The sequence below is a fragment of the Micromonospora sp. NPDC049679 genome (assembly GCF_040659735.1).
Taxonomy (GTDB): Bacteria; Actinomycetota; Actinomycetes; order Mycobacteriales; family Micromonosporaceae; genus Micromonospora_I.
In genome coordinates this window covers 56,263-111,744 of sequence record NZ_JBFANZ010000006.1, presented here as the reverse complement: position 1 = coordinate 111,744, position 55,482 = coordinate 56,263, and the positions used below count along the sequence as shown (strand labels likewise).

Here is a 55,482-nt window from a genome sequence, read left to right as displayed (position 1 = left end):
TCCGGCCGCGCACCCCAGCTCCCACAGCGCGTGGCGTTGCGGTTCGCTCTCCACCCCCTCGGCGACCACCACGAGGTCGAGACTGCGGCCGAGGTCGATCGTCGAACGGACGACGGCGGCAGCTTCCGGCGAACTCTCCATCGCCATCACGAACGCCCGGTCGATCTTCAGCTCGTGGACGGGGATCCGGGAGAGGACCGACAGCGAGGAGTAGCCGGTGCCGAAGTCGTCGAGCGCCAGGCGAATCCCCTCGTCGCGCAGCTGTCCGAGCACCTGGTCGACCACGTCCAGCTGGCTGATGGTGAGCGTCTCGGTCAGCTCCAGGAACAGCCGATCCGGGGGCAGCCCGTGCGCGTTCAACCGGGCCACGACCGAACTCGGGAAGTGCGGGTCGAGCAGGCTCCGCGGCGAAACATTGACGGCCACCGGCAGGTCGAAGCCGGCGTCACGCCACGTGCACGCGGCCGTGAGGGACTGGTCGAGTACGGCGTCGGCGAAGGCCGGCAGCAGCCCGGACCGCTCGATTGTCTCCAGGAACCGCAGGGGGTTGATGCGGCCCCGGTCCGGGTGGTGCCACCGTGCCAGCGCCTCGGCCGCCACCACCTCGCCGCTGCCGAGGTCGACGATCGGCTGGAAGTTGACCGTGAACTCGTGCTCGGCGACGGCGCGGGGCAGGTCGCCGCCGAGGGCGAGCCGGGCGACGTCCGCGGTGTCCCGGTCCCGGGCGTACGTGGCGATCCGCTGACCGGCCCGCTTCGCCTGGTACATCGCGACGTCCGCCCGGCGGAGCAGCTCGGGCATCCCACCCGTGCCGGGGGCCACCGCGATCCCCGCGCTGGCTTCCACGTTGATCCGCATGCCCTCGAGCTCCATCGGCTCGTGCAGCGCGGCCAGCAGCCCTTCGGCGCGGTGCGCGGCCATCGCCGGCGCGGGCAGACCGCTGAACAGGACGGCGAACTCGTCGCCGCCGAGCCGGGCGACCACCTCCGCCGGATGGGCGGCGTTGCGCAATCGCTGGGCGACTTCGGTGAGGACCCGGTCGCCCGCCGGATGGCCGAGTGTGTCGTTGATTTCCTTGAAGTGGTTGAGGTCTACCAGCAGCAGCGCGGCCACCCCGTCGGCGTGCCGTACGGCCAGCACCTCGGTTCCGCGTTCGAGCAGCTGGCGCCGGTTGGCGAGCCCGGTGAGCGGATCGTGTGCCGCGGCGTGTGCGTGTTCCTCGGCCACCCGGGCCAGCTCCGCGTAGGCGGAGGCGTTGCGGATCGCGGTGCACAGGGCCGACGCGAAGGTGCGGAGCGTGTACTCCTCACGTTCGGAGAGGGTCACCGGCTCCCGGAACCGCAGGCGCAGGGCGCCGACGTCGCCACCGCCGGAGTGGTCTTCGAGTGGAGTGCGGATCACGGCGTCCGCGCTGCCCGGCAGCTCGCTCGGCGCCCCGTCGTACACGACCGTGTCGCCGTTCCCCCGCACCATCCGCGGACGGGGTCCGAGCCGCACCTCCACGTCGACCTGGTCCGCGGAGAAGAGCTGGGCGGCGCGGGTCACGGCCGTCGAGAGCACGGCGTCGAGTTGGACGACGTTGAGCTCGTCGGTCGTCTGGGCCAGCCGTTGCCACGCCTCGCGTTCCTGGCGGGCGCGGAGCCGGCCGACGTGTGACAGGTGCAGGGCGAACACCACGGGCGGCATCGCCAGCAGCAGGGCGGGGCCGAGGCTGACGATCGTGACGGTGGCGATCGCGATCACGAGGTTGGCCAGCCGGAACGTGAGCCGGCTGTCGCTGTCGCGGAACGCCACCTGTCGCCAGGACCGGTTGGTGGCCAGGGCCATCACCCGGGTGCCGAGGAGTTCGTCGATCACCGCGTACGCCGCGGCGGCGGCGAGCAGCCCCGTCAACTGTCGGCTCCACGCCAACGGGCCGGCCGCTTCGAAGGTCGGCAGCAGGCCGGCGGCCTGTGCGGCGAGGCTCGCCGCGGCGGCGGCGGTGGTGTCCTTGCCGACGTTGAAGGCGAGCTTGAGCGGCTGGTTACGGGTGACGGCGTTGGCCAGTGCGACGCCGCCGGCGGTGCAGAGCACCACCCAGGGGGGCGGTAGCAGGGCCACGGCCACCAGGATCGCTGCCGAGGTGGAGGAGAAGGCCTTGATCTGGGCGCGTACGCGGATCTTGGCCTGCAACCCGTTCGTGACGGCGACCAGTCCGGCGAGAGCGATCGGATACAGGAGGGAGACCGGCGGTGCGGTCAGGTGCAGCCCGGCGACGACAAGGCAGCTCGCCGCCAGTACGACGACTAGACCGACGAGCAGCCGCAGCCGCTCTTCGGTCTTGTCGTCCGTGCTCGTCGGTGACCCGTCGTCTCGCATCCCTGCTGCATCGTGACCGATGGGTGGGGACCGTTGTCAACCACTGCGGGCCAGGAATTTGTGAACTTGGCCGGGATAACAATTCACCGCCAGTCGTAGTCGCGCATGTCACACCCCTCAATGAATCGCAAAACCGAATTACGGCCCAATTCGCCGAGCGCGGAAGCGCATCCGTTTCCCGCTGCGAACTACCCAAAGGTTAAATGCGTGACAGGGGATCTGTGAATAGTAATATGTCGGTCTTTTCATGAAATGCGAATCAGAATGGCTTTTGTATTATCTGGGTGACGAAATGACGACGCAGAGCTAAATTAATGAATGCTGTCGGTCGTCGGATAGTCACCACGCGACTGGCGTCAGGCCTCGCATCCGACCTGATCCGTACGGCCAACCACTCCGTACCAATCAGATGCTTCCTGCTCATTCTTCCATCATCAATACGACCCGGGGCCGCGCTATAGCGTCCATTAGCGCATGCGGCCGCAATCGTCCAAGCCGCCCGCCCAATATCACGTCGGCCGGGGGCGGCCGCGTGCGCCGACCGCCGTGAGCGGCGGTAGCGGGACGCCCGACAACCTGTACCGCGCGGCGTCGGGCACACGTATATAGGCTCCCCACGTGACCGATCCAGCAAACCTGACACACGTCGACGAAACCGGAGCCGCCCGGATGGTGGACGTGTCCGCCAAGTCGGTAACGGTGCGCCGGGCGGTGGCCGCCGGGCTCCTGCGGACCACGGCGGAGGTGGTGGAACTGCTGCGCCGCGACGGCCTGCCCAAGGGCGACGCGCTCACGGTGGCGCGGCTCGCCGGCATCATGGGCGCGAAGCGCGCCCCCGACCTGATCCCCCTGTGCCATCCGATCGCCCTGCACGGTGTCACCGTCGAGCTGCGGCTCGGCCACGACACGGTCGAGATCACCGCCAGCACCAGGACGGCCGACCGCACCGGTGTGGAGATGGAGGCCCTGACGGCCGTCGCCACCGCCGGGCTCGCGCTGGTCGACATGGTCAAGGCCGTCGACCCCGCCGCATCCATCGACGGCATCCGGGTGCTGCGCAAAGAGGGCGGCAAGACCGGCGACTGGATCCGACCGGAGGATCGTCCGTGATCCGCGCCCGCGTGATCGTCGCGTCCAACCGGGCCGCGGCCGGCGTCTACGCCGACACGAGCGGCCCCCTTCTCGTGACCGGACTGCGCGAACTCGGCTGCCGGGTCGACCAGCCCGTGGTCGTGCCCGACGGTGATCCCGTGGAGGCCGCGCTGCGCCTGGCGGTCGCCGACGGGATGGACGTGGTGATCACGAGTGGCGGCACCGGCGTCACCCCGACGGACCGTACGCCGGAGGCCACCCGGCCGGTGCTCGACTACGAGATCCCCGGTATCGCGGAGGCGATCCGCGCGCACAGCCGGGACAAGGTCCCGACCGCGGTGCTCTCCCGGGGCCTCTCCGGCGTGGCGGGACGGAGTCTCGTGGTCAACCTTCCCGGCTCCACCGGCGGGGCCCGCGACGGACTCGCCGTGCTCGGGCCGATCCTGGCGCACACGGTGGACCAGTTGCGCGGTGGCGACCATCCCGCACCGTGACGCCGCCGGTCCAGGCAGGTCGTGATCGCCCGGACCCGGGACGCCGCGCCGTGACCGACTCTCCGAGTGACCGACTCTCCGAGTGGTCCGACCCGCGAGGATAGGCTCGGCGGATGACCGCAGGAACGGCCGTCGCCACAGACCCGATGCCCGCGTCCGTCCCCGTCGACTGGCGGGAGGCACGGTCCCGGGTCTACGCCGCCGGTCTGGCCGCCGCGCTCGACCCGGTCGATCTGGCGCTGGCCCGCACCGACGGACACACGCTCGCGCAACCGCTGACCACGCTGACCGACCTGCCTGCCTTCCCCACATCGAGCGTGGACGGCTGGGCGGTGCGCGGGGCGGGACCGTGGCGGCCGGTCGGCCAGGTGCTCGCGGGGGGAACGCCGTCGCCGCTGACCGAGAAGGGCACCGCGGTCGAGATCGCCACCGGCGCGATGCTGCCGGACGGTGCCGACGCGGTGCTGCGGGTGGAGGAGTCCGCGCGTACGGCCGACGGACGGATCAGCGGCGTGCCACGCGCGCAGCCCGAATGGCGCGTGCCGGGCGAGGAGGCGACCGCGGGCGAGGCGCTCCTTCCCGCCGGCACGCCGGTCGATCCGGGGCTGATCGGCCTCGCCGCCTCATGCGGCTACGACACCCTGCGGGTCCGCCGGATGCCGCGGGCGGCGCTCCTCGTCTTCGGCGACGAGCTGCTGACCTCCGGACCGCCGGGCGCCGGCCGGGTACGGGACGCGCTCGGCCCGGCCGTGCCGTTCTGGTTGCGCCGATACGGCTGCCGCGTCGACCCGGAGCAGGTCGTCGCCCCGGTCGCCGACACCCTCCCCGCGCACGTCGCGGCGCTGCGCCGGGCGCTCGACGAGGTCGACCTGGTCTGCACCACCGGGGGCACGATGCACGGCCCGGTGGACCACCTGCACCCGGCGTTGCGTGAGCTGGACGCGGAGTACGTGGTGAACACGGTGGCCGTACGGCCGGGTTTCCCGATGCTGCTGGCCCGGGTCGCCGGCGCTGACGGCCGGCCACGGTTCGTCGCGGGGCTGCCCGGCAATCCGCAATCGGCGATCGTCGCCCTCGTGTCGCTCGTCGCGCCGCTCCTCGCGGGCCTGCACGGCCGTCCCGAGGCCGAGCTGCCGCAGGTGACCCTCGCCGAACCCGTTCCGGGGCGGGGTGACTACACACATCTGGCTCTGGTCCGGGTCGACCCCGTCGAGGGGACCGCGCGTCCGCTCCGCCACGTCGGCTCGGCGATGCTCCGCGGTCTCGCCCGGGCCGACGGCTTCGCGGTGATCGGGCCGGGCGCGAACGGGGACGCCGGATCCCGCGTGCCGCTCGTACCGTTGCCGTTGCTGCCGGGAGAGCGACCGTGAGGCCGCGAACCGTCATGGTCGACAACGGAAGGTGGAGCCGATGACGTCCTCGATCACCGTGCGGGTCCCGCTGCTCGCGGTGACCACCGATCCGCTCGACCTGAGCGCCCACGAGGCCGCGGTCGCCGACCGCCGGGCCGGGGCGGTGGTCTCCTTCCACGGAGTCGTGCGCGATCACGATCACGGACGGGGCGTCACGACGCTGGAGTACGAGGCGCATCCGAGCGCCGCCGACGTGTTGCGTCAGGTGGCGACGGAGATCAGCGCCGACCCGGCGGTCTACGCGATCGCGGTCTCGCATCGCGTGGGGCCGCTCGCGATCGGCGATGTGGCGCTCGTCGCAGCCGTGAGCACCGCACACCGGGCTGCCGCATTCGAGGCCTGCGCCCGGTTGGTTGACGAGGTGAAGGCCCGCCTGCCGGTGTGGAAGCGGCAGGTCTTCGCCGACGGCACCGAAGAGTGGGTCAACTGTCCCTGAGGTGGTTCGCCGAGACGCGTCCCGGCGACCGTCGGTCGACCCGCATCGCGGGCTCGGCGTAGAAGGCCGGCTCGGCGCCGGGACGCCACGGCAGGGCCGCGACGATCACGATCAGTGCCAGGGCCAGCGAGTTCTCCATCAGCACGCCGAAGAGCCCGTCGTGATAGTGCGAGACCCGGGGCAGTTGGTGCTCGTACGGCCAGATCGGCGAGATCAGGAACAGCACGTAGAGCGCGACCGCGGCGGTCGCGTGTCGCAGGCCGGTCAGGGTCGGGAACCAGATCGGGCTGCGGAGGCCGGAGATCCCGGCGACGCCCGTGCCGGTCGGCAGGGTGAAGCCGCGGTGTGCGAGACCCCGGCTCGCGCCCCGCCGGCGCATCGCCGCGTCGGCGAGCACGATGATCGCCGGGATCACGAAGACCAGGTGGTGCGACCAGGAGATCGGGCTGATCACATTGGCGGTGAGCCCGATCAGCGTGAACGCGGTCAGTTCGTCGCCGTCGGCGTGCGCGTGCGACGCCCGGGACATCCCGACCGCGAGCAGCAGCAGCGCGAAGGAGAGCCAGAGCAGCCCCGGCGTCTCGATCGAGTCGTAGAGACGGGCGAGCACGCCGGCGAGCGACTGGTTCGGCGTCATGTCAGCGGCGCCGATCCGCTCGGTGTGCCACAGCACGCTCGTGAAGTAGGCGGTGGACTCGCGCCCGGCGATGACGAACGTCGCCATGGTGACGCCGAACGCGGTGGCGACCGCGGTCACCGCCGCGCGCCACTGCTTCGTGACCACGAAGTAGACGATGAAGAGCGCCGGGGTGAGCTTGATCGAGGTCGCCAGACCGATGCCGGCGCCGGCCCATGCGCCACTGAGCCAGAACCGCCGCAGCGGCCCGCTCGTCCCCGCCGGGCGCGCACCGCCGCGGGCGCGCCATCGCAGCGCGACCAGATCCGCCATGGTCAGCGCGAAGAGCAGCAGGTTGACCTGCCCGTATCCGAGGGTCTCGCGGACCGGCTCGATCGCGATCGCGAGCGGCAACGCCAGCCCGACCGCGAACCAGTGCGACCACCCGCAGCGGTCGGCGATCGGCCGCAGGAGCGCGGCCAGCACAACCGCGAGCGCGGCGATGCTGCCGGCGACGTTGACCCAGCCCGCGGCCTCCGTGGGCAACACGGCCATGGGCAGCATGACCAGACCCGCGAAGGGCGGGTATGTGAAGCCGAGAGTCGTCAGCGGTGCGATGAACTCGTAGAGATCGTTGCCGCCCGCCCACCAGACCACCGCGCCGTGGTAGATCTTCATGTCGAAGAAGTTGTACGGGCGCCCGAACGTCTGAATGGCGAGCCATGCAGCGTAGAAGGCGGCGGCGACGATGCCGATCCGTACAACTGTCCGAAGATCGATCCCACGGGTTACGCGGCGGACTGGGGCAAGGCGGCTCGTCCGCGTCCCGACGGTCGCCGGCATGGCGTGGCCACCCCCGTACCAATGTCGTACTTCCCGCCCAGGTCCATCCAGGAGCCTAGAACGGTCAGTGACTGGAATGCCTGCTGCGTTACCCGACCGTGTCCGATCCCACACTGGTTCGCGACTTTTCCCACCGGTTAACGCTACGTGTGCGGTTCAGGTGGTTGACGCCACCGAATGCCTAGAAGAGAGTAAATATCCGTATCGACTTAGGTCAACCCGGTAAACGCCGGGCGGTCGTCGCCGACCGTACCGCGATCCGCGCATCCCGCTTGGCGCCGCGGACCGCGCGCCGTACCGACCGGCGCCCATCATGCACCGCATGGCTGGTGCGCCATCGCAATCCCGGCCGCCCTCCAGTGTCCGCCGCGGCGAGGAGCAGTCCGCCCAGAAGGCCTAAATTTTTCAAGAAATGTATCTGCTGGGCCTGGCGGTCGGTCCGGTCGTCGACCGTCCAGAAGGGGTGCCCTGCCACTGTGGTCGGCACCAGGGAACCCGCCAGGATCGCCGCGGCGGGCCGGGTGAGGCGCCCCGTCGCCAGCAGCGCTCCGCCGACGAACTGGGCGGCGCCATTGAGCTGTACCAGGGCGCGCGCATCGGTGGGCAGTCGGGAGTCGACACTCTCCAGCCAGGGCGTGATCCGATCCGTCACCCGCTTGGCCTGCGGCACAAGCTGCTCCGGATTCGCCATCGCCCGCGCCCCGCTGATCACGAATATCCCGCTCAGCAGAGCGCGAGCGGCCGTGCGTACGGGTCTCATGGATCAGTCATACCCAATTCGTCCGGTCGGCACCCGTCGAATGGCGGGACCCGGTACGGCTGGCGGCTGTCGCGGCTGTCCGGATGAGACGGAGTGGGAAAACGGGGTGACGCACGACGACGGTCGCGCGTCCGGTCAGGCCGGCTGGGTGCGCAGGTAACGGCCGAAGTGCGGGACGGTGAACGCGACCGTCCCCCGTTCACCGGAGTAGATCAGGCCTTTCTTGATCAGAGCGTCCCGTGCCGGCGACAGGCTCGCCGGTTTGCGGCCCAACGATTTGGCGATCTCGGCGGTGGGCACCGCGGCGTCCATGTCGTCGCGCCCTTCTCCCACGGCGGTGTCCCCGGCGATGCTCTCCCCCGCGACACCGTTCCCCGCAGAGCCGGCTCCCCCCATGAAGGACAGCGCGGCCATCGCGCGCATGTATTCGCGTTCGGCGGGCGTGGCCCGCTCGAAGCGTGATCCGAAGAAGCCGACGGCGAGTTCCGCTTCGGCCTCCGGCGCGGCGACGTGAACGTCGGCGGCCGTGATCGGGGATCGGGGCGCGTGGTCCCAGGTGGTCTTGCCGTAGGCCTGCACGAAGTAGGGGTAGCCGCCCGACTTCTCGTAGAGCAGGTCCAGCGCCTTCTGCTCGTACTCGACGCTCTCCCGCCCGGCCGGCGCGCAGAGTGCCTGATCCGCCGCGATACGGTCCAGCCGGTCGATGCGCTGGTAGCGGAAGAGCCGTTCGGAGTAGGACTTGGCGGCGGAGAGCACGGCGGGCAGGTGGGGCAGGCCGGCACCGACCACGATCAGCGGGCCGCCGAGCTGGGACAGCTCGTGGCAGGCGGCGCAGAGCGCCGAGACGTCCTCAGCGCCGACGTCCTGCATCTCGTCGATGAAGATCGCGATGCCGGTGCCCACATCGGTGGCGAGGTCGGCGGCGTCGCTGAAGAGTTCGACCAGATCGATCTCGATGTCGCCTGAGTCCGCGCGTCCTGCGCTCGCCGGAACGTCGATCCCCGGCTGCCAGCGGTCGCGCAGCCGGGGCGCGCCGCGGCCCGTGGCGGGCGGATTCGCCCGTAACGCGAACGCCTTGAGCACGCCGAGGAACGCGTCGATCCGGTCCGGTGCCCGGTGGTGCGGGGCCAACTCGCGGATCGCCATGTGCAGCGCGGCGGCCACCGGTCGGCGCAGCGACTGATCGGGACGTGCCTCGATCTTGCCGGTCCCCCAGAGCCGGTTGATGGCCTGGGAGCGGAGGGTGTTGAGCAGGACGGTCTTGCCGACCCCGCGTAGGCCGGTGAGCATGAGGCTGCGTTCGGGCCGGCCGCGGGCGACCCGTTCCAGGACGACGTCGAAGACGTCCAGCTCGCGGCCGCGACCGGCGAGCTCGGGCGGGCGCTGACCGGCGCCCGGTGCGTACGGGTTGCGGACCGGATCCACGCCTTGCACGTTATCGGCCCATCTAGGGCCACGGCTAGACGAACGTAGATGTGGGTAGCGCGTGTCGAGACAAAACTAGGGCTGTCTAGCTTTTTTGCTAGACAGCCCTAGTGGTCGGTATCAGCGCTCCTTCATGCAGAGCACGAAGTCGTTGAGGCTCCCCGACCCGTCGCGGGTGAACGTGGCGTCGGATTCCGGCGCACCGCCGAACCTGTTCTTGCACCGCTCGGTGTCCGTCGTGAAAGGGATCTTGGCGAGGATCTCGAAGGTGTTCGGCCCACACGGCACCTTACGCAGCTCCGCGTCGCTGTTGCTCCCTTCGTTGACCACGCAGTCGCCCTTGGCGAAATTGTCGTCATCCGTCGATTCGGGACTCGGGCTCGGACTCGGCGAGCGGGACGCGCTCGGACTCCGGGTCGGTGCGGCAGCCGGCGTGGACTCGCTGTCGTCGTAGTTGGCCACGCCGTAGGCGACCAGACCGCCGCAGAGGCAGAGCAGAAGGAGTACGACTCCCCCGATGATCAGCCCGATCTTGAGCCCGCGCTTCGGCCGGGCGGCCGGTGGAAGCGGCATGCCGGGCATCGGCGGCTGACCCCACGCCGGTGCGCCCGACGGCGGCGCGGGGTATTCCGACGGCGGCGGCGGATAGCCCCCGCCCGCAGGCGGATAGCCGCCGGCGGGCGGTCCGCTCACCGGTGGCGGCGTCGGATAGGCGGGCGCTCCGCTGACCGGTGGCGGCGGCGGGTAGGCCGGGGGCGGCGGATAGGCGCCCGGCGGGGGCGGAACCGGCGGCTGCGCCGGGTGCCCGTACGGCTCTTCGGGCTGTCCCTGGCCGGGCGGGCCCGGCGGTCCGTAGCTGGACATGATCTCCCTAGCGTCGAAGGACGCACGCGGTGAGACCCGGTCCGGTGATCTCCCCCCGTGCCCCTGGCACGGTAGCCTGACCAGGCCAGCGCCGCTTTTCTCGCCCGAGCGGAGACCAGGTGGCGGGATCTTGGACTCCCTCGCCCGGCTACGGCGGTCAGCGCAACTTGAGGCAGAGCACGTAGTCGAGCACGTCCAGCTCGCTCTTGAAGTAGTACCAGTTCGTGTAGCCCGGTACCGTGCCGCATTTCAGCTTGGCGTCCGCCTCACCGACGGTCGCACCGTCGAAGCGCGCCAGCACCTCGTACGTCTTCGAGGCACAGGGCGCGATCGTCAGCTTCGGCTTCGTGGCATCACCGTCGCTCTTCAGACACTCCCCCGTCTTCACGAACCGCGCGTCCGACGAGGCGGCCTGCGGGGTGCCCGCCTCCGCCGGGGGGGTCGGAGTCCGGGCTGTCCCGGCCCCAGGGCCCGTCGAATCCGCCTCGAATGCCGTGTCGGAGCGGTTGAGCAGGTAGATGACGGTCGCTGCGCCGGCGATCGCCAGCACCGGCACGACCGCGGCGAGGACGATCCACGGATTGACCCGCCTCCGCCTGCGCGGCCGCTCGCCGTCGGGTCTCCCCGCCGGCGCGGACCCGATGGGCGGACTGCCCGCCTCGTAACGCCCGCCACGGGGGTAGCCGTTGTGGTCGCCGGTCGGATCCGGTCGGCTGGTCGGAGCCGGCCACGGGTCAGCCGGCGGGCCGTACGCGTCCGGCGGTTGCCCGCCCGGCCACCGGGCTGCCGCGCGGCGGTTGTACGGGGCGCCGGGCGGCCCGGGGTTCGACATGGACTGTCCTCCTCCACGCCAGACGTGAGACGCTGGCCACGCGTCCGGGACGGCGGTCGTGTGGTCACCGTAGCGTGACGTCCTGATGAGCTCATCCACCGGAAGCATGCCGACGTCGCCGGGTCTCCCCGGACAGCCCGCCCCGCCCGAGACCGCCACGGTCGTCACGCCGGCCCGCCCCGCGACCCGGCCGGCGTTGATCTGGGCCGCTCTGGCGATCGTCTACGTCGTCTGGGGCTCCACCTATCTCGGCATCCGCATCACGGTCGAGACGCTGCCACCGTTCGTGTCGGCCGCCGCCCGGTTCTCGGCCGCCGCCGTGCTGCTCGCCCTGATCCTGCGGCTACGCCGCGGCCGCGGCGCGCTTCGGGTCACGCCGCGGCAGCTCGGCGGCGCCGCCCTGGTCGGCGTGCTCCTGCTCGCCGGCGGCAACGGGCTGGTGGTACTCGCGGAGTCGGGGCCGGAGGGGGTGGCCGTGCCGTCCGGCATCGCCGCGCTGCTCGTCGCGACCGTGCCGCTGCTGGTCGTGCTGTTGCGGCTGTCGACCGGGGACCGCCCCAGGATCGCGACCATGGCCGGGGTGGCCGTCGGCTTCGCCGGTCTGGTCGTGTTGGTGCTGCCCGGCGGCGGCGCGCCCGCGGCGCCGATCATGGGGGCGCTGACCGTGGTCGTCGCGGCCGCCTCCTGGTCGATCGGCTCGTTCTCGTCGGGGCGGCTACCCATGCCCGCCGACCCGTTCGTCGCGACCGTCTACGAGATGCTCGCCGGCGCCGGCGCGCTCGTCCTGCTCGGGGTGGGACGCGGTGAGTTGCGCGGGTTCGACCTCGGTGCGGTCTCCACGCGCTCGTGGCTGGCGCTGGCCTATCTGATGGTGGCCGGCTCGCTCGTCGCCTTCACCGCGTACGTCTGGCTCCTGCACCACGCGCCGATCTCGCTGGTCTCGACGTACGCGTACGTCAACCCGGCGGTCGCGGTGGCCCTCGGCGCCCTGCTGCTGGCCGAACCGATCAGCGCCCGGGTGCTCCTCGGTGGCGCGATCATCGTGGTCGGCGTCGCGCTGGTGGTCTCCACCGAGCGGCGCCGTCAGGACCCGCGTACCTGACCGCACGGCGGTCGTCGGTCACAGCAGGCGGAGCTGCCGGTCCTTGGGGCGGCGGGGCTCGGCGTCGCCGAGCCGCTCGAAGAGCCCGGCGTCGATCGCGTCGAGGAAGGGCGTCGGGTTGCACTCGCGCTCGCTGCCGAACCGCAGCCGCCGCCGCACGTGGCTGACGTAGAGCCGGTCCTGCGCGCGGGTGAGCCCGACGAAGAAGAGACGCCGCTCCTCGGCGAGGTCGTCGTCGCTTGCCGTCGTGCCGGGGAACCGCAGCGGTAACAGCCCGTCCTCGCAGCCCACCAGGAACACCACCGGGAACTCCAGGCCCTTGGCGGCGTGCAGGGTCAGCAGCGTGACCGCCTCGGCGCGCGGATCGAGCGCGTCGACCTCGGCTCCGGTCGCGATCTGCGCCAGGAAGAGCGGCAGGTCGTCGCCGCAGCGCAGGGCGAGCGGGGTGAGCATCTCCACCGCGGCCCAGATGTCGGCCGGCCCGGCGACGGCGGTCGCGTCGAGGGTGGGCGTCGCGAAGCGTTCGGCGAGGACCTGGCCGGTGAGGCGTACCCGGGCGGCGAGCGAGCCGCCGAGCCCGTCCGCGTGGCGAAGCTCCCGCGCGATCGTCCCGACGCCGGGCCGGTCCCGGAGTCGGTCGTGCGACCGCTTCTGCACCGGGACGCCGGCCCGGGAGAGCGCGTCCACGATGGGCGCCGCCTGCGCGTCCGTGCGGTAGAGGACGGCGATGTCGGAGAAGGAGACGGTCGAGGAGCGGCCGTCGGCGCGTCCGGTGTCCAGCGACCGGTGCGACAGCCCGCCCACGAGTTCGTCGACGGTACGGACGATGAAGTCCGCCTCGTCGGCGACGGACGCCGCGGGGTAACGGCCGACCAGCGGCGCCTCGGGATCGAGCCGGGCCGGGTCGAGCCGCCGGCCGCGTACCAGCGAGGTCGGTGCGATCGCCTGCACCGCGGCGGCGAGGATCGGCGCCGACGAGCGGTAGTTGCGGGTGAGCCGAACCAGGCGGGCGTCGGTGAAGTCCTCGGAGAAGCGCAGGAAGTAGGAAACGTCGGCGCCGCGGAAGGAGTAGATCGCCTGATCGGGGTCGCCGATCGCGCAGAGGTTGCCGTCGACGGGGCTGAGCAGGCGCAGCAGCTCGTACTGCGTGGCGTCGACGTCCTGGTACTCGTCGACGAAGATCCACCGCCAGCGGTCGCGGTAGCGCTCCACCAGCGCGGCGTCATCGCGCAGCAGCCGTACCGGCAGCGTCACCAGTTCGTCGAGGTCGACCAGGTCCTGCCCGCGCAGCAGCTTCACGTACGCGGCCTCGTCGTCGCCCGCCTCCGCGCGCGCCTGTGCCCGCTCGCTGTCGTCCGCGATCCGGAAGTCGGCGGGGAGTCCGGCCGCCCCGGCGTTCTCCCGCAGCATGGTCAGACCCAGCGAATGGAAGGTGCCGACCGTGACGTCCTCGGCGACCGGCCCGAGCAGCGTGTCGAGCCGGGCACGCAGCTCCTCGGCGGCCCGGCGGGTGAACGTGATCGCCAGGCACTGCTCGGGGTACACGTTGAGCTCGGCGCAGAGGTAGGCGATGCGGTGGGTCAGGGTGCGTGTCTTGCCGGTGCCGGGTCCGGCGACGATGAGCAGCGGGCCACCGGGCGCCGACGCGGCCACCCGCTGCATCGCGTCGAGCCGGTCCAGTAGCCCGGTGCCGACTTCTTCCATGCCGGCGAGCATCGGTTCGAACGGTTCGTGCGGGGAGGGCGGTGGCGCGATCGGCGGTGCCGCGATCTCCGAAGCCGCCTTCGCCCGCCGCGTGGCCGGACTCTTCGCCTTGGCGGTGGCCTTCCGCTTCGCCGCCGCCCGTGCGAGTGGTCGCGGCTCGGGCGCGGGTACGTCGAAGAGCGCGTCCGGCTGGGGCGCGCCTCCGGAGCGGTGCAGCTCGCCGGGGTGGAAGAGTTTGATCACGCCGTACTCCCCGTCGTACCCCGGCGTGCGCCGCACCTCACCGCGGCGCAACCGACCGACCGCCTCCGCGAGCAGCTCCCCGCCGGCCTGGCCGATCTCGTCCAGCGGAGCGGTGGTCAGGATGTCCAGCTCCGAGCCGAGCGCAGCGACCACCGTGTTGACCTGGCCTTCGACGGTCTTCGACCGCGGCCCGACACCGTTGATCTCACCGATGATCTCGGGCAGCGCGACGAGGTGGGTAACCTGCGGCGCGTGCGCCGGGCGCTCCCCCACGGACCGGTCGGCCAGCTCCTCCACCCGGCTGAGCACCCCCACGGTGAGCGGCTTGCCGCACTCCGGGCAGCGCCCCTGCGCCGCGCGGGTCTGCTCGGGCTGCCAGTTGATGCCGCAGAGCCGGTGACCGTCGGCGTGGTACTTCCCCTCTTCTGGGAAGAACTCGATCGTGCCCCGCAGCCCGTCCCCGGTCCGCAGCGCGTCCTTGATCGCGTAGTAGTCGAGCCCGGTGCCGAAGACGGTCGCCTCGCGGGCGAGCGCCGGCGGCGAGTGGGCGTCCGAGTTGGAGACGAGGCGGTAGCGGTCGAGGCTGGAGACCCGCCAGTTCATCGCCGGATCGGAGGAGAGGCCGGTCTCGACGGCGAAGATGTGATCGGCGAGGTCGGCGTAGCAGTCGGCGATCGCGTCGAACCCGGACTTCGAGCCGAGGGCGGAGAACCACGGCGTCCAGATGTGGGCCGGCACCAGATATCCGTCGGGGCTCGCCTCGAGCGTGATCTCGAGCAGATCGCGGGAGTCCAGTCCGAGGATGGGCCGGCCGTCGGAGGCCAGGTTGCCGATCCGGCCCAGCGCCGCGTTGAAGCGGGCGACCGCGTCGAGGTCGGGCAGGTAGATCAGGTGGTGGACCTTGCGGGTCCGGTCGTCGCGCTTGTAGATCGTGGAGATCTCCACGCTGAGCATGTAGCGGACCGGGTTGGCCTCGGCGACGCTGGCCAGCCGGGGCGGCAGCTTGCGGGCGACGTCGCGCTCGGCCTCGGGGCTGAGCCGGTAGAGACCGGGCTCTGCCGGGTGGAGCGTCTCGCGCAGATGATCGAACCAGGCGGGATGGGTGAAGTCACCCGTGCCGAGCAGGCTGACACCCTTGCGCCGGGCCCACCAGGCGAGGTTGGGCAGGGTGAGGTCCCGGCTGCAGGCGCGGGAGTGTTTCGAGTGGATGTGCAGGTCCGCGACGAATGAGCCGGTGCCCAGGGGGGAGCCGCCGGAGGGTGCAGCGCTGAACGGAGGCACGCCGCATCCTGTCATGGGCGCGTACGGGGCGGCGTGTCGCCACGCTCGACCGTGATCTGCGCTATCCCCGTGATGGTCGACCTCCGCCCTTCGCGCGCCGCGATCCTGCAGTCAGGGCCTTGTTAGCCCAGATCGTACCGGTATGGGAGGGATGTAATCGCTGAATCGACGCTGCGGGGGGCGTCACGCGCTGCGCAGCTCCACCAGGCTGACCTGGGGCGGCGCTCCGACCCGGACCGGCGGACCCCAGAATCCGGCGCCGTTGCTCACGTAGACCTGCGTGCCGTCCACGTTCCCCAACCCGGAGACGACGGGCTGCTGCAACCGGACCAGGTAGTTGAAGGGCACGATCTGCCCGCCGTGGGTGTGTCCGGAGAGCTGGAGGTCGACACCGTGCCGCGCCGCCTCGTGCGCCTGGATCGGCTGGTGCGCCAGGAGCACGACCGGTCGGGCCGGATCCCGCCCGCCCAGCGCCTTGTCGAAGTCGGGTCCGGCGCCGGGGCCCATGGTCGCGCCGGTGACGTCGTTGACGCCCGCCAGGTCGAGCACCCCGCCGCGCGCCGTGATCTCCAGCCGCTCGTTCTGCAGCGGTCGCAGGCCGAGCCGTGCCACCTCGTCGATCCACTCCTCGACACCCGAGTAGTACTCGTGGTTGCCGGTCACGAAGAAGCTCCCGTAGCGCGAGCGCAGGTCCCGCAGGGGCGCCGCCGCGCCGCCCAGTTCGGCCACCGTGCCGTCCACCAGATCGCCGACCACCGCCACGATGTCGGCATCCAGCCGGTTGATCATCGCCACGATGCGCGCGGTGTGGGCGCGCCCGGCCAGCGGGCCGAGGTGAATGTCCGAGACGGTCGCGATGCGCAGACCGTCCATGCTCCGGGGCAGCTTCGCGAGCGGCACCCGGACCCGGTCGAGCTGCGGCGGACCGAGCGCGTTGCGCACGCCGTAGCCGGTGATGCCGGCGGCGGTGAGCCCCGCGAAGATCGCGGCGCCGCGGGCCAGCAACAGTCGTCGCTGCGGGTCGTGATCGGGTGTGCCGGATCCTTCCGCGACCGGTCCTTCCGCGACCGGCGCTTCGGCCTCCGCCGAACGGGGCCGCGGTGCGGTGATCGGGGATCCGGTAGCCGGCGTCGCGGCCGGCTCGGCCGCGCCGATCAGCACCGCCTCGGGTCGGGGCGCGTCGCTCGGCGGGACCGTCGTGGCGCGGCGACGCAGCGCGATCCGCGCGGGCAGCAGCGGCAGCTCGAGCACGGCCAGGATCACCAGCAGGTAGAACATGGCGGCCAGCCACAGATAGCCGGGCCACGCCAGCCAGGCGAGCCAGCCCACGCCGGAGCGGGTGGCGATCAGGGTGGCCGGCACGAGCGCGGCGAGTCCGAGCAGCAGCAGCCCGCCGACGCGTCGCGCGCGGCCGGGCCGGGTGGTGTCCCGGACGAGTCGCTTCCAGAGATAGAGGTGGATTAGGCCGGTGACGAGCGCCACGACGCCCGCGAAACCCAGGACCGCCAACAACGCCAGCCTCCCTCAGCCGCCTGCGAATGGCGGTAACACGTCAACCGTCGTACCCGCCGGCAGTGGTGCCCGACGATCATGCCAGGTCACTCCGTCGACGAGGAAACTCGCGACCTTGAGAACCGCCGCCAGCCGCTCGCCGTGCCGGGCCGTCAGCTCGGCGACCAGGCGGTCGTGGTCGAGACCGGGTGGCAGCGGCTCCTCGCCGACGCCCGCCGCGGCCCGTGCCCCGGCGAAGTAGCGGACCGTGACAACGCCACCCCCGTCGATCGTCGCACCGCCGTCGCGCAGGGACATGCTCACCGGCCTTGGTCTCCGATCGTGTGAACAACGCCTTGATCGGGCAGAAAGCTCCCGATCAAAGGGAAAGTCGTCGCCACGTCATCCGCCGATCGCGGACATCGGGCGGGCGGGCTGCAGGAACGACGGGTCGTCGATGCCGTGCCCGGCACGCTTGCCCCACATCGCGACCCGCCACCGCCGCGCCAGTTCCTCGTCGTCGGCTCCCGTGCGGAGCGCGCCCCGCAGGTCGGACTCCTCGGTCGCGAACAGGCAGGCCCGCACCTGTCCGTCCGCGGTGAGCCGGGTGCGGTCGCAGTCGCCGCAGAAGGGGCGGGTGACACTGCCGATCACGCCGACCCGCGCCGGCCCGCCGCCGGCCGCGGTGAAGCCCTCCACCAGCCATGTCTCGGCCGGCGCGCCACCGCGCGCGACAGGGTCGGGCAGCAAGGTGAACCCTGCCCGGAGCGCGGTGAGGATCTCGCTCGCCGTCACCATCACGGAGCGGTCCCAGGCGTGCTGCGCGTCCAGCGGCATCTGCTCGATGAAGCGCAGCTCGTAGCCGTGCGCGAGGGCGAACCGGAGCAGCTCCGGGGCATCGGCCTCGTTGACCCCGCGCATCAGCACAGAGTTGATCTTTGCGGGCGTGAGACCGGCTTCGACCGCGGCCGCCAGCCCGGCCAGCACGTCGGGGAGGCGTCGCCGCCGGGTCAGTTGCTCGAACCGGGCCGGGTCCAGCGTGTCCAGTGAGACGTTGACCCGGTCCAACCCCGCCGAGCGCAGCGGCCCGGCGAGCCGGGCGAGGCCGATGCCGTTGGTGGTGAGCGACAGGGTCGGGCGCGGCGTCAGCGCGGCGGCGGCCGACACGATCGACAGCAGCCCGGGGCGGAGCAGCGGTTCGCCACCGGTGAACCGCACCTCGGTCACGCCGAGCCGTTCCACCGCGATCCGCACGAGCCGCCCGACCTCGTCATCGGTCAACACGTCCGGGCCGGGGAGCCAGGCCAGCCCCTCGGCCGGCATGCAGTACGAGCAGCGCAGGTTGCACCGGTCGGTCAGCGACACCCGCAGGTCGGTCGCGACGCGGCCGTAGCGGTCGGCGAGACCGCCGGCGACCGGTCGCCCTGTCTCCGGCTGCGACCCCCCGGGCTGAACCGCCATCGTCATCGCTCGACCGTAGCGCGTCACGCGCCCAGCGCGGCCCGGGCGGCGCGTCCGACCGCGTCCGCGTAGCCCGCGCCGAACAGCGCGGTGTGCACCAGCAGCAGATGCAACTGGTGGACCGGACGACGGGCCGGCCAGCCGTCATCGAGGGGCCACGCCTCCCGGTAGGCGTCGAGGATCCGGTCCAGATGCGGCGCCCCGCCGAAGAGGGCCAGCTGAGCCAGGTCGGTCTCCCGGTGTCCGCCGTGGGCAGCCGGGTCCACGAGCCACGCCTTCCCGTCCGCACCCCAGAGCAGGTTGCCCGGCCACAGGTCACCGTGGATCCGCGCGGGCGGCTCGGCGCCGCCGTACTCGTCGATCCGGGAGATCAGCTGCTCGATCAGGGTGACCTCGGTCTCCGAGAGCGCGCCGTTGTCGACCGACAGCCGCAGGTAGGGGGCGAGCCGGCGCTGCGCGAACCACTCCGGCCAGGGCTCCCGGCTGGGGGTGTTGTCCTGCGGGAGCGCGCCGATGAAGCCCGGCCACTGCGCGCCGAACGCGGGGGCGCCGGCGCGGTGCAGCGTGGCCAGGTCGCGGCCGAACCGCTCGGCCGCCTCCGGCGTCGGCGGACCCGGATCGACCCACTCGAGCGCGAGCAACGCGGGCAGGGAGACGATCACCTCGGGTACGGCGACCGCGTCGGCCGCGCGCAGCCAGCGCAGCCCGGCGGCTTCCGCGGCGAAGAACCCCTCCGGTACGGGGGTGGCGGCGCGCTCCGGCCACGTCTTCGCGAAGACGGAGTTGCCGTCGTCGAGGGTGAGCCGGGCGGCGGTGCAGATGTCGCCACCGGACACGGGCGTCTCCCGGATCCGCTGGTGCGTCAGGAATGTCGGAAGGTGCTCCGGGTGCGAGCGGAGGTACGCCAGGTCCATGGGCGCAACGTAGCCGTTTCCGAGCAACCGGGTATCGCCAGCCGGCGATGCGGAGTAAGCATGAACCATGACCGATGTGTCGATCCGCTCGTACCGCCCGCACGACCACAGCGCGGGACGTCGACTCTGGGTCGAGCTGGCTGAGCGGCATCGCGAGCTCTACGACGATCCCGGCTTCGGTGGCGCGGATCCCGGCGCCGGCTTCGACGAATACCTGACCCGGCTCGATCTGTACGGGGTGTGGGTGGCCGAGTGCCCGGAGGACGGCGTGGTCGGCCTGGTCGGTCTGATCATGAGCGGGAGCGTCGGCAAAGTGGAGCCGGTGGTGGTGACGGCGCGCCGGCGCGGTCAGGGCATCGGGCGCGCGCTGCTGGGGCACGTCGCGGAGCAGGCGCACCGGCGCGGGCTGGCCCGGCTGACGATCTCGCCGGAGTCACGCAACCTGGACGCGTTGCGCTGCCTGCACGGTGCCGGCTATGACGTCCTCTCCGCCGTCGAACTGACGCTCGATCTGCGTCAGCGGGAGCAGCACCGGCGGGACGGGATGGCGTTGCACGATCTGCAGTTCCGCTCCTGACCAGGCAAAACACTCTCCGTAGCTGTGGATAACCCGCGTGTCGTCCACAGGCGGAGCCGGGTCCCTTCCGATCACGGACCCTGCGCGCCAGGCTCGCCGGCATGACCTCGACCGAGCTGCCGAAGCTGTCCGTCCGTTCCACCGCCGACCTTCTCGCCGCCGTCCCCTACCTGCTGGGCTTCCATCCCACCGACAGCATCGTGGTGGTCGCGCTACGCGGATCGAAGATCACTTTCGCGGCTCGGGGCGACCTCCCCGATCGGCAGGCGTCCAGCGTGACGCCCGGGGCCGCCGCCGCTCACGTCGCCGCCGTCGTCGCCCGCCAGGAGGCCGAGAGCGCGACGGTGATCGGCTACGGCCCGGCGGAGCGGGTCACACCGGCCGTCGACGCCGTCCGCGCCGCGCTGGACCATCGGGGCGTCCGGGTGCTCGACGTCCTCCGGCTCACCGACGGCCGCTACTGGTCCTACACCTGCGGCAACCCCGAGTGCTGCCCGCCCGAGGGCGTCCCCTTCGACGCGACGACCAGCCAGATCGCGGCGGCCGCGACGCTCGCGGGCCAGGTCGCGCTCCCCGACCGGGCGTCCCTCACGCGCCAGGTGGCACCGCTCGGCGGTCTCACGCGGGAGTCGATGCGGCAGGCGACGACGCGGGCCGACGAGCGCCTCGCGGAGTTGCTGGATCAGGCGCCGTCGGCGGATCTGCCCGGCGGGCGGACGCTGCGCGAGGCCGGCGTGGCGGCCGTACGGACCGCGATGGAGCGGCACCGCGAGCGGGGGCGGCTGACGGACGACGAAACGGCCTGGCTGAGCGTTCTCCTGCCGCACGTTCCCGTCCGTGACTTCGCCTGGGAGCGCATCGGCGACGACGACTGGCACGTGGAGTTGTGGACCGATGTCGTACGCCGGGCCGAACCTGATCTGGTGGCGGCGCCGGCCAGCCTGCTCGCCTTCGCCGCCTGGCGTTCGGGGCGCGGCGCGTTGGCCCGGGTGGCGTTGGAGCGGGCGCTGCGCTGCGACCCCGGGTATTCGATGGCGTTGCTGATGGCCGAGGTGCTGCAGCGGGGCGTCGCGCCGGCGGGTCTCGACTGGCCGGCGCCGGGTCGGTCGGGTGCGGGCCGCCGGCGGGGGCCGCGCGGACGTCGCGGGAGGCGGGCCCGGGCGTGACGCGTCAGGTTGTCACCCGGTGCCCACCCGTGTAGACGTTCATCGTGGGCGGGCGCAGAAACCCGATCAGCGTCATGCCGGCCTCGGCGGCCAGGTCGGCGGCGAGGGTGCTCGGCGCCGAGACCGCCGCGAGCAGCGGCAATCCGGCCATCCACGCCTTCTGGGTGAGCTCGAAACTGGCCCGGCCGGAGACGAGCAGCAGGTGTCCGCGCAGCGGAAGGCGGCGCTCGCGCACCGCCCAGCCGATCACCTTGTCGACCGCGTTGTGCCGGCCCACGTCCTCACGGAGCACCACGAGCTCACCGGCCGGCGTGAAGAGGCCCGCCGCGTGCAGCCCGCCGGTGCGGTCGAACGCCCGCTGGGCGGCGCGCAGCCGGTCGGGAAGCGCGGTGAGCGTCGTCGCCGGCACGGTGAGGGGGTCATCGGACACGTCGAACCGCGAGCGGGTGCGGATGGCGTCGATGCTGGCCTTGCCGCAGACCCCGCAGGAGCTGGTCGTGTAGAAGTTGCGGGCCGGGTCGGTCTCCGGGGGTGGGACGTGGTCGGCGAGCACCACGTCGACCACGTTGTACGTGTTCGGCGTGTCGGTGCCGGCGCAGAGCTGCGCGGTCAGCACGTCGTCCGCGGCCGCGATCAGACCTTCCGTGAGCAGGAACCCGATGGCCAGGTCGAGATCGTCGCCGGGGGTGCGCATGGTGACGGCGAGCGGTGGGCGGCGGCCCGGCCCGGCGCGCCCGACCCTGATCTCCAGTGGTTCCTCCGCGGCGAGCGTGTCCGGCCGCTTCACCGGTTGCCCGTCCGCGGCCGTGTCGATCCGCAGCACCGTACGCCGATCCGTAGCCCGTCCCATGCCGTCATTCTCCGCCGCGGCCCCGGTCGGGCGCGCCGGCGGGCCGAGGTGCGGCCGCAGTCCCGCGTGCCGTGCCTCTCCCCCGCTCTCCGCGACCACCGGTGGGAGCCGTGCCGGCGCGGAGCTACGGTGAGGCGATGGCGTCCTTTGCTGTCGTGGTTCTGGCTGGTGGTGCCGCGCGCCGGATGAACGGCGTCGACAAACCGGCGCTGCCGGTGGCGGGTACGTCGATGCTGCGCCGGGTGCTCGCCGCCGTGCCCGCGGCCGATCTGTGTGTCGTGGTCGGGCCGGCGGCCATCCCCCCGTCCGCGACGGTGCGCACCACCCGCGAGGATCCCCCGGGTGGTGGCCCGGTCGCGGCGACCGGCGCGGGACTCGCGCTGCTCGATCCGACCCCGGAGCTCGTCGCGTTGCTCGCGGCGGACCTGCCGCTGCTGACCGCCGAGGCGGTCCTGCGGCTGCGTGACGCGGTTCTCGCGTCCACATGCGACGGTGCGGTCTACGTCGATGAGGAGGGTCGGCGGCAGTTGCTCTGCGGGATGTGGCGCATCGCGCCACTCCGGGCCGCCCTCACCGCGCTCGCCGCCGCTCGGCCCGACGGGTTGCGCGGGGCGTCGATGCGGGCGCTGTTCGACGGGCTGGTCGTGACCGAGGTGTCGTGGCGGCGGCCGGGCGCGCCGCCCTGGTTCGACTGCGACACTGACGCCGACATGCGACGTGCGGAGGAGTGGGCTGGATGAACGTGCTGGATGAGTGGACCCTGACGGCCTGCCGTGAGCTGGGCTTGGATGCCACGGAGGCGGCGACGGGCGTCGTGCTGGACCTGGCCCGCGAGGTGGCACACAACGTGGTCCGTCCGGGCGCGCCGGTCACCGCGTACCTGCTCGGCGTCGCCGTGGGGCGGGGTGCGGATCCGGCTGAGGCGGCAGCCCGGCTCACGGCACTGGCCGGCGCCTGGCCCGCCCCGGCGACCTCCCGCCCGGCCACGGATTAGCCGCTGTATCCCCGGTTTTGCCAGGAACAATCCGGATTCGGCCACCCCAGCGGGGAGGGTGAGGTGGTCGATAGGGTGTGGCTGACGCGTGGGGAGGCGATCATCATGGCGCAGCACGTGCCCGGCACACCGGAAGAGCCGGGCGACAGAGCGTCGGGCGGCTACCTCGACTCGATCCTGCTGGACGAACCCACCACCGCGGATCTGCGGGCCAAGGTGAGCGATGCGTGGCAGGAGTTCGCGCGCGCGCTCGGCGCCTGTGTGCGGCAGGTGCCGGCCGGAGGGCGGGTCGACCTCACGCTCGACCCCACCGCCTCCGGCACGGACGACGCCGTCTACTCGGTCAGCGTGCAGATCGGCGACGAGGGGCACATCAACGCGTTCGCGGTCGGCAACGCCGCGCTGCCGCCGGGATTCCGGATGGATCGGTCCGCGGTCGCGGACCTCGTCGCCCTCGGCTGGTCGCCCCCGGGCGTGCTGGAAGGGTCCGGCGATCGCTTCGGGATCCGGACGACGGTCGCCGAGTCGACCCGGCTCGCCGTCACGATCGCCCGAACGCTCCGCGACGTTTACGGGGCCCCGCACCCCGCCTTCCTCGTCTACCTCGCGCACGACGCCGCCGACGAGCCGATCGCGGTCGAGCCGATCGGCACCGCCCGCCCCGAGCCCGTGCGCGACGAGGATCTCGACCTCGACGAGGCGCTGGCCGCCGCCCGCGCGAGCCAGCGCGGCGACGAGACGATGGCGCTGGACGAGCGGGTCCGCACGGTCGTCGCCACGATGATGAAGAGCAACCCCGACCAGTTGCAGGTCGACTCCGACGGGGACGTCGGCATCCGCGCCGGTTCGGCGATGGTCTTCGTCCGGGTACGGGACAACCCGCCCCTGGTCGACGTCTTCTCCCCCGTGCTCACCGAGGTCGAGCCGACCGAGCAGCTCTACGTCCGGCTCTCCGAGCTGACCAACCGGATGCCCATCGGTCGTCTCTACTGCACCAACGACACCGTGTGGGCGTCGATCCCCGTCTTCGGGCGCAACTTCCAGGCCACCCACCTCATGCTCGCCGTCCAGGTGATGACGGGGCTCGCCGATGAGCTGGACGACCGGCTGCACGGCGAGTTCGGTGGCAAGCGGTTCTTCGGCGAGGGAGACAAGCCGACCCACCGCGATCCGGGGGAGCACCGCACGGGGATGTATCTCTAACCGGGGCGGGTGGGGGCCCGGCACGCCGAAACCGGGCCCCCACCACCGGGGGGAGGAAAGTCAGGTCAGCGGCACCCAGCCGAGCCGGTCCATCGTGGACAGATCTGTGATCATGAAGCCTGCGTCGGAGAGGGTCCAGAGAGCGCCGGCGACGATCAGCGACCGGCGGATCGACGCGGACCCCGGTGTCGACGCGGCATGGGTGAGTACGCCGAGTTCGGCGAGGCCGCTGTCGCTGACCCGGAGGACCAGTGCGCCGCCGGAGCCGTTCGTCTGCTGGAGCGGCACGACCAGCAGCCGTTCCCCGGGCCAGTAGAGGAACGCGTGCGGGTCGTACTCGGCCTCGGACGTGCTCTGCCGTACGTGGTGCTGCGCGAGCCGGCCCGGCTTGGCCGGATCGCTGACGTCGAAGAGGGAGACCTGGGTGCCCGCGGTCCGTCCCTGAGTGGTCGCTTCCTGTCCGACGCCGATGAGCCGTCCACTGTCGACCGGATGCAGGTACGCCGAGTACCCGGTGATCTTCAGTTCGCCGGCGACCCTGGGCGCGGCGGGGTCTCGAAGGTCCACTGTGTAGAGCGGATCGGTCTGTCGGAAGGTGACCACATATCCCTTGTCGTCCGTGAAGCGCACGGAATAGATGCGTTCTCCCCTGCCGAGCCCGCCGACCCGCCCGGTTTCCCGCAGAGTCTTGCCGTCGGCGCGCAGCACGTACACGGTCGAACTTTGCTTGGTGGGGTCCCCGGCCGGGCCCTCCGTCGTCGCGACCCGGAGGTGGCCGTCCCACTCGGAGAGCGCGTACTGGTTGACCACCCAGCCCGGCACCTTCGCGGAGGTGACGTAGCGCGGGCGACCCGGCTTCGTGGTGTCGAACTGGTAGATCTCCGTGATCTGGCCCCGGGCGGATGCCCGGTCCCACCCGGGCGTGCTCCGCCACCGCTGGTCGTTGACCAGGTAGAGGCTTCCGCCGTTGCTGTAGACCGTGTCGCCGTCGCCGACGATGGTCAGGGGATCGCCGTCGGAGAGTTCGGAGCGGCCCAGGTCGAAGCTGAGCACCGTCGCCATGGACGTGCCGGAGTATGTGGCCGGATGGCTCACCCGGTCGCAGCCGACCTGTCCGTCGCGGGTGCGGCCGGCAGAGGTGATCTCGTAGCGGGGGAGCCACTGCTCGATCGGGGCGGCGTCGATCGCCTTGCGGTTCTCGGCGAGACGTTCGCCGTCGGTGCCCTGTCGGGTCTGGGGGAAGATCAGCCGCGGCGTGCTGCGCACCACGACCCGCGCCGTGCCCGCCACCTGTCGCGCATCGACAATGGTCCCGTCGATCCGGTACTGCTCCAGCAGCGTCGGTGTGTTGGTCAGATCGACCAGCAGCATCAGCGGCCGTGCCGCGCCCGGCCGCACGCGATCATCCGCCACGATGCCCGCCGGCCGTCCGCCCCACGAGCCCCCCGGGACGAGCACCAGCGCCCGATCACCGTGCAGCAACAACGTGCTCTCGGCCCACCGAACCTGCTCGTCGTCCCCGCCGCCCGGTAGCTTCAACTCGCCGGTGATCCGCCGGTTCCGCGGGTCGACGCTGCGCAGCACGCCCGCCGTGACGGTCACGATGCGGCGGCCGTCCGTCTTGACCATGTCGGGTTCATCGACGCCGACCTCGTGGTTGTTCGTGCCTGAATGCCCGGACTGCTGCGGCATCCCGGTGCGTGCCCCGCCCGCCTCGGCCGCCACCGGGCCACCGTCGGAGTCCCCGCGGAAGCCCCACTCCGGAGCGGAACCCGGCAGGCCCCACGGCCCCACGCTCTGCCTGGCCGCCGCCTTCAGCCCCGACAGCGTGTCGGCGCACGAGTCGAAGGCGACGAGTTGGAGTCCACCCGGGGGCAGCTCCGGATCGGACTGCGGGACGGGTGCCGTGCATCCGCACAGCAGGGCGAGTGCCGTCGCGACACTCAGGGAGCGGCGGTGGGCGCGGCGCGTTCTCATGGCGGGTTGGACGCGCGGGTCGCCGTCGGCGTTCCCGTCCACTCCGCTCCGCTGGGAGCGATCGCCGTGGGCGCGTCGACCAGCCGGGACAGCACGATCATGCTGCGGGTCGAGGTGACGAAGGGCTCGGCCCGGAGTCGCTCGAGCGCCTGCTCCAGGTGGGCGATGTCGGCCGCGCGCAGGTGGACCAGCGCGTCCGCCTCACCCGAGACGGTGTACGCCCCGACGACCTCGGGGTGGCGCCGGGTGGCGACGGCGATCTGGGTCGGGGTGGTGCGGCCGGTGCAGAAGAGCTCGATGAAGGCTTCGGTGGTCCAGCCGACGGCGGCCGGGTCGACGACGGCCGTGAATCCCCGGATCACCCCGGCGGAGCGCAACCGATCGACGCGCCGCTTCACCGCTGGCGCCGAGAGTGAAACGCGGGCTCCGATCTCCGCGTAGGAGGCGCGGGCGTCAGCGACGAGGGACGCAATGATCCGCTGGTCTACGGCATCTATCTGCAACGTTCCGCCTCTCGCAAGCAATAGTTGCGGCTGTTATCGAACGTGCAGCGTACCTACTCTTTATGTCCGTGACCCAGCAGCGGACCCCGCAAATCCGGACATATCTCATGTGCCCGCCCGAGCGTTTCACGGTGGACTACGTGATCAACCCGTGGATGGACACCTCCACCCCGGTCGACACCGAACTCGCGGTCAAGCAGTGGGACCGGCTCCGGGAAACCCTGGTTGAGCTCGGCCACACCGTGCACGTGCTGGAGCCGGAAGCCGGGCTGCCGGACATGGTGTTCGCGGCCAACGGCGGGTTCGTCGTGGACGGGACCGTCTACGGCGCGTGGTTCAAGTACCCGCAGCGCGCTGGCGAGGCCGTCGCGCACCGGCTGTTCTACGAGGCCCAGGGCTGGCCGTACGTGGCGCCGAGCGAGATCAACGAGGGTGAGGGCGACTTCGCCTACCTGCCGGCCGCGTACGGCGGCACGATCCTCGCCGGGTACGGGTTCCGCACCGAACCGGCCGCGCACGCGCAGGCCCAGGACGTCCTCGGTCGGCCGGTCCTGTCGCTCCGCCTGGTCGACCCGCGCTTCTACCACCTGGACACCGCGCTCGCGGCGCTCGACGACAGCACCGTGACGTACTTCCCGGGCGCCTTCTCGCCGGCGTCGCAACGCGTGCTCCGGCAGCTCTTCCCGGACGCGGTCATCGCCGACGAGGCGGACGCCCTGGCGTTCGGACTCAACCTGGTCAGCGATGGCCGGCACGTGGTCATCAACAGTGAGGCCACCGGCATGGCGGCGAAGGTCGAGGCGGCCGGGTACGTGCCGGTGCTGGTCGAGCTGTCGGAGCTGAAGAAGGGCGGCGGCAGCGTCAAGTGCTGCGTCGCCGAGCTGCGTCCCTAGCGGCGGACTTGCCGACGGAAACGGCCCCGCCAACCGCGTGGAGCGGCGGGCGGGGCCGTTTGGCGGGCCGGTTCAGCCGAGTGTGGCCAGCTCGTTGATGAGCACGTTGCCGAAGACCGGTCCGTCGCGACGGACCTCCCGCAGGTACCACTTCTGCTGCGGGGTGCGCGACTGGTTGAACTGCCACGGGCCCCGCGGGCTGTCCACCTGACCCACCTTGCCGAGCGCCAGGTTGAGCTGTTGCGACGTCGGCCTGCTGCCGGCGTTGCGGATCGCCTTGTCCAGCACCTGCGCCGCGTCGTAGGACGCCATCGCGTACGTGCTGGGGGACGATCCGTGCTTCTTCCGGTAGCCCGCCGCGAAGCGCGTGTTGGCGGCGTTGTTGAGGTCGGACGAGTAGTTGAGCGCGGTGAGGATCCCCTCGCCCTGGCCGTCGAGCTCCTCCAGCACCGCGCCCTCGGTGAGGAAGCCGGGCGCGTAGATCCGTCCGCGGTAACCCGCGGCGCGCAGCTGCTTGATGAACTCGACCGCCGCGGCCCCGGCGAAGAAGCAGTAGACCGCTTGCGGCCGACCGGCGAGCAACTGGCCGATCTTCGCCTGGTAGCTGCGCTTGCCGGGATTGGTGGTGAAGTCGGTCCAGATGACCGGCGCGGAGATGCGGGGGTCGTTGCCGAAGGACTCGCGGAAACCCTGGACGGCGTCCCGCCCGGCCGCGTAGTCCGCCGCGATGATCCCCACCTTGGCGCCGCGGGGAAGCTGGCGCTGCACGTACGGGCCGAGGGCGAGTCCCGGTTCGTCGTTGATGTAGGAGGTGCGCCAGATGTAGACGACGCCCTGCAGGGCGCGGGGGGACGCGTTGGAGCCGATCAGCGGGATCCGCGCCTGCTCCACGGTTTCCCGGATGCCGAGCATGACCTCGGAGTTGGCCACCCCGGTCAGCGCGAGGACGCCCTGCTTGATCAGGCCCTCCACCGCGGCCTTCCCGGACGACGCGGTCTCACCTTCGTCGGCGGTCACGAGCTCCACCGGTCGGCCGCCGAGCTGCTTGTTGTTGAAGTCCAGGAAGAGCTGGAAACCGTTGACGAGCTCATCGCCGATCGGCTTGTAGCCGCCGGTCTGCGGGGCGATCAGACCGATCTTCACAGGCTCGCCGCTGCCCTGGCCGTCGCCGGTGTCGGTGCTGCACGCGGCGGCGAGCCCGGTCGCGCCGAGCGCGGCCAAGAGCTTGAGTGCCTGCCGACGGTCGATCTGCGACACGGGCTGTCCTTCCACGCGGTCATCGGGCCGATCGCGACCCCCTCGGCGTTCTACCCGCTTCGCGACGTTGCGTCAATGCCGCGTGATCTTCAGTGCAGGGAATGTAATGCCTCCGTCACCCGCGGCCACGCGGACGACAGTGGGTCGATTAGCCCGAAATGCTCACTTTCGGGCAGCGCGATGAGCGTGACGTCGCCCCCGTCCGCCCGCGCTCGGGCCGCGTATCGCCGACTCATCTCGGCCGGCACCTGGCGGTCCAGCTCACCGTGGATGACTACGGTGGGTGATTGAGGCGGTACGCGGAGAGTGGGGTCCGCGGCCACGTACCGCTCGGGGACCTCCTCGGGACCGCCGCCGAGCAGGGCCGCGACCGCCCCGCCATCAAGATCAAGCTCGTATCCCTCCGCGAGATCGGCCACCGGCGCCAGCGCGACCACCCCGCGCACGGCCGCGCCCGTCGTCGCGTACCAGATCGCCAGGTGCCCGCCGGCGGAGTGCCCGAGCAGGATGGGCGGCCCCGCGACCACGGTGGAGACCAGTCGCGGCAGCGCGGCGATCCCATTCGCCACGTCCTCGAAGGTCCCCGGCCAGCCGCCGCCGGGTTGCCCGGTGCGCCGGTATTCCAACTGGGCGACCGGGTAGCCGCGGGCGGCCAGATCGGCGGCGAGCGGCCCGGTGTGCGTCCGGTCGTACTCCGCCCGCCAGAACCCGCCGTGGATCACGACGACGAGCGGACGGGGTGGCGCGTCGTGGTCGCCCGCCGGCAGCCGTACGTCGGCGACCTGGTCGGGGTGCTCGCCGTAGCGGACGGTCGCGTCCGGAGCCGGTGCGGGCCGGGTCAGGACGGCGCGGGGATCGGCGGCCATGGCGGCGACGCTATCGCGCGGGCGGAGCGCCCGATCGGGGGACCGGCGAGCGCCCGATCCGGTGGCTGCGAGAAGATGGATCGCATGACGGAAGCGGCGCGCAACCCCGAACAGAACGAGGAGCCGACGCACCCGACCACCGGCCGACCCGGCACGGTCGTCGTGGTGGGCCCGGACGGCCGTCCGGTCGGCACGGTCGAGGCCGGCAACGAGGGAGATCCGGACGCCGAGGACCCGTCGCGCCTGATCGAGCAGCCGGCGAAGGTGATGCGCATCGGCAGCATGATCAAGCAGCTGCTGGAGGAGGTCCGGGCCGCTCCGCTCGACGAGGCCAGCCGGCACCGGCTGCGGGAGATCCACCAGCGGTCGATCGCGGAGCTGGAGGATGGGCTCGCGCCCGAGCTGCGCGAGGAGCTGGCGCGGATCTCGCTGCCGTTCGAGGAGGGCGCCACGCCGAGCGACTCCGAGCTGCGAGTGGCTCAGGCCCAGCTGGTCGGCTGGCTCGAGGGACTCTTCCACGGCATCCAGGCGGCGCTCGTCGCTCAGCAGATGGCGGCGCGGCTTCAGCTGGAGCAGATGCGCACGGGTGGACGCCCGGCGTTGCCCGTGGGACCCGGCATGATCCCCGGGATGCCCGGTCAGCCCGGCGAGGGCGGAAACCGCACCGGCCAGTACCTGTAGGGACCCAGCCACGGGGCCTCACCCCAACGCGAAGAGTTCTTCCAGGTACGCGGCGACCCCGTCCGTCTCATTCGACGAGGTCACCGCGTCGGCGATCTCCCGCACCGCGGGATGCGCGTTCGCCACCGCCACGGCCCGACCCGCCCAGGTCAGCATCGGTACGTCGTTGGGCATGTCACCGAAGGCGACCACGTCGGCGGCGGTCACGCCGAACCGGGAGCAGAGCCAGGCGAGACCGGCCGCCTTCGTCACGCCCGCGGCCGAGATCTCCACCAGGCCCGAGTACGACGAGTGCGTCGCCTCGGCCAGCCCGGCGAGCGCCCCGGTCACCGTCCTCACGAAGACGTCGGGATCCTGCGTACTGCGCGCCAGCAGCTTGACCGCCGGCGCCGACAGCAGCTCCTCGGGGGCGGTGACCAGCCGCGCGGTGGGGTGGTCGCTGTTCCAGTGCGTCGGCCAGTCCTCGCCGTGGCGCATCAGCCGGCCGTCCTCGACCTCGACGGCGAAGACCACGCCCGGCACTTCCGCGCGCAGCCGGCGGGCGACCTCGGCCATCAGTTCGGGGGCGAGCGGGTCGGCGCGCAGCACCTCGTCGGCGACCGGGTCGTAGACGACCGCGCCGTTGGCGCAGACCGCCGGCACCGGCTCGTGCAGCTGCTCGTACACCATGGCGAGCCAGCGCACCGGACGACCGGTCACCAGCACCACCTGCGCGCCCTGCGCGGACACCCGCTCCAGAGCGGCCGCGGTCCGTGCGCTCACCGATTTGTCCCGCCGCAGCAGTGTCCCGTCGAGATCGGTGGCGACCAGTCGCGGTGGATGTCCCATCATCGCGACAGTAGCCGATCCAGATACACCGCCACCCCGTCGTCGTCGTTGCGCAGCGTGACCTCGTCGGCGGCCGCCCGCACGGTGGCGTGCGCGTTGGCGACGGCCACCCGGCTCCAGCCGGCCCATTCGAACATGGGCAGATCGTTGGGCATGTCCCCGAAGACGAGTACATCGGCCGGATCGACGCCGAGCGCCTGGGCGACGACGGCGAGGCCGGTGGCCTTGTCGACGCCGGGCGGAGAGATCTCGATGAAGCCGAGCCCGGCCTGGGTCACTGTCGCCAGCGCCGCGGGCATGATCTGGCGGGCCCTCTCCAGCAGCACGTCCACGTGATGGTCGGCCGTGCGCGCAAACGCCTTGATCACGTCTCCGGTCAGGCATTCCGCCCGTGTGCGCGCCTCGAAGCGGTCCGGGTAGCGCCACTCCGGGTCGGGATCTCCCCACAGCGGCGAGTTCGGCGTGTCCAGCGCCTCGACCATGACCGTCAGTGGTCCGACCGCCTCCTCCAGGTCGGTCAGGAGCACGGCGAGAACCTCGCCCGACAGCCGCTCGTCGCGCAGCACCACCGGTCCGGTCGGGTCGCTCTGGTCGACCACGCGCCCGCCACCGGCCATCACCAGGAAGTCGGCGGCCCGGATGTCGTTGCGGGTGAGCTCGGTCAGCCGAGGCCCGCGTCCGGTGGCGCCCACGATGGGAATGCCGGCCGTCCGGACCCGGTCGAGCACGGCGTGGGTGTACGCCGAAACCGTGTCGTCGGTGCGGACCAGCGTGCCGTCGAGGTCGGTCGCGACCAGCTTCGGAAGACCGGAGTGGGGCATCGTTCCTCCTTGACCTCCGGGACGGCGGGGGGGAGCAAACGTACCTCGCGCAGGGCAACCGGACCATTACTTCCCGGCGAAGTGGCGGGCAACGGGCCGGGTACGCCGGCCTGCGACCTCAACGTTGCGGTTCGAGCACGTCCCGGCCGCCGAGGTACGGCTGCAGCGCCTTGGGCACCCGCACCGAGCCGTCCGGCTGCTGGTGGTTCTCCAGGATCGGCACCAGCCACCGGGTCGTCGCGAGCGTCCCGTTGAGCGTGGCGGCCGTCTGCGGTTTGCCGTTCTCGTCGCGGTAGCGGACGTTGAGCCGCCGGGCCTGGAACGTCGTGCAGTTGGAGCTGGAGGTGACCTCGCGGTAACGACCCTGCGACGGCACCCACGCCTCGCAGTCGTACTTGCGGGCCGCGCTGGTGCCCAGATCGCCCGCCGCGACGTCGATGACACGGTAGGGGACCTCGACCTTGGCGAGCATCTCCTCTTCCCACGCGAGCAGCCGCAGGTGCTCGGCGTGCGCGTCTTCCGGGCGGCAGTAGGAGAACATCTCGACCTTGTCGAACTGGTGCACCCGGATGATGCCGCGGGTGTCCTTGCCGTACGACCCGGCCTCTCGCCGGAAGCACGAGGACCAGCCGGCGTACCGCAGTGTGCCGTCCAGCTGCAGGATCTCGTCGGAGTGGTACGCCGCGAGCGGCACCTCGGAGGTGCCGACCAGGAACAGGTCGTCGGCTTCGAGCCGGTAGACCTCGCTCGCGTGCGCGCCGAGGAAACCGGTGCCCTCCATCGACTCCGGCTTGACCAGCGCGGGCGTGATGGCCGGGATGAACCCGTACTCCACCGCCTGGGCGATGGCCAGCTGGAAGAGACCGAGCTGCAGCAGGGCGCCCACCCCGGTCAGGAAATAGAAGCGGCTGCCCGACACCTTCGCGCCGCGCTCCATGTCGATCGCCCGCAGCGCCTCGCCCAGCTCGAGGTGGTCCCGCGGGTTGTCGATCGTCGGCTTCTCGCCGACCTCGCGCAACACCACGTAGTCGTCCTCGCCGCCGTGCGGCGCGCCCTCTTCGACGAGGTTGGGGATCGCCATGTGCGCCCGGCGAAGTCGCTGCTCGGCCTCGCCCGCGGCGCTCTCCGCCGCCTTCACCTCGGCGGACAACTCCCTAGTACGGCTCAGCAGCGCGGTTTTCTCGTCGCCCGTGGCCCTGGGCATCTGCTTGCCGAGCTGCTTCTGCTCCGCGCGCAGCGCCTCGAACCGCTGCACCGCGGCACGCCGGTCCTCGTCGGCCCGGAGCAGGTCGTCGACGACCGCCTCGGACTCGCCGCGAGCTCGCTGGCTCGCACGGACGGCATCGGGATCTTCACGGAGCAGGCGCAGGTCAATCACGGGGTCTGAGCCTACCGGGGGCCGCTGCGAGATTCGCGTCGATATCGCTCCGTCTCGCCCGGGGGTGTCGGCCACGGCTGTTCCCACGCGTTTTCCCGCGGCTGCGCATCGGTCACCGGCGGTGCGGCGTCCGGTCCCGCGAACGCCTGCGCCGGCATCACGATCAGGTCCGCCGGCCCGTCCGCCGGCTCCGGCCCCACGGTCGCGCCCGATCCCGGCGTTGTCCCGGCGGCGTCCGGCTCGACGCTCCGGGCGAGCAGCAGCGCGGCCCCGAGGGCCGCGACTCCGACGAACGCCGTGACGAGCCCGCGCCCGTAGTCGACGACGAGGGTCTCGCCGCCGGAGAAGAAGTAGCGGTTCATGATTCGGCCGAGCGAGGCGGCGAGCGCCCCGAGGATCACCAGCAGAGCGGCGGCGAGAGTCAGCCCGCCGACGCGGACATTGCGCCGGATCGCCGGGGTGCCGAAGAGCACGAGCGTGACGCAGCCGGCGAGCGCGAGGACCCCGACCAGGTACGCCGTGCCGAACGAGCCGATGTCGTTGACGGTGTGCGGCACGTCCAGCGGGCCGCGGCCGTCCGGTGAAGCCCCGGGGAGCGTGGTGACGGCCCACTCCGTGACCAGTGAGGCGAAGATCGCGACGGTCCCGAGGGCGGCGACGGTCGGCCCGAGGCGACGGCCCCGTCGCACCGTGGTCGTGAATCGGGAGATCCGTCCGGGAGCCCGTGGCTCGTCGCCCCACGCCACGATTGGCGGCCCGTCCGCCGGCTTGTCGACCGAGTGCTGCTGGGACATGGATACGCCTTCCCGTGCGCCGCCTCCGCGCATCATGACACGGCGGGAGGACGTCGGGGGCGGGGTCAGGACGCAGGCGGTCGGTGCTGGGCCGTACGGACCGACAGCAATGCGGCGCCGAGTGCGAGCAGGGGCGGCGCGGCGACGCCGTACGTGCTTCCGGCGGACCGGACGGCCGCTACCTGAATGGTCGTGAGACCGAACGCGTCGGCGGAGGTGGCCGCGATCTGCGCACCGATCGCCGATGCGACCAGCATGGCGAGGACGCCGACCGCGATGCCGGCCACGGCCGAGACGCGTGCGGCGCGTCCGCTGCCCGCCGCGGCCCCGGCCACACAACCGAGCAGCACGAACAGGGCGATGACGTACCACCAGCCGTGGTCGAGTTGGAAAACGGCGACGCCCGCCGCGCGCTCCACCCCGCTGTCGCCCGTCGTGGCGTCGACCCGGATCCGGTAGTTCACCCACGGCACGGCGAGCCCGACCAGTGCCAGCACGAATCCGGCCACGGTGAGCAGGGCGCCGAGGGCGACCGCCGCTTTCCGACCCATCGGACAACCTCCGTCAGTCGAGCAATTCGCCGCATCGTCGCATCAGCGTCTGGATTCGGCTAGCGTCGTGTTCATGCCTCTTCGCACCGCATCGGCCCAATGGCAGGGCAATCTCAGCGATGGTTCCGGGACTGTGCGCACGGGAAAGGGTGGCGTGCAGGGAAACTACTCGTTCCGGTCCCGATTCGAGGAAGGTGAGGGCACCAATCCGGAGGAGTTGGTGGCAGCGGCACACGCCGGCTGCTTCTCGATGGCCCTTTCCAAGGCGCTCGCGGACGCCGGGTTCAACCCGGTCGCCGTCAACACGACGGCCTCGGTGCACCTCGACAAGACCGACGCCGGCATGACCGTCACCCGGATCGACCTGGATACCGTGGGCGACGTGCCCGGCCTCGACTCGGCGCAGTTCCAGAAGCTCGCCGAGACGGCCAAGACCAACTGCCCGATCTCCCGGCTGCTCTCGCCGGGCGCCGAGATCACGCTCACCGCCGGACTCTCCGTGTAACGAATACCGCCGTGATCAGGGAGTTGACGCTGCGGTGTCGGCGTCGCTCCCGATCGCGGCGGATCTCCGTCCCGTGCGGCGTGCGGCACAATGGGCACGTGCCCGTCGAGATGAGCCGTGAGCGTTTCGAGGAACTGGTCGGCGAGGCGCTCGACGAGGTGCCCGGGGAGTTGCTCGGTCTGATGAGCAACGTGGTCATTCTGGTCGAGGACGAGTCGCCGCCCGACGACCCCGAGCTGCTCGGTCTCTATGAGGGTCACGCGCTGACCGCGCGTGGCTGGGACTACGCGGGCGTGCTGCCGGACCGGATCACGATCTACCGCCATCCCATTCTGCGCATCTGTGACAGTGATGAGGATGTGGTGGACGAGGTCGCCGTCACGGTCGTGCACGAGATCGCCCACCACTTCGGCATCGACGACGAGCGCCTGCATTCCCTGGGCTGGGGCTGAGCGTGTCGCGCTCCCGCGTTTGCGCCGGATGCCTACCCTCGGGCAACCGATGCCGAGCAGGAGGAACGTCATGCGCAGCGCGCTGTTCTCCGCGGAGAACCTGGAAAAGGAGTCGGCGCAGCCCGGGATGCGGCTGCAGAACTCCAAGATGCTCAAGGTCGAGCTCAACGGCGAGTGCATGGCGCGCGTCGGCTCGATGGTCGCCTACCAGGGGCAGGTGCAGTTCCAGGCACTCGGCTCCGGCGGGCTCGGAAAGTTCCTCAAGCAGAAGCTGACCGGTGAGGGCGTGCCACTGATGAAGGTCTCCGGTCGCGGAGACGTGTTCCTCGCCGACCTCGCCTCCGACGTGCACCTGATCGACCTGGAGCCCGGCGACGCGCTGTCGATCAACGGCTCGAGCGTGCTGGCCTTCGACTCGACCCTGCAGTACGACATCAAGATGGTGCAGGGGATGGGCATGGCGTCCTCCGCCGGGCTCTTCAACTGCGTGTTCAGCGGCCAGGGCAGGATCGCGGTGACCACCAAGGGCACGCCGGTCGTGCTCAATGTGGACCAGCCGACCTACGTCGACCCGCAGGCCGCCGTCTGCTGGTCCGCGGGGCTTCAGACCGGCTATCACCGCGCCGAGCAGCTCGGTCTCGGCACGCTGTTCGGCCGGCGCACCGGCGAGGCCTTCACGATGAGCTTCGCCGGGCAGGGCTTCGTCGTCGTGCAGCCCTCGGAGGAGCCGCCGGTGCTCGGCAGTGGCCAGCAGCAGAGCGGCGGCGGGGTGCTCGGCGGTCTCTTCGACTAGCCCAACTGGCCGGCACGGAGCCGCGCCAGCCAGGCCGCGGCGTCGGCGTAGTCCACATCGGATAGACCGACGGGGGCCGGCGCGGGCCGGTCCGCGACCGTCGTGGTCCAGCGGTGCCGGGGATACGACCCGAGAAAGCGCACGTCGGCGCAGATGCGCCGGAGGCCCTGCAGCGCCTCGCCGAGCCGGTTGTCCGCGACATGGCCGAAGCAGTCGAGGATGAACACGTACCGGCCGAGGGCTTCCCCGGTAGGTCGGGACTCGATGCGGGTCAGGTTGACCCCGCGCACCGCCAACTCCATCAGAACGGCCAACAGGGCGCCGACCCGGTCGTGGGCGATGTAGACGGCCAGCGACGTGACGTCGTCACCGGTCGGCGGCGGGGGCGGACCGGGGCGCGAGACCAGCACGAACCGGGTCACCGCGTCGTCGTGGTCCGCGATCTTGTCAGCGAGCACGGTCAACCGGTGCCCGTTGGCGCCCACGGGCGCGCAGATCGCCGCGTCGTACTGACCCGCGGCGACCCCCGCAGCGGCCGCGCCGTTGGAGAGCACATCGACCACGACGGCGTCCGGAAGATGCTCACCGAGCCACCCCCGGCACTGGGTCGAGGCCTGCGGGTGCGCCGCCACGGTCCGTACGTCCGACAGGCCGACACCGGGACGGGCGGCCAGGACGAACTCGACGGGCAGGACGACCTCGCGGGTGATCACGAGGGGGGAGCCCTCGGCCATCTCGTCCAGGGTCACGCCGACCGCGCCGCCGATCGAGTTCTCCAGCGGCACCAGCGCGGCGTCGGCGTCACCCGCCCGTACGGCGTCCAGCGCCTCCGGGACGCTACGGGCCGGCGTGCGGGTGCCGTGCTGGGCCGCGGGAATGGTCCGCAACGCCTGCTCGGCGAAGGTGCCCTCGGGGCCCAGGTAGACGAAGCGCGTCGGCGGTGTTCCCGGCATGGCGCCAAGCCTACGTACCCGGCACGCCCCTTGGCGACGCGGCGTCGCAGGCCACGGCCCGGATGCCGGGTGGCGCGCCGGTCCGTACGGGAATGTTGCACACATCGGTGCCGGACGTGACCAGGGTCAGCGCGGAGGGAGCGCCGCTCGTCACGACCTGGAGCGGCTCACGACCGGGCATCCGGACCTCGGTGTGCTGCCAGTCGCCGGCGCAGACCGGAGCGCTCAGCACCGTCACGGGAGCGTTGGGCGGCAGCACCCCGGTGCGCCGCAGGAGGGCGATCACCTGTGCCGCCTTCGGCCGGCCCGCGCAGTCCACCGCCGTCAGTTCGCCGAAGGCCGTCGCGGTCGGGGTCGGCGTCGGCGCGACGGGCGGAGCCGCCGACGGGATCGACGACGGGGTGGACGGAACGGTGGAGCGCGGCGACGGCACGGTGCCGGGCGGCGGATCTCGCAGCTCCGGCGGCGTGCCGCAGGCGGCCAGCAGCGCGGCGCAGGTCAGCAGGGCGACCATGACGGCGGGAGCAGGGGGGCGGGACACCAGCCGGATCCTCGGGCAGGGATGGTCTCGTCGGCCTGGATGGCCGAGCCCATGGTAGGTGGTCAGCCCGTGACGCGATGCCCGGTCTGGGTCAGGGTGGCGACCGCTTCGTCGACCCGCACCGCCGGAACGAGCAGATAGTCGGTGTCGTACGTCGAGAAGGCCACGATATTGACGCGAGCCTCGGCGAGGGGCACCACGAGCGACGCGAGGATGCCGGTCAGGGCGAGATCGAGGGGCCCGACCACGCGCAGGCAACGCCATGGGGTCTCCACAACGGCTCCGTCGGGCACCCGGTCGGCGGGGCAGATGACGGAGACCTCGTGAGCCGTCCAGGTCACGGAGATCAGGCCGGAGTCGGTCGGACCACTGAGGAGCTCGGCGGGGATCGACGCACCGGCGGGCAGCCGGCACACCGCGTACTCCTCAGGCAGCAGATCGAGGTCCAACATGAGGAGAGACTACGGTCCGCCGCCCCCCGCCCCAACTCCCAGCGGTGCGTTGATCGCCACACCGCTGGTGCGACCGCGCGTCAGACCTCAGAGAAGAATGTGAGCGAGCCGGTCACGATGCCGCCGGCCCAGAGCGGGGTGGCGATCGCGTCGACGGTGGCATCGCCCTCGCCGGCCCCCCACTCGACGCGGAGCAGCCCGCGGGCGAGCCGGCCGGAGGTGAGGGCGAGCAGCGGCGGAATCTTGTCGATCTCGTTCTCGGTCAGTTCGCTGCGCGCCGCCGTGAAGTCGACCAGCCGCAGCACGCCACCGAGCAGTGGCCGTCCCACCGCCTCGGCCGGGGTGCCGAGGCCGAGCAGCTCGCAGCAGGAGACGGAGGCCGCGGAGATCCGCATCTCCGCGTCGATCACGAGGCAGGGCTCGGGCGCGGTCGCGACGGTCGTACCCCACCGCTCGATCCCCTCGGCCTGGTCCTGGGCCAGAGGGTGGCGGGACTGTGGCACGAACGTTTCCGAGAGCGAGAGCTCGACGTGCGGCAACGCGCCTCCCATGCAATCCACTGGATCACCGTCACGCTAACCGGTCCTGCGGGGCCCGTCGACCGCCCCGTTGCGCCGTGACGGCGCGCCCGGGGGATCGACAGCGGCGTCGGCGGTGACATCGACTGTCGTGGGTCGCAGCGGATCGTACGCTGGAGCGGTTGGCGCTAGGGCGTGACGTTACCGGCGAGTCGCCCTCTTGTCAGCCACCGTTCGACCGTCCTGGTACCACCGGTAGTCCGCGCCGGCGCGGTAGGGGGCGTTGAGCCAGGTGTTCGGGTGCCGGGCCACTTCGGACAGTTTCTCGGCGGTCGCGGCGCTGATCCGGTTCCCGCCCGCGACGAGCAGCCGGTCGAGTTCCCGGTGGGTCGCCACCAGACAGTCCTTGGGGAGCCCGTAGACGCTGATCACCCCGGATCCGACGAAGGTCAGCACCGGCGTGACCGGGACGGTCAGTCCCACCGCGGTGGAGATCGCCTTGCTCGCCCGGCGGGCGTCGCGCTGTGCTTCGGAGACATAGGCGGGACGTTTGCCGTTGATCTGCACGACGTCGCCGGCGATGAGGACGCGGGAGCGCCCGTGGTCGGCGATGGTGACGGCGAAGAGGCCGCTGGGTCCGATGGCCAGGAAACCGGCGCGCTCGTCATGGCCCCGACCGTCGAGATCGAGCAGCGAGGCGGCCGGATCGGTGCGCGGCCAGTCCACGACGTGCCACGCGGGACCCAGGTGGTCGAGTCGGTTGAGGGCGCGTGCGCCGGCGGCCTCCATGCGTCGCGCCTCGCGCTCGGCGCGCCGCCGCCGCGCCCACTCCACGGGGTTGGGCCGAACCGTTTCGAGAATCGCTGGCGGAGACGCGGGGGAGGGCGGTGTACTGCTGGCTGGGGGTAGGGCTCGTCGTGTGGGCACAGCTCGACGTACATCAAAGACAGTCATCCCGACCTCCGGCAAAAGGTCCCCTACAGTTGTCTTGCCACTACCGTAAGTCGCAGTACCGGTACGGAAGCAAGCCGTGGAGCCGGAGTGAATGAGGATGAATGCACTATTCACCCAACGTCTGTTTCACCGGATAGTGCGAATGGCCGGCCCCGGGTCACGACTGTGACGCACTACGTCGACAGCGAAGTCGGCCGGCTCGGCGCGGTACTGCTGCACCGTCCCGGTCCCGAACTCGCCCGGTTGACCCCGCGGAACAACAACACACTCCTCTTCGATGCGATCCCCTGGGTCGCGCGGGCGCAGGAGGAGCACGACGCGTTCGCCGGCGCCCTGCAGGCCCACGGCGTCGAGGTGCTCTACCTCCGGCAGTTGCTCGCCGAGACGCTCACCGTCGCTGAGGCCCGGCAGAAACTGACCCGGCTCGTTCTCGCCGACCGCCGGCTCGGGGACACCCTCCGCCGGCGGGTCGCCGACCACCTGGCGCAGCTCGATCCGGTGGACCTGGCCGCCGGACTCATCGCCGGTGTCGCGCACGAGGAGCTACGGCCCGGTTCCACGCGGTCGGCCGGGCTGGTCTACACGCTGATGGACCGGCACGACTTCGTCATCGACCCGTTGCCCAATCTGCTGTTCACCCGGGACTCCTCGGTGTGGATCCGCGACCGGGCGGCCGTGACCAGCCTCGCGATGCCGGCGCGGCGTCGGGAAACCAGCCTCACCGACGTCATCTACCGGCACCACCCCCGGTTCGCGGGCACGCAACTGGTGTACGAGCCCTCGCTCGAACACCTCGAGGGTGGCGACGTGCTGCTGCTCGCCCCCGGCGTGCTCGCCGTCGGCGTGGGGGAGCGGACGACTCCCGCCGGGGCCGAGCGGCTGGCCCGGCAGGTCTTCGCGGCACCGGGGACGGGGACAGCGCTCGCCCACACGATCCTGGTCGTGCCGATCGCCCAGCGACGGGCCACGATGCACCTCGACACCGTGTGCACGATGGTCGACACCGACGCCGTGCTGATGTACCCGAACCTGGCCGACTCGCTGCTGGCGTACACGGTGGTCGCGGGAGCGGACGGTGAACCGCAGGTCGAAGGGCCGGCGCCCTTCCTCCGGGCGGCGGCCGCCGCGATGGAGATCGACGAGCTGCGGATCATCGACACCGGGCTCGACCCGGTGACTGCCGAGCGGGAACAGTGGGACGACGGCAACAACACGCTCGCGATCGAGCCGCGGCTCTGCGTCGCGTACGAGCGCAACGTCGAGACGAACGCGCAGCTGGAGCTGGCCGGCATCGAGGTCATCCGGATCGCCGGATCCGAGCTGGGTTCGGGGCGCGGTGGCCCCCGGTGCATGTCCTGTCCGGTGCTCCGCAGCCCGCTGCGGCCCTGACCTCATGATCCGCGTGATCAGGCATTGACTCGCGCACGCGGTCGGCGCGGGGGGTCACCGCTCCCTGATCACGCGGACCATGAGCAGCTCAGCGCAGCGTGAGCTGACGGCCGAGAAGGCCCTGCTTCGCGCGGCGGGCCGCACTCTCCAGCGGCCCGGTCTCCGCGAGCGCGTCGGCGTACCGCTTGGCGAAGTCCGCCAGCGGCGTCTCCCACTCGGCAGCCTCCGGCTCGCCGGGGATGTCCCACACCGGCACGAGCAGACCGTGCGCGCGGAACATGCCGGCGAACTTCGTGCCGTCGCCGAGGAGCAGCTCGCCGGCGGCGGAGAGCCGGGACAGCGCGTCGAGCGCCGAGTCCTCATCGTCCGGCAGCACCCAGCGCACGTGCCCCTTGTCCGGAACGCGGCACCAGTAGGCGGCGCGGGCGGCCGCCAGTCGTACGGTCGGGTAGATCGACGCGTTGGCCCGCTCCAGCGAGGCCTTCACGTTCGGGTCGTCCGAGGCGTCCTCGTCGAGCCAGAACTCGAAGCCGTCATGCATCGTGATCTCGAGGGGCCCGTCGACGAGGATGTCCTGCAGCCGAGGTCCCTCACCGGGCAGCGCCGGCACGGACACCGTGCCGCCGGGTTCGGTCTGCAGGGCGCAGAGCACGGCGACGGCCAGGTCGCGGGAGATGTCGCCGGACTGCACGTGGCGCTGGAGTCCGATGAAGATCCGTCCGTCCGGCTTCGTCATCGCCGGCCAGGCCATCGGCAGCACGGTGGCGAGTGTGACGGTGCGGTCGCCGTGCTCCGCGGCGAGCTCGGGGGAGAGCTTCAGCGGGGCGGACGCGGCCGGGACCAGTTCGCGTAGCGCTACCCACTCCGGTTCGTCGGCCAGCCCGGCAAACGGGCGGGGTACGAACGTGTCACGCAGCTTCTGCCGCTTGGGGGCCGCTTCCGCGGCGGACCGGGGGTTCTTTCGACGCTTACTCACGGCGAGACAGCCTAGGCCCCCGGTGAGCCGCCCGTCGCAGATAACGCTCCTCGACCAACGACTTTCCCGCCGACAGCCGCCAATTCCCGGACGCGGGGCGTCAGGAGAGTTCGGCCCACACGCTCTGGCCGAGACCATCGCGTTCGACGCCCCAGCGGTCGGCCAACGCCGCCACGATGCTCAATCCGCGCCCGTCCAGCGAGTCCGGGCCGACCGTGCGCATCCGGGGCGGCGCGTCCGCCCCGCCGTCGGTCACCCGCACCTCGACCAGGTCCCGGTCGACTCCCGGACGCAGCCGCCACGCCACCCGGATCACGCCACCCGGGAGCGGATCCGCGTGTCGTACCGCGTTGCCGACCAGTTCGGCGAGGACGGCGACGGCGTCGGAGAGGAGCGGCGCCGCGACCGCGGTGGAGAGCTCGGCGGCCAGCCGGTAACGAGCCGCCCGCGCGCCACGAGCGTGGTGCGGAACCACCACGCACCAGGAACGCTCGGTCAACACCATGGACACGCTCGTGCCTCCTCGGACACTTTCGGGCCTGCGCCCCCGACCGTGAAACCGCGCACAGATCCGTCGGGCCGGCCCGCTTCATCCGCGGGGCAGTCGCACCTCTGCGACCGTACCGCCCCCTTCGCGGGGCCGGAGGGATACCCATCCGTTCTGCCGCTCCACAATCCGCCTCACCAGGTAGAGCCCGAGACCGGCGCCTGGGTATTGCCGCCGGTCCCCTGACTCGCCCTGCCAGAAGCGGTCAAATGCACGCTCGACATGTTCTGGACGTACCCCTATACCCCGGTCGCTGACCCGGAAAACCACCGTCCGTTGGTCCGCCTCGGCGGCCAACTCGATCGGGGTGTCGGCCGCCGAGTACTTCTCGGCGTTCGTCGCCAACTCGGTCAGCACCGTCGTCAGGCTCGCCCGGTCGCCGAGCGCCTTGGGCAGGTCCGCGGGGAGCCGCAGGGCCAGGCGGCGGCGCAGGTCCGCCGGGAGCGCACGTGCCGCGGTGCGCAGCGCCTCGAGAAGATCAAAAGGTACGGGCGTCGAGCCGCCGACCGGTCCGGCATCGTTGGCGGCCGAGAGCAGCCGGTCGATGAGGCGGGCCAGCTCGCCGGCCCGCTGCCCGATCACCCGGGCCGCCTGCTGGCGGTCCGACTCCGCCAGCGACTCCCAGTGGTTGCTGAGCGTGTCCGCGTATCCCTTGATCACGGTGACCGGCGTGCGCAGCTCGTGGCTGGTGACCGCGAAGAACAGATCGCGGTCGTGGTCGCGCAGCCGCTGGTCGGTCGTGTCCCGGAAGGTGACCACCCGCGACTCCATCTGCCCCGGCAGCTCACCGGAGGTGATCCTCAGCCAGCGCCCGTCGGTGAGCTGGTGGTCGATCACCTGACCGGGCGGCGGGCACGGGAACGGAAGTGGCCGGTTGAGCATCTGCGCGGCCGGGTGCCCGGTGACCTGCTCGGCGGCGGGGTTCCACAGCCGGACGCAGCTGTTGGGGTCGATGATGGCCAGTCCGTCAGCGAGTGCGGCGACCACCGGCCCGTCACCGTGCACCGGCAGGCCGGCCTGATCGCCGTACATGTGGGCGATGCAGGTCGCCAGGTAGGTGATCAGGGTGTGCTGTTCGGTCGACTGCTCGACGGGGTCGGGGTAGTAGGCGTGCAGGCTGCCGATCACCAGGCCGCCGATCACGGCACGTGCGGCGAGGATCCGGCGCAGCCCTCGGCCTGAGAGCTGATGGGCCAGCTCGTCATCGAGGAGTTCGTCCACATCGAACTCCTGGGTGCGCGGACCGGTCAGCAGCGGACCGCTCGCCCCCGGATTGCCGAGATCGATCGGGCGCCCCAACGCCCACTCGGCGGCGCCGGTCGCGGCGATGATCCGCCCGTTACGCCGGCCGTATTCGACGAAGGCGATGCCGACGGCGCGGAGCGCCCGCTGGGAGAGGTGCAGCATGTCGTTGAGGACGGGCAGTCCGGCTTCACCGGAGTTGATCATTTCGATGACCATGGTGTGGCCGGCGATGAGAGCGGCGTAGTCGGGGCGCTCCGGCATGTCCTGAGTCTGCCCTGTCCTGCCGGCTTTGGGCAGTCCTGGCCGGATCGGAGTCCGTCGCCGCTCAGGCGGTGTGCCGGAGGGGAGTCGTGTCACCGTGATCTATCGGCCCAGCCGTTCCAGCACGAGGGCCGGTCGATCGGTGATGATGCCGTCGACGCCGCAGTCGAGAACGAGATCCACGTCGGCGGGCTCGTTGACCGTCCAGACGTACACCTGGTGGCCCGCGGCACGCAGCGCCGGCACGATCTGCGGCCGGGTACGCAGCAGGTTGACCCCCGGTCCGGCGATCCGCGCGCCGAAGGGGAGCCGCGCCAGCCGCAGACCGGGCGGGATCACGTCCAGCAGCAGCACCGTGGGGATGGCCGGCGCGAGCTCACGCATCCGTCGGACCGCCAGCGGCGAGAACGACATGATGGTCACCTGTACGGGGTCACCGTCGCGCGGGTTGGCCAGGCCGTGCTGCGCCAGCAGCGCGACCAGGCGGCGCTCCACGTCGCCGCCGTACCGCGTGGGGTGCTTCGTCTCGATGAGGAGTCGGACGTCCCGGCCGGCGTCGCGTACGGCCGACAGCAACCGTTCGAGGGTGAGCAGTCGGGTCCGGTCGGGATCGGCCGGCACGTCGGTGGAGAGGTCGTCGCTGGTGCCGCTCGGGTGCCAGGAGCCGAAGTCGAGCCGGTCGAGCTCGGCGAGGGTCTTCGCGCTGACCCGGCCGCGGCCGTTGCTGGTGCGGTCGAGGCGGCGGTCGTGCACGCAGACGAGGTGACCGTCGCGGGTCAACCGCACGTCACACTCGAGCCCGTCGGCGCCTTCCTTGATCGCCTGGAGGTAGGCGGCCAGGGTGTGCTCGGGCAGTGTCGCGGAGGAGCCCCGATGGGCGAACACCAGCGGATCGGGCATGCCTACCTACTGATCTGGGGGGAGGAGACGATGGCGGAGCGGCTACAGCACGCGCGCCGGTGCTCCGTCCTCGCTCACCATCGGTCGCCCCGCCGCGGACCAACTGTGCATCCCGCCGTCGAGGTTGCGGACGTTGTCCCAGCCATTGCCCATCAGGTAGGAGACGACCTGTGCCGACCGGCCGCCGGAGCGGCAGACGACGACGACCTCCTCGTCGGTCGGCACCTCGGCCAGCCGGGCGGGGATCTCCATCATCGGCACGTGATGGGCGCCGGGGGCGTGGCCGGCCGCCCACTCGTCGTGCTCGCGAACGTCGAGCAGGTAGGCGTCGCCGGAAACCTCGGGCGCGATGACGGAAGGAACCTGACGTCCAAACACGGTTACCAAGCCTAGAGGTTGTGTCAGAGGCGGTTCACCCACCTCGGGTTCGTGGCGGCCCAGCTTTCCACATCTGCGTTCTGCAGCGCCTTGAACAGCTCGTCCGCGCCCGGATCGAGCAGGTCGTAGTAGATCTCGTCGATGATGTCGCTGGCTGTCGGCATCCGCAGTCCGAGCACGGCGTCGGGACGCAGACCCCAGAGCGCGCGGACCAGGTCCTGGGAGGGCACGCCGTTGGTGTCGACGGTCACCGCAGAGCCGATCGTCCGGATGAGCTGATCGAGCTTGACCGGGTTGGCGAGCGCCTTCCCCGTGCCGGCCTTCTCCATGATCGCCTTGACGATCTGCTGCTGGTGGCGCTGGCGGTCGTAGTCGCCGTCGGGCAGGCCGTAGCGCTGCCGCGCGTAGTCGAGGGCCTGACCTCCGCCCATCTCATGGCAGCCGGCGGAGAAGAGCTGGCCGGTGTGGATTGACCGGACGTCGGTGTCCACGCAGACGGTGACGCCGCCGAGCAGGTCGATCACCTTGCGGAACCCGGAGAAGTTGACGATCGCGGCGCCGTCGAAGCGGAGCCCGGTGAGCTCGCTGACGGCTGCGGAGAGCAGGCGTGCGCCGGCGGGGCCGCCGCCGCCGTACTGGAAGGCAGCGTTGATCTTGTCGGCCCCGCCGCCGTAGCCGCTGTGCGGGTCGGGGGGAATGGGGGCGAGCAGGTCCCGCGGGACCGAGACCAGATAGGCGTGCTTGAGTCCGGTCGGTATGTGCACGATGAGGATGGTGTCCGCGCGCTCGCCGGAGCCGTGGCCCGGGTTGCCCCGCTGGTCCGAGCCGATGAGCAGGTAGTTGAGGGGTCCGGAGATGTCATGTCTCTGCAGGACGTCCGAATCCGTCCGGCGGGCGGCGGGATCCAGCAGTTCTTCCTTGGCGACCGCGCGGTCATACCGTTGGACGAGCCGGTGCAGAACGAAGCCGGTGGTGCCGGCGGCGAGGAAGAGTGTGAGCGCCAGGGCGACGAGCACCCGGACCCATCGCGGCCTGCGGGTCCGACGTCGAGCGCCGCGCGTGGCCGACGCGGACGCCGACCTCGTCGGACTGCGGTTCGGGTCCTCCGGTCGACCCGGAGTTCGCCGCTCGGATCGGGACGTCGTGCCTCCCAGGCAGTGCTGTGTGAAGCTCTTTCACATCCAGCCTACGGCCCGATTTGCCCGCCTTGCGGCTATCGCCGTTCTGCCAATTTATTTCTGCCCGGACAACACGGTCGGGTTGTTGATGACGAACTCGGCGAGCGCGTCGTTCTTGACCGCGCGGAACATCTCCTGGCTGATTGGCTGGAGCTGCTCCTTGCCGGCGCCGTTGCTGCTGAACGTGCCGTTGTTCGTGCGGAGCAGGACGAGCTCGTTGGTAGTGACCCCGCGCATCGTGAAGACGAAGTCCGCGACCGGTGTGCCACCGGTGTCGAGGACGAACGCCTTGCCGGCCGCCTCCATCAACTGCCGGAGCTTGAGCGGGTTGCCCATCACGCCGCCGTCCATGGCCTTCTTCGCCATGCCCTTGATCAGCTTTTGCTGGTTCTGCTGGCGGTCGTAGTCGCCGTTGGCCAGGCCGTAGCGCTGACGCGAGAAGTCCAGCGCCTCCCACCCCTTCATCTGCCGACAGCCGACCTTGTGCACGACCTTGGTCTTCTCGCCACTCATCTTGCGGGCGTCGGCGTTCCAGTGCGGCTTCCCGTCGACCAACGTCATGTGTGCCGACTCGACCTCCTGGGTAACGCACATGGGGATGGTGCCGAGCGCGTCGATCACACCTTTGAAGCCGTTGAAGTCGATGATCGCGGCGCCGTCGAAGCCGACCCCGGTCAGCTCCTTGATGGTCCGCGCCATCAACTGCGCCCCGCCCGCCCAGCCGCCGCCGTTCTGCGCGCCGTGGAAGAAGGCGGCGTTGATCTTGTCGGTGCCGCCACCCCAGTTGCCCTTCGGAGACGCCGGGATGTGCGCCTCGGTGTCGCGCGGGATGGAGATCAGGTACGCCTGATCGTGCGTGGCCGGGATGTGCAGCACGATGATCGTGTCGGCGCGGACGTCGTTCACGTCGAGCCGGGCGCGCGCGTCCACACCGAGCAGCAGCAGGTCGATCGGCCCGTCAAGGCTGCTGCCACCCTCGGCGTCGCTCTTGCCCGCCGTGCCGAGCAGATTGTCCTGCTCGATGCTGCCGGTGGCCTGGCCGATGAGCACCTTGCTGCCGACGATCGCGCCCCCGCTGACCATCATCAGCACCGCACCCATGATCACCACGACGCGCGCCCAGGTCGGGTCCTTTCGCCGGACCCGCTTCCCCGCCTTGCTCACCTTCGACTTGCCCGCGGGCACCACCGGGTCGGCGACCGGCGTCGGCGCGAAGGGCGCGACGGGCGGTTTCAGCGACGGCGGACGTCGGCGGGTTTGGACCGGCATGCGTGCTCCAGAGGGCGCGACGAGGGAGACAGCCCACTTTACGGAGCTGACATCGAATCCGCGAGCATCGTTCGGTTTCAGGTTCGTGTCCGAAACCCGGCAAGCCTCTCGACCTGCGCTTTTTCGTCCGGTCGGCGCCGATGTCCCGACCGTTCGGCCGGGATCACCCGAACGACGTACGACCGACGATCGCGCCGGTCCGCCCATCGCGTCACCGGGCCCGGGTCCCGGGCAGACCGGGCGGACCCGGCCTCCCCGAGGTGCCCTCAGCCGCCGCTCGACCGGGCCGGCGGCTTGTTCGCCCGGACCCAGGCGTCCATCTTGTCGCTGGCGATCGCCTGGTACATCGCGAGCGCCCTCTCCCGGTCCGACACCACCACCGATTCCCCGTCGATCGTGTCGCTACCGCTGTTGGGGCTGGTCACGAACTGCAGGTTCTCGCCCCGCAGCTTGCGGAACTCGAGCACCTTGTCGGTGAGCGAGAACCCCTCGTCCACCGTCACCGCGTCTGTCGTCGCGCTCAGGAACGAGGTCAGCTTCGTCGGGCTGCTCAGGGTGCCGGAGCTTGCCGCCTTGTCCATGAGGGCGCGCAGGAACTCCTGCTGGTGTCGCATCCGCGCGAAGTCCCCATCCGGGAACTGCTTGCGCTGCCGGACCCAGTCCAGCGCCTCGGCGCCGGTCATGTGGTTGGTCCCCTTCTTGAACTTGCGATAAGGCTTGTGGATCGAGGTGATGTCGCGTTCGACGTACAGGTCGACGCCGCCGAGGGCGTCGGTCACCTGTTGGAAGCCGCCGAAGTCGATCGCCATCACGTGGTCGACCCGCACGTCGGTGAAGCACTCCACGGTCCGTACGGCCAGCGGCAGCCCGCCCCAGGCGAAAGAAGCATTGATCTTGGCCCGCTGGCCCGAGTCGCAGGTGTCGCCGGCGCTCTTCGGGATGGGCACGTAGAGATCGCGCGGGATGGAGACCAGGTATGCCCGGTCGTGGCTGGACGGGATGTGCATCATGATCACTGTGTCGGCCCGCCACTCCCCCGGCTTCGCGAGAGAAGCGTCCGGGTCCCGGGAGTCACTGCCGACCATCAGGATGTTGACCGCGCCGTTGCTCGGGGCCGCCGGGCGTTCGCCGGTGATCTGCGAGAACGCGTCGGTGCGCCCCAACGAAGCATTTAGCCTGTTGGCGTAGATCCAGACGCCGACGCCCGCGATCAGAGCCAGTACGAGCAGGGCGACGGTGGCGACCAGGGCGATTCGGCCCCAACGCGGTCGGGGTCGGGGGCGCGGTGGCAGTTGACCCGGCATACCGGCTCCGGGAGGTGGGCCGCCCCGACCCCCGTAGCCACCGCGGGTCGGTCGACGCTCGTCGTCGCCACCGCCCGCCGGGACATGGGCGCGCCCGGAGACGCGGCCCGAACCGCCCGCCCGGATGGTGGTGGGGAGTGTCTGTCCGGACGAGCCGCGGTGGGGGGACCTGCTCTCTGACATGCCATCCAGACTACGTACCCCGCGCCCGTTGACCGTTGCGCCAACGCCGTGCGGGGACCCGACTCACTCGAGTCGCTGCCGGAAGTACTCGATCGTGCGCCGGAGGCCCTCTTCGGGGTCGATCGACGGTTCGTACCCGAGACGGGTCCGCGCGAGGGTCAGATCCGGGCGGCGCATCTCCGGGTCGTCGGAGGTGCGCGTCACGTAGGTCACCGATGACGTGCTGCCGGTGAGCTCGACGATCGACTCGGCGAGCTGCCGCATCGTCACCTCGTGCTCGGTCCCGCAGTTGATCGGACCGCTCTGAGTGGAGTCGAGCAGCAGCAGGATGCCGCGGACGAGGTCGTCGACGTAACAGATCGACCGGGTCTGCGCGCCGGTGCCGTGCACGGTGATCGGCTCACCGCGCAGCGCCTGGCTGATGAAGGTGGGGATCGCCCGCCCGTCGTCCGGCCGCATCCGGGGACCGTAGGTGTTGAAGATCCGTACGATGCCGGCGTCGAGGCCGCGGTGGCGGTGGTAGGCCATGGTGGCCGCCTCGGAGAAACGCTTGGCCTCGTCGTAGACGCTGCGGATGCCGACCGGGTTGACGTTGCCCCAGTAGGTCTCCGTCTGCGGGTGCACCTGCGGGTCGCCGTACGCCTCGGAGGTGGAGGCCATCAGGAACCGGGCGCCGTCGGCCACCGCCCGGTCGAGGAGGTGCAGGGTGGCGACAGAGCCCACCCGGAGGATCTCGATCGGCAGGGTGGCGAAGTCCTTGGGGCTCGCCGGCGACGCCATGTGCAGGATCGCGTCGAACCGGGGCGCGATCGCCGGGTGGTGCGCGGGGAGTCCCTCGGAGGCGTCGGCCTCGACGAGTGTGAACCGCGGGTGGTCGGCCAGGTGCGCGACGTTCTCCTTCGACCCGGTCACGAAGTTGTCGAGGGCGACGACAGTGCAACCCCGGGCGATCAGGACGTCGATGAGGTGCGACGGGACGAAGCCGGCCCCTCCGGTGACGAGGACCCGGTGACCTTCTCCGAAACGCTGGCTTACCACCATGACCGTCAGCCTACCGATGCCGTTGACCGGGCCCGGCCGCGGCAGACCCCCGGGCGGCGGTCGCCATCCGGGGGTCTGCCGATCAGTGACGTCGGGTCAGTGCGCTCCGGCGCCGGTGAGGGCCCGCACCTCCAGTTCCGCGTACTTCTCCTCGTCGGTCTCCTTCGAGATCAGGGTGCCGATCCACCCGCACAGGAAGCCGAACGGGATGGAGAGGATGCCCGGGTTCGACAGCGGGAACCACTGCCAGTTGGAGTCCGGGAACATCGACGTCGGCGCGCCGGAGACGACCGGCGAGAAGAACACCAGGAGCACGGCGCTGAGCAGGCCGCCGTAGATCGCCCACACCGCGCCGGAGGTGTTGAACCGCCGCCAGAACAGGCTGTAGAGGATCGCCGGCAGGTTGCCCGAGGCGGCGACCGCGAAGGCGAGCGCCACCAGGAAGGCCACGTTGAGGTTCTGCGCGAAGATCGACAGGACGATCGAGACCGCGCCGATCACGAAGGCCGAGATGCGGGCGACCCGCACCTCCTGCCGCTCCGACGCGTCGCCGCGCTTGATGACGTTGGCGTAGAAGTCGTGGGCCAGGCTGGACGACGAGGCCAGGGTGAGCCCGGCGACCACCGCCAGGATGGTGGCGAACGCGACCGCGGCGATGACCGCGAGGAGCGCGGCCCCGCCCAGCTCGCCACCGAAGAAGTCGACGCCGAGTGCCTGCGCCAACTGGGGTGCCGCGGTGTTCCCCGCCTTGTCCTGGTCGGTGATCGCCTTGCTGCCGACCAGCGCCGCCGCGCCGAAGCCCAGCGCGAGGGTCAACAGATAGAACGCGCCGATGATGCCGATCGCCCAGAGCACGCTCTTGCGGGCGGCCTTCGCGGTCGGAACGGTGTAGAAGCGGATCAGGATGTGCGGCAGACCGGCGGTGCCGAGCACCAGCGCGATGCCGAGCGAGAGCAGATCGACCTTGTTGTAGAAGGTCTTCGTGGCGTCGCCGGCCACCTCGACGCCGTACCGGAGCCCGGGTTCGAGGAACGCGTCCCCCTTGCCCGACGCGGCCGCCGCGTCGCCGAGCAGCGCGGACAGGTTGAACTTGTAGTGCGCCAGCACCAGCAGCGTCATGACGAGCGCGCCGCTCATCAGCAGGAACGCCTTGACGATCTGAACGTACGTGGTGCCCTTCATGCCACCGACGGTGACGTAAATAATCATGAGGGCGCCGACCAGGATGATCGTGGCGATCTTCGCCGTGTCGGCGTCCATGCCGAGGAACGTCGTGCCGGGACGGATGCCCAGCAGGAGCGCGACCAGCGCGCCGGCGCCGACCATCTGGGCCAGCAGGTAGAAGATCGACACGGTGATCGTGGAGACCGCCGCGGCCGTCCGCACCGGTCGCTGCCGCATCCGGAACGCCAGCACGTCGGCCATCGTGTACTTGCCCGAGTTGCGCAGCAGTTCCGCGACGAGCAGGAGTGCCACCAGCCACGCGACCAGGAAGCCGATCGAGTAGAGGAAGCCGTCGTAGCCGTACAGCGCGATGATGCCGGCGATGCCGAGGAACGACGCCGCCGACATGTAGTCGCCGCCGATCGCCATGCCGTTCTGGAAACCGGAGAACGACCGGCCACCGGCGTAGAAGTCAGCGGCGCTCTTGGTCTGCCGACTCGCCCAGACCGTGATCGCGAGCGTCACCGCGACGAAGATCAGGAAGAGCGTGATGGTCAGGGTACGGGCGGTGCCGTTGGTGGCCTCCGCGGCGAGCAGTGCGGTCATCGGGTGCCACCCTCGCTTTCGAACTCCGCCCGGATCCGATCCGCGACCGGGTCGAGCTTGCGGTCGGCGTACCGGGAGTAGAGCCAGGCGATCAGGAACGTGGAGACGAACTGCAGCAGGCCGAAGACGAGGGCGACATTGATGTTGCCGATCAGCTTCACGCTCATGAAGCCGCGCGCGTACGCGGACAGGATCACGTACAGCGCGTACCACAGGAAGAAGGCGACGGTCATCGGGAAGACGAAGCCGCGCAGCGCCTTGCGCAGCCCGGCGAACTCGTCCGACTGCTGCACCGCGAGGTGCCGCCCGGATGTCGCGGGGGGAGTCGTGTCGGGTTCTTCGGCGGGCACCTCGGTCGCGTCGGGGGCGTCCGTGCTCACGACGCCACCTCGCTTCGCTCGGCACCACGGGGAGCTATCACGCTGCGCGTGCTTGATCGCTGAATCTGCGCACTCACGCGGTTCACCACCTTCGGCAGGCGTACTCGGGTTTTCGCGCACCGTAGGAAGGTGGAAGCCGGGCCGGAAGCGGTCCTGGCGGTGACGGTCGGCGGATGCGCCGAACGGCGTGCTCCCTGCGCCCAGTGACCCAGGTCACGCCGCTTACCGGCGGGCGACGCGGCGCTCGCTCACGGCGCCGGGCACAGGCCCGCCGGGCGCTCGTTCAGCCGTCGAGTTCGCGGTAGCGGCCGCGATGGTGCAGCAACGGCGCGGCATCCGCGCCGAGTTCCACCGTCTCGATCGTCGCCTCCACGAGCAGCGCCCAGCCGTACTCGCGGGCGCTGTCGAGCCGACACCCCACCCAGGTCGCGAGCTCCGCCGGGACCGGCCCGTACGGCGTGCGGTTCCAGTCGTGTCCGGTGAAGAGCCCGCCCGGCGCGGGGAACAGCCCGGCGAACCGGTCCGCGAGTTGCCGGTGCGGTGGCCCCAGCGGCACGACCGCGAAGTGTCCGGACGTCGAGAGCGCGGTCCACAACTCCGATTCGTCGTCCACCAGGCCGAGCAGTCGCCCCGGTTCACCGTCGGCGACGAGCGTGGAGGACACGGTGAGTCCGGCCGCTCCGACGGTGGCAGAACCCTCCGCCCCCGGGTCGTATGCCGTCCAGAGCGTGACGGGCGCCGCCAGTCGGCCGCGCAGCCGTCGGACCGGCGACCGGGCGTGATCGGGAGCCGCGAACGGGTCGGTGCCGTGGATCTGCGCGCCGGGTTCGGGATGATTCACGTGAAACATTCTCCCGCGTCCGTGGGGGCGGCCGTCAGCGCCGTGGGGTCACCGTCTGCAGCAGTTCGGGCATCCGTCGGTCGAGCAGGTCACCGGCGAGGTAGGCGCCGAACATGGCCGCGCCGAGTCCGTACGCCAGACCGACCGGCAGGGCGAGCCAGAGCCAGACGCCACCGAGCAACGCCGTGGCGATCACCATCGGCACGGAGACGGCGGCCGCGCCGATCATCGCGAGCAGGCTGAGCAGACTGCGCGCCATCCCGGCGCCGCTGTTCATCGCGAACGGGTTGGAGGTTTCCGGCAGGGCGTAGGCGCCCAGCACAGACACGAACAGAGTGATCGCGAGCCCGCTGCCGTACGCCGCGAAGAGCGTGCCGGCCATGACGCCGATCCACGCCGGTTCGCGCAGGAAGAGCCCCAGGACGATGGAGATCACGACCAGCAGCGGCACGATGTAGATCGAATAGGCGACCAGCCGGGCCCGCAGCTCCAGCCGACCCGGCACCCCGGCGATCACGTTGGCCGCGTACGCGCTGCCGTCGAAGCCGAACTGGTTGGCCAGGCTCACCGCGGCGAGCACGCCGACGAAGAGCATCGACAGGCTGACCAGGGTCGGCGAGGCGTCGAACTGGCTCTGCCCCTCGATCAGGCCGGTGGTGCCGACGTTGACCATCACCGGAACGAAGACGCCGACGACGGCGAAGGTGATCAAAGTGGCCCGCCGCCGGGTGTCCCGCCACCAGTACCGCGCCTCGCGGGCGACCAGCGCCCCGTAGCGGTCGTGCCGCAGCCAGCGCGTGCCGCGCGGGAAGAGCTGCGCGACCGGTTTCGCGGTGAGGTCGTGCTCCGCCCGGACCCGGCCCTTGCTCGCGGCGCCGACCATCGCCGACTCCAGCGAGCGCGACCACCACCAGAGCAGTGCCGCGATGGTCAGCGCGGTGATCGCCAGCTTCACCGGCACCGCCCACGCCCGTCCCTCGGCCACGTCGATCCCGACGGTGTAGGGCGCGGCGAGCGGGGTCCACCCGATCGCCCGTGCCACCCCCGCCAGTCCGTGCCAGTCGGCGTTGTGCACCGCGCTCATGACCCCGATCTGCAGCGGACCGAGGAGCGCGGCGAGGACCGCGAGTAGCACCGTCGCCAGGTCACGCACCCGACGCGACCGCAGGAGCGTGGCGAAAGCACTGGTCACCGCCCGGCTGGCGGCGACGCAGAGGAGCAGGCCGCCGGCGATGCCGACCGCTTGGGCCAGTGCGGCCGCCCAACCGCCGAGCAGCGCTGCCGAGACGACCATCCCCGCGGTGGCGATGAAGGTGGCGACCGCGGGGACCCCGATCAGCGCCGCGACGAACATGCCGGTGACCAGGGTGCGTGGACGCAGCGGCAGGAGCGCGAAGCGCGCCGGGTCGAGCGTCTCATCGACCCCGAAGAAGACCAGGGGCAGCAGCAGCCAGCCGAGCACCAGCAGCGCACCGGCGAACGCGGCGGTGAGCCCGGCGATCTCGACATCGTCGGCGAGGCCGGGCGCGGCGAGCAGGAAGAACGCCGCGGCGGCGAACCAGAGACCGAACACGATCCCGGTCACGAAGAGCGCGATCCGCCAGCCCTGCCCGCGCATGTTGTTGCGCATGACCCGCAGCTTCAGCCGGGCGAAGTGCCGGGCCGAGACCGGGCGCACGCCGACCGACGCCGGCCCGGTCACGCTCACAGCCACGCCAACTCGTCGCCGGTGGCCGTCCGGCCCCCGACCACCTCGACGAAGACGTCTTCCAGCGAGCGCCCTCCACGGACCTCGTCGATCGTGCCGACCCGCTTGATCGTCCCGTCGGCGAGGATCGCGACGTGGCTGCAGAGCCGCTCGACCACCTCCATGACGTGACTGGAGAAGACCACCGTGCCCCCGCCCGACACGTAGCGCTGCAGGATGTCGCGGATGAGTGCGGCGGACACCGGGTCGACGGCCTCGAACGGCTCGTCGAGCACGA

The 55,482-nt window shown here is 71.3% G+C and carries 55 protein-coding genes and 1 pseudogene (2 of these 56 cut by a window edge); 16 read left to right on the top strand and 40 right to left on the bottom strand.

Annotated features, from left to right (window positions below; all coding sequences use genetic code 11):
• Positions 1-2,358 carry the 5' portion of a bifunctional diguanylate cyclase/phosphodiesterase gene (locus AB0J06_RS06390; RefSeq protein ID WP_357425269.1) on the bottom strand. The gene continues 189 nt to the left of window position 1, outside the view, so the window shows 2,358 of its 2,547 coding nt (coding positions 1-2,358); the start codon lies at positions 2,356-2,358; the stop codon falls past the left edge of the window.
• A 618-nt stretch (positions 2,359-2,976) separates the two neighbouring features.
• Here AB0J06_RS06390 and moaC point away from each other — a divergent pair.
• The 4 genes from moaC (at position 2,977) to AB0J06_RS06370 (ending at position 5,792) form a co-directional block, all read left to right on the top strand.
• Entirely contained in the window at positions 2,977-3,468 is a 492-nt protein-coding gene (gene moaC / locus AB0J06_RS06385) for a cyclic pyranopterin monophosphate synthase MoaC (protein ID WP_357425267.1), read from the top strand.
• Positions 3,465-3,944, top strand: coding sequence for a MogA/MoaB family molybdenum cofactor biosynthesis protein (locus AB0J06_RS06380; protein ID WP_357425265.1), 480 nt, complete (start codon positions 3,465-3,467; stop codon positions 3,942-3,944). Before moaC ends, AB0J06_RS06380 begins: the two co-directional genes overlap by 4 nt.
• A 113-nt stretch (positions 3,945-4,057) precedes the next feature.
• A complete protein-coding gene (locus AB0J06_RS06375; RefSeq protein ID WP_357425263.1) occupies positions 4,058-5,314 on the top strand; it encodes a molybdopterin molybdotransferase MoeA in 1,257 nt (418 codons plus the stop codon).
• A gap of 40 nt (positions 5,315-5,354) precedes the next feature.
• A complete protein-coding gene (locus AB0J06_RS06370; RefSeq protein WP_357425261.1) occupies positions 5,355-5,792 on the top strand; it encodes a molybdenum cofactor biosynthesis protein MoaE in 438 nt (145 codons plus the stop codon).
• On the opposite strand, the gene AB0J06_RS06365 is transcribed toward AB0J06_RS06370, so the two are convergent.
• The 5 genes from AB0J06_RS06365 to AB0J06_RS06345 form a co-directional block, all read right to left on the bottom strand.
• On the bottom strand, positions 5,779-7,251 hold the full coding sequence (locus AB0J06_RS06365) for a glycosyltransferase 87 family protein (RefSeq protein ID WP_357425259.1): 1,473 nt from the start codon (positions 7,249-7,251) through the stop codon (positions 5,779-5,781). The genes AB0J06_RS06370 and AB0J06_RS06365 overlap by 14 nt on opposite strands.
• A 214-nt stretch (positions 7,252-7,465) precedes the next feature.
• Positions 7,466-8,011, bottom strand: a complete 546-nt coding sequence (locus tag AB0J06_RS06360; RefSeq protein WP_357425257.1) for a DoxX family protein — start codon at positions 8,009-8,011, stop codon at positions 7,466-7,468.
• Between the two features lie 135 nt (positions 8,012-8,146).
• Positions 8,147-9,436, bottom strand: coding sequence for an ATP-binding protein (locus AB0J06_RS06355; RefSeq protein WP_357425255.1), 1,290 nt, complete (start codon positions 9,434-9,436; stop codon positions 8,147-8,149).
• A gap of 120 nt (positions 9,437-9,556) precedes the next feature.
• Positions 9,557-10,300, bottom strand: coding sequence for a hypothetical protein (locus AB0J06_RS06350; RefSeq protein ID WP_357425253.1), 744 nt, complete (start codon positions 10,298-10,300; stop codon positions 9,557-9,559).
• A 157-nt stretch (positions 10,301-10,457) separates the two neighbouring features.
• Complete coding sequence (locus tag AB0J06_RS06345) at positions 10,458-11,132, bottom strand: hypothetical protein (protein WP_357425251.1); 675 nt, start codon at positions 11,130-11,132, stop codon at positions 10,458-10,460.
• Between the two features lie 85 nt (positions 11,133-11,217).
• Between AB0J06_RS06345 and AB0J06_RS06340 the strand changes: the two genes are divergently transcribed.
• Positions 11,218-12,234, top strand: coding sequence for an EamA family transporter (locus AB0J06_RS06340; RefSeq protein WP_357425249.1), 1,017 nt, complete (start codon positions 11,218-11,220; stop codon positions 12,232-12,234).
• Positions 12,235-12,252: 18 nt separating this feature from the next.
• Here the strand turns inward: AB0J06_RS06340 and AB0J06_RS06335 are convergent, their stop codons facing one another.
• The 5 genes from AB0J06_RS06335 to AB0J06_RS06315 all read right to left on the bottom strand — a co-directional run bounded on the left by AB0J06_RS06335 (position 12,253) and on the right by AB0J06_RS06315 (position 19,328).
• Positions 12,253-15,462 (bottom strand): UvrD-helicase domain-containing protein, encoded by a 3,210-nt coding sequence (locus tag AB0J06_RS06335; protein ID WP_357425247.1) that lies wholly within the window; start codon positions 15,460-15,462, stop codon positions 12,253-12,255.
• Between the two features lie 183 nt (positions 15,463-15,645).
• The gene (locus tag AB0J06_RS06330) at positions 15,646-16,974 is read right to left on the bottom strand and encodes a metallophosphoesterase (protein WP_357425245.1); all 1,329 of its coding nucleotides are present in this window, start codon (positions 16,972-16,974) and stop codon (positions 15,646-15,648) included.
• 12 nt (positions 16,975-16,986) lie between these two features.
• Positions 16,987-17,271 (bottom strand): MoaD/ThiS family protein, encoded by a 285-nt coding sequence (locus AB0J06_RS06325; RefSeq protein WP_357425401.1) that lies wholly within the window; start codon positions 17,269-17,271, stop codon positions 16,987-16,989.
• Between the two features lie 84 nt (positions 17,272-17,355).
• Complete coding sequence (gene moaA, locus AB0J06_RS06320) at positions 17,356-18,414, bottom strand: GTP 3',8-cyclase MoaA (protein ID WP_357425399.1); 1,059 nt, start codon at positions 18,412-18,414, stop codon at positions 17,356-17,358.
• 23 nt (positions 18,415-18,437) lie between these two features.
• Positions 18,438-19,328, bottom strand: coding sequence for a fructosamine kinase family protein (locus tag AB0J06_RS06315; protein WP_357425243.1), 891 nt, complete (start codon positions 19,326-19,328; stop codon positions 18,438-18,440).
• A 67-nt stretch (positions 19,329-19,395) separates the two neighbouring features.
• Between AB0J06_RS06315 and AB0J06_RS06310 the strand changes: the two genes are divergently transcribed.
• On the top strand, positions 19,396-19,905 hold the full coding sequence (locus AB0J06_RS06310; RefSeq protein WP_357425241.1) for a GNAT family N-acetyltransferase: 510 nt from the start codon (positions 19,396-19,398) through the stop codon (positions 19,903-19,905).
• 101 nt (positions 19,906-20,006) lie between these two features.
• Positions 20,007-21,071, top strand: coding sequence for a DUF4192 domain-containing protein (locus AB0J06_RS06305; protein WP_357425239.1), 1,065 nt, complete (start codon positions 20,007-20,009; stop codon positions 21,069-21,071).
• Positions 21,072-21,075: 4 nt separating this feature from the next.
• Here the strand turns inward: AB0J06_RS06305 and fdhD are convergent, their stop codons facing one another.
• A complete protein-coding gene (gene fdhD, locus AB0J06_RS06300; RefSeq protein WP_357425237.1) occupies positions 21,076-21,921 on the bottom strand; it encodes a formate dehydrogenase accessory sulfurtransferase FdhD in 846 nt (281 codons plus the stop codon).
• 137 nt (positions 21,922-22,058) lie between these two features.
• Between fdhD and AB0J06_RS06295 the strand changes: the two genes are divergently transcribed.
• From AB0J06_RS06295 to AB0J06_RS06285, 3 genes are all read left to right on the top strand, one after another.
• Entirely contained in the window at positions 22,059-22,661 is a 603-nt protein-coding gene (locus AB0J06_RS06295; protein WP_357425235.1) for an NTP transferase domain-containing protein, read from the top strand.
• Positions 22,658-22,915 carry a DUF6457 domain-containing protein gene (locus AB0J06_RS06290; protein WP_357425233.1) on the top strand — a complete coding sequence of 86 codons (258 nt, stop codon included), beginning with the start codon at positions 22,658-22,660 and terminating at the stop codon, positions 22,913-22,915. The genes AB0J06_RS06295 and AB0J06_RS06290 overlap by 4 nt, the downstream gene beginning before the upstream one ends.
• Positions 22,916-22,978: 63 nt before the next feature.
• Entirely contained in the window at positions 22,979-24,118 is a 1,140-nt protein-coding gene (locus tag AB0J06_RS06285) for a hypothetical protein (protein WP_357425231.1), read from the top strand.
• A gap of 60 nt (positions 24,119-24,178) precedes the next feature.
• On the opposite strand, the gene AB0J06_RS06280 is transcribed toward AB0J06_RS06285, so the two are convergent.
• Positions 24,179-26,095 carry a beta-propeller domain-containing protein gene (locus AB0J06_RS06280; RefSeq protein WP_357425229.1) on the bottom strand — a complete coding sequence of 639 codons (1,917 nt, stop codon included), beginning with the start codon at positions 26,093-26,095 and terminating at the stop codon, positions 24,179-24,181.
• Entirely contained in the window at positions 26,092-26,598 is a 507-nt protein-coding gene (locus AB0J06_RS06275; RefSeq protein ID WP_357425227.1) for an Lrp/AsnC family transcriptional regulator, read from the bottom strand. The genes AB0J06_RS06280 and AB0J06_RS06275 overlap by 4 nt, the downstream gene beginning before the upstream one ends.
• 62 nt (positions 26,599-26,660) lie before the next feature.
• On the opposite strand from AB0J06_RS06275, the gene ddaH reads away from it, so the two are divergent.
• Positions 26,661-27,491: a dimethylargininase gene (gene ddaH / locus AB0J06_RS06270; protein WP_357425225.1), complete on the top strand. Its 831-nt coding sequence runs from the start codon at positions 26,661-26,663 to the stop codon at positions 27,489-27,491.
• 72 nt (positions 27,492-27,563) lie between these two features.
• Here the strand turns inward: ddaH and AB0J06_RS06265 are convergent, their stop codons facing one another.
• Both AB0J06_RS06265 and AB0J06_RS06260 read right to left on the bottom strand, forming a co-directional pair.
• Positions 27,564-28,748: an ABC transporter substrate-binding protein gene (locus AB0J06_RS06265; RefSeq protein WP_357425223.1), complete on the bottom strand. Its 1,185-nt coding sequence runs from the start codon at positions 28,746-28,748 to the stop codon at positions 27,564-27,566.
• 89 nt (positions 28,749-28,837) lie between these two features.
• Positions 28,838-29,614, bottom strand: a complete 777-nt coding sequence (locus AB0J06_RS06260; protein WP_357425221.1) for an alpha/beta fold hydrolase — start codon at positions 29,612-29,614, stop codon at positions 28,838-28,840.
• Positions 29,615-29,698: 84 nt separating this feature from the next.
• Between AB0J06_RS06260 and AB0J06_RS06255 the strand changes: the two genes are divergently transcribed.
• A complete protein-coding gene (locus tag AB0J06_RS06255; protein ID WP_357425219.1) occupies positions 29,699-30,295 on the top strand; it encodes a bacterial proteasome activator family protein in 597 nt (198 codons plus the stop codon).
• An 18-nt stretch (positions 30,296-30,313) separates the two neighbouring features.
• On the opposite strand, the gene AB0J06_RS06250 is transcribed toward AB0J06_RS06255, so the two are convergent.
• The 5 genes from AB0J06_RS06250 to AB0J06_RS06230 all read right to left on the bottom strand — a co-directional run bounded on the left by AB0J06_RS06250 (position 30,314) and on the right by AB0J06_RS06230 (position 34,667).
• Positions 30,314-31,123, bottom strand: coding sequence for an HAD family hydrolase (locus tag AB0J06_RS06250; protein ID WP_357425217.1), 810 nt, complete (start codon positions 31,121-31,123; stop codon positions 30,314-30,316).
• Positions 31,123-31,944 (bottom strand): HAD family hydrolase, encoded by an 822-nt coding sequence (locus AB0J06_RS06245; RefSeq protein WP_357425215.1) that lies wholly within the window; start codon positions 31,942-31,944, stop codon positions 31,123-31,125. Before AB0J06_RS06245 ends, AB0J06_RS06250 begins: the two co-directional genes overlap by 1 nt.
• Positions 31,945-32,062: 118 nt before the next feature.
• Positions 32,063-33,322, bottom strand: a complete 1,260-nt coding sequence (gene serS, locus AB0J06_RS06240) for a serine--tRNA ligase (protein ID WP_357425213.1) — start codon at positions 33,320-33,322, stop codon at positions 32,063-32,065.
• 11 nt (positions 33,323-33,333) lie between these two features.
• Complete coding sequence (locus AB0J06_RS06235; RefSeq protein WP_357425211.1) at positions 33,334-34,116, bottom strand: hypothetical protein; 783 nt, start codon at positions 34,114-34,116, stop codon at positions 33,334-33,336.
• Positions 34,117-34,181: 65 nt separating this feature from the next.
• Positions 34,182-34,667 (bottom strand): hypothetical protein, encoded by a 486-nt coding sequence (locus AB0J06_RS06230; protein WP_357425209.1) that lies wholly within the window; start codon positions 34,665-34,667, stop codon positions 34,182-34,184.
• A 73-nt stretch (positions 34,668-34,740) separates the two neighbouring features.
• Here AB0J06_RS06230 and AB0J06_RS06225 point away from each other — a divergent pair, with 73 nt between their 5' ends.
• The 3 genes from AB0J06_RS06225 to AB0J06_RS06215 all read left to right on the top strand — a co-directional run bounded on the left by AB0J06_RS06225 (position 34,741) and on the right by AB0J06_RS06215 (position 36,417).
• Positions 34,741-35,172, top strand: coding sequence for an OsmC family protein (locus AB0J06_RS06225; RefSeq protein ID WP_357425207.1), 432 nt, complete (start codon positions 34,741-34,743; stop codon positions 35,170-35,172).
• 110 nt (positions 35,173-35,282) lie between these two features.
• Positions 35,283-35,624 (top strand): metallopeptidase family protein, encoded by a 342-nt coding sequence (locus AB0J06_RS06220; protein ID WP_357425397.1) that lies wholly within the window; start codon positions 35,283-35,285, stop codon positions 35,622-35,624.
• 70 nt (positions 35,625-35,694) lie between these two features.
• A complete protein-coding gene (locus AB0J06_RS06215; protein ID WP_357425205.1) occupies positions 35,695-36,417 on the top strand; it encodes an AIM24 family protein in 723 nt (240 codons plus the stop codon).
• Here AB0J06_RS06215 and pheA read toward each other — a convergent pair.
• The 5 genes from pheA to AB0J06_RS06190 form a co-directional block, all read right to left on the bottom strand.
• Positions 36,414-37,370: a prephenate dehydratase gene (gene pheA / locus AB0J06_RS06210; RefSeq protein ID WP_357425203.1), complete on the bottom strand. Its 957-nt coding sequence runs from the start codon at positions 37,368-37,370 to the stop codon at positions 36,414-36,416. The genes AB0J06_RS06215 and pheA overlap by 4 nt on opposite strands.
• A 10-nt stretch (positions 37,371-37,380) precedes the next feature.
• A complete protein-coding gene (locus tag AB0J06_RS06205) occupies positions 37,381-37,911 on the bottom strand; it encodes a hypothetical protein (RefSeq protein WP_357425201.1) in 531 nt (176 codons plus the stop codon).
• Between the two features lie 62 nt (positions 37,912-37,973).
• A complete protein-coding gene (locus AB0J06_RS06200; protein WP_357425199.1) occupies positions 37,974-38,363 on the bottom strand; it encodes an ACT domain-containing protein in 390 nt (129 codons plus the stop codon).
• 80 nt (positions 38,364-38,443) lie between these two features.
• Positions 38,444-38,902 (bottom strand): PAS domain-containing protein, encoded by a 459-nt coding sequence (locus tag AB0J06_RS06195; RefSeq protein ID WP_357425395.1) that lies wholly within the window; start codon positions 38,900-38,902, stop codon positions 38,444-38,446.
• 180 nt (positions 38,903-39,082) lie between these two features.
• Positions 39,083-39,835, bottom strand: a complete 753-nt coding sequence (locus tag AB0J06_RS06190; protein ID WP_357425197.1) for a hypothetical protein — start codon at positions 39,833-39,835, stop codon at positions 39,083-39,085.
• A 165-nt stretch (positions 39,836-40,000) separates the two neighbouring features.
• On the opposite strand from AB0J06_RS06190, the gene AB0J06_RS06185 reads away from it, so the two are divergent.
• Positions 40,001-41,224, top strand: coding sequence for an arginine deiminase (locus tag AB0J06_RS06185; protein WP_357425195.1), 1,224 nt, complete (start codon positions 40,001-40,003; stop codon positions 41,222-41,224).
• 88 nt (positions 41,225-41,312) lie between these two features.
• Here AB0J06_RS06185 and AB0J06_RS06180 read toward each other — a convergent pair whose 3' ends face one another.
• The 14 genes and pseudogenes from AB0J06_RS06180 to AB0J06_RS06115 all read right to left on the bottom strand — a co-directional run.
• Positions 41,313-42,200, bottom strand: a complete 888-nt coding sequence (locus tag AB0J06_RS06180) for a DUF5926 family protein (protein WP_357425193.1) — start codon at positions 42,198-42,200, stop codon at positions 41,313-41,315.
• Between the two features lie 100 nt (positions 42,201-42,300).
• Positions 42,301-42,705: an ATP-binding protein gene (locus AB0J06_RS06175; RefSeq protein WP_357425393.1), complete on the bottom strand. Its 405-nt coding sequence runs from the start codon at positions 42,703-42,705 to the stop codon at positions 42,301-42,303.
• Positions 42,706-42,789: 84 nt separating this feature from the next.
• Positions 42,790-44,253 carry an ATP-binding protein gene (locus AB0J06_RS06170; RefSeq protein WP_357425191.1) on the bottom strand — a complete coding sequence of 488 codons (1,464 nt, stop codon included), beginning with the start codon at positions 44,251-44,253 and terminating at the stop codon, positions 42,790-42,792.
• 102 nt (positions 44,254-44,355) lie between these two features.
• A complete protein-coding gene (locus AB0J06_RS06165) occupies positions 44,356-45,153 on the bottom strand; it encodes a glycerophosphodiester phosphodiesterase family protein (RefSeq protein ID WP_357425189.1) in 798 nt (265 codons plus the stop codon).
• 42 nt (positions 45,154-45,195) lie between these two features.
• Complete coding sequence (locus AB0J06_RS06160; protein WP_357425187.1) at positions 45,196-45,531, bottom strand: rhodanese-like domain-containing protein; 336 nt, start codon at positions 45,529-45,531, stop codon at positions 45,196-45,198.
• Positions 45,532-45,554: 23 nt separating this feature from the next.
• Positions 45,555-46,490 (bottom strand): LCP family protein, encoded by a 936-nt coding sequence (locus AB0J06_RS06155; RefSeq protein WP_357425391.1) that lies wholly within the window; start codon positions 46,488-46,490, stop codon positions 45,555-45,557.
• A gap of 273 nt (positions 46,491-46,763) precedes the next feature.
• On the bottom strand, positions 46,764-47,978 hold the full coding sequence (locus AB0J06_RS06150) for an LCP family protein (protein ID WP_357425185.1): 1,215 nt from the start codon (positions 47,976-47,978) through the stop codon (positions 46,764-46,766).
• A gap of 266 nt (positions 47,979-48,244) precedes the next feature.
• The gene (locus tag AB0J06_RS06145; protein ID WP_357425183.1) at positions 48,245-49,465 is read right to left on the bottom strand and encodes an LCP family protein; all 1,221 of its coding nucleotides are present in this window, start codon (positions 49,463-49,465) and stop codon (positions 48,245-48,247) included.
• A gap of 63 nt (positions 49,466-49,528) precedes the next feature.
• The gene (locus AB0J06_RS06140; protein ID WP_357425181.1) at positions 49,529-50,506 is read right to left on the bottom strand and encodes an NAD-dependent epimerase/dehydratase family protein; all 978 of its coding nucleotides are present in this window, start codon (positions 50,504-50,506) and stop codon (positions 49,529-49,531) included.
• Positions 50,507-50,602: 96 nt separating this feature from the next.
• The gene (locus AB0J06_RS06135) at positions 50,603-52,276 is read right to left on the bottom strand and encodes a cation acetate symporter (protein ID WP_357425179.1); all 1,674 of its coding nucleotides are present in this window, start codon (positions 52,274-52,276) and stop codon (positions 50,603-50,605) included.
• Positions 52,273-52,626, bottom strand: a complete 354-nt coding sequence (locus AB0J06_RS06130; protein WP_357425389.1) for a DUF485 domain-containing protein — start codon at positions 52,624-52,626, stop codon at positions 52,273-52,275. Before AB0J06_RS06130 ends, AB0J06_RS06135 begins: the two co-directional genes overlap by 4 nt.
• Positions 52,627-52,939: 313 nt before the next feature.
• Positions 52,940-53,518 (bottom strand): annotated as a pseudogene (locus AB0J06_RS06125) (flavin reductase family protein); the annotation flags it as partial.
• A 13-nt stretch (positions 53,519-53,531) separates the two neighbouring features.
• A complete protein-coding gene (locus tag AB0J06_RS06120) occupies positions 53,532-55,211 on the bottom strand; it encodes an ABC transporter permease (protein ID WP_357425178.1) in 1,680 nt (559 codons plus the stop codon).
• Positions 55,202-55,482 carry the end of an ABC transporter ATP-binding protein gene (locus tag AB0J06_RS06115; protein WP_357425387.1) on the bottom strand. It continues 478 nt past the right edge of the window, so only the last 281 of its 759 coding nucleotides appear in the window; the start codon falls outside the window, past its right edge; it ends in the stop codon at positions 55,202-55,204. The genes AB0J06_RS06120 and AB0J06_RS06115 overlap by 10 nt, the downstream gene beginning before the upstream one ends.

Excerpts from the sequence above, each read along its gene's own strand:
- AB0J06_RS06375 (WP_357425263.1), top strand. The coding sequence starts at position 4,058 with ATGACCGCAGGAACGGCCGTCGCCACAGACCCGATGCCCGCGTCCGTC.
- AB0J06_RS06370 (WP_357425261.1), top strand. The coding sequence starts at position 5,355 with ATGACGTCCTCGATCACCGTGCGGGTCCCGCTGCTCGCGGTGACCACC.
- AB0J06_RS06365 (WP_357425259.1), bottom strand. The coding sequence starts at position 7,251 with ATGCCGGCGACCGTCGGGACGCGGACGAGCCGCCTTGCCCCAGTCCGC.
- AB0J06_RS06360 (WP_357425257.1), bottom strand. The coding sequence starts at position 8,011 with ATGAGACCCGTACGCACGGCCGCTCGCGCTCTGCTGAGCGGGATATTC.
- AB0J06_RS06350 (WP_357425253.1), bottom strand. The coding sequence starts at position 10,300 with ATGTCCAGCTACGGACCGCCGGGCCCGCCCGGCCAGGGACAGCCCGAA.
- AB0J06_RS06345 (WP_357425251.1), bottom strand. The coding sequence starts at position 11,132 with ATGTCGAACCCCGGGCCGCCCGGCGCCCCGTACAACCGCCGCGCGGCA.
- AB0J06_RS06340 (WP_357425249.1), top strand. The coding sequence starts at position 11,218 with ATGAGCTCATCCACCGGAAGCATGCCGACGTCGCCGGGTCTCCCCGGA.
- AB0J06_RS06325 (WP_357425401.1), bottom strand. The coding sequence starts at position 17,271 with ATGTCCCTGCGCGACGGCGGTGCGACGATCGACGGGGGTGGCGTTGTC.
- moaA (WP_357425399.1), bottom strand. The coding sequence starts at position 18,414 with ATGGCGGTTCAGCCCGGGGGGTCGCAGCCGGAGACAGGGCGACCGGTC.
- AB0J06_RS06315 (WP_357425243.1), bottom strand. The coding sequence starts at position 19,328 with ATGGACCTGGCGTACCTCCGCTCGCACCCGGAGCACCTTCCGACATTC.
- AB0J06_RS06310 (WP_357425241.1), top strand. The coding sequence starts at position 19,396 with ATGACCGATGTGTCGATCCGCTCGTACCGCCCGCACGACCACAGCGCG.
- AB0J06_RS06305 (WP_357425239.1), top strand. The coding sequence starts at position 20,007 with ATGACCTCGACCGAGCTGCCGAAGCTGTCCGTCCGTTCCACCGCCGAC.
- fdhD (WP_357425237.1), bottom strand. The coding sequence starts at position 21,921 with ATGGGACGGGCTACGGATCGGCGTACGGTGCTGCGGATCGACACGGCC.
- AB0J06_RS06295 (WP_357425235.1), top strand. The coding sequence starts at position 22,059 with ATGGCGTCCTTTGCTGTCGTGGTTCTGGCTGGTGGTGCCGCGCGCCGG.
- AB0J06_RS06290 (WP_357425233.1), top strand. The coding sequence starts at position 22,658 with ATGAACGTGCTGGATGAGTGGACCCTGACGGCCTGCCGTGAGCTGGGC.
- AB0J06_RS06280 (WP_357425229.1), bottom strand. The coding sequence starts at position 26,095 with ATGAGAACGCGCCGCGCCCACCGCCGCTCCCTGAGTGTCGCGACGGCA.
- ddaH (WP_357425225.1), top strand. The coding sequence starts at position 26,661 with ATGTCCGTGACCCAGCAGCGGACCCCGCAAATCCGGACATATCTCATG.
- AB0J06_RS06260 (WP_357425221.1), bottom strand. The coding sequence starts at position 29,614 with ATGGCCGCCGATCCCCGCGCCGTCCTGACCCGGCCCGCACCGGCTCCG.
- AB0J06_RS06255 (WP_357425219.1), top strand. The coding sequence starts at position 29,699 with ATGACGGAAGCGGCGCGCAACCCCGAACAGAACGAGGAGCCGACGCAC.
- AB0J06_RS06250 (WP_357425217.1), bottom strand. The coding sequence starts at position 31,123 with ATGGGACATCCACCGCGACTGGTCGCCACCGATCTCGACGGGACACTG.
- AB0J06_RS06245 (WP_357425215.1), bottom strand. The coding sequence starts at position 31,944 with ATGCCCCACTCCGGTCTTCCGAAGCTGGTCGCGACCGACCTCGACGGC.
- AB0J06_RS06235 (WP_357425211.1), bottom strand. The coding sequence starts at position 34,116 with ATGTCCCAGCAGCACTCGGTCGACAAGCCGGCGGACGGGCCGCCAATC.
- AB0J06_RS06230 (WP_357425209.1), bottom strand. The coding sequence starts at position 34,667 with ATGGGTCGGAAAGCGGCGGTCGCCCTCGGCGCCCTGCTCACCGTGGCC.
- AB0J06_RS06225 (WP_357425207.1), top strand. The coding sequence starts at position 34,741 with ATGCCTCTTCGCACCGCATCGGCCCAATGGCAGGGCAATCTCAGCGAT.
- AB0J06_RS06220 (WP_357425397.1), top strand. The coding sequence starts at position 35,283 with ATGAGCCGTGAGCGTTTCGAGGAACTGGTCGGCGAGGCGCTCGACGAG.
- AB0J06_RS06215 (WP_357425205.1), top strand. The coding sequence starts at position 35,695 with ATGCGCAGCGCGCTGTTCTCCGCGGAGAACCTGGAAAAGGAGTCGGCG.
- pheA (WP_357425203.1), bottom strand. The coding sequence starts at position 37,370 with ATGCCGGGAACACCGCCGACGCGCTTCGTCTACCTGGGCCCCGAGGGC.
- AB0J06_RS06200 (WP_357425199.1), bottom strand. The coding sequence starts at position 38,363 with ATGTTGGACCTCGATCTGCTGCCTGAGGAGTACGCGGTGTGCCGGCTG.
- AB0J06_RS06190 (WP_357425197.1), bottom strand. The coding sequence starts at position 39,835 with ATGACTGTCTTTGATGTACGTCGAGCTGTGCCCACACGACGAGCCCTA.
- AB0J06_RS06175 (WP_357425393.1), bottom strand. The coding sequence starts at position 42,705 with ATGGTGTTGACCGAGCGTTCCTGGTGCGTGGTGGTTCCGCACCACGCT.
- AB0J06_RS06170 (WP_357425191.1), bottom strand. The coding sequence starts at position 44,253 with ATGCCGGAGCGCCCCGACTACGCCGCTCTCATCGCCGGCCACACCATG.
- AB0J06_RS06165 (WP_357425189.1), bottom strand. The coding sequence starts at position 45,153 with ATGCCCGATCCGCTGGTGTTCGCCCATCGGGGCTCCTCCGCGACACTG.
- AB0J06_RS06150 (WP_357425185.1), bottom strand. The coding sequence starts at position 47,978 with ATGCCGGTCCAAACCCGCCGACGTCCGCCGTCGCTGAAACCGCCCGTC.
- AB0J06_RS06145 (WP_357425183.1), bottom strand. The coding sequence starts at position 49,465 with ATGTCAGAGAGCAGGTCCCCCCACCGCGGCTCGTCCGGACAGACACTC.
- AB0J06_RS06140 (WP_357425181.1), bottom strand. The coding sequence starts at position 50,506 with ATGGTGGTAAGCCAGCGTTTCGGAGAAGGTCACCGGGTCCTCGTCACC.
- AB0J06_RS06135 (WP_357425179.1), bottom strand. The coding sequence starts at position 52,276 with ATGACCGCACTGCTCGCCGCGGAGGCCACCAACGGCACCGCCCGTACC.